Here is a 56,302-nt window from a genome sequence, read left to right as displayed (position 1 = left end):
CCACCGTCATGCCCAGCACTTCCGTGATGTTCTTGCCCTTGTATTGCACTTCCAGCGTTTCGCGGTTGTAGCGCTTGCCATGGCACACGTCGCACGGCACGTAGACGTCGGGCAGGAAGTGCATCTCGACCTTGATCACGCCATCGCCCTGGCACGCCTCGCAGCGTCCGCCCTTCACGTTGAACGAGAAGCGGCCCGCGCTGTAGCCCCGTTCCTTGGCCGTCGGCACGGTGGAGAACAAATCGCGGATCGGCGTAAACAAGCCGGTATATGTGGCGGGATTCGAGCGCGGCGTGCGGCCGATCGGCGCCTGGTCGACGGAAATGACCTTGTCGAAGTGCTCCAGGCCGCTGATCGACTCGTGCGGCGCCGGCTCCGTCTGCGAACCGTACAGATGGCGCGACAGGGCCGGATACAAGGTATCGTTGACCAGCGATGACTTGCCCGAGCCGGACACGCCCGTCACGCACGTCATCAGGCCCACCGGCAAGCTCAGCGAGACCTTTTTGAGGTTGTTGCCCGTCGCGCCAGTAATGACCAGCTGCTTTTCCGGATTGCTGGCGTGGCGCTTGGCCGGTACGGCGATCTTCAGCTTGCCGTTCAGGTACTGCGCCGTCAGCGACTTCTTGTTCTTGAGAATGTCGGACAAGGTACCTTCGGCGATGATCTCGCCGCCGTGCACGCCCGCGCCGATGCCCATGTCGACGATGTAGTCGGCCGTGCGTATCGCGTCTTCGTCATGCTCGACCACCAGCACGCTGTTGCCGATGTCGCGCAAGTGTTTCAAGGTTTCGATCAGGCGGTCATTATCGCGCTGGTGCAAGCCGATCGACGGCTCATCGAGCACATACATGACGCCCGTCAAACCGGAGCCGATCTGCGATGCCAAACGGATGCGCTGTGCTTCGCCGCCGGAGAGCGTGTCGGCGCTGCGGTCCAGCGACAGGTAATCGAGGCCCACATTATTGAGGAATTTCAGGCGCGAAATGATTTCCTTGACCACGCGGTCGGCGATCTCTTTCTTGGCACCCGTCAACTTCAGCTTTTCAAAGAATTCCAGCGTCTCGCGCAGCGGTTTGCCCGCCACTTCATAGATGGCGCGCTGCTGCTTGCCGGTGCCGACCTTGACGAAGCGCGCTTCCACGCGCAGGCGCGCACCATCGCATGAGGGACAGCATTTCTCATTGATGAACTTGGCCAGTTCTTCCTTGACGGCCATCGAATCCGTTTCGCGGTAGCGGCGCTGCAGATTGTTGACCACGCCTTCAAACGTGTGTTCCTTGATGACGGTGCGGCCCCGTTCGTTCACATAGCTGAACGGGATCACTTGCTTGCCGGAACCGTACAGCACGGCTTGCTGTGAATTCAGGTCCAGCTGCTCGAACGGCATGTCCAGGTCGAATTCGTAAAAGGCGGCCAGGTTCGACAGCATCTGGAAGTAAAACTGGTTGCGGCGGTCCCAGCCCTTGACGGCGCCCGACGCCAGCGACAGATTGGGGAACGCGACGATGCGTTTCGGGTCAAAGAATTCAATGTGTCCCAGGCCGTCGCATTCGGGGCAGGCGCCCATCGGGTTGTTGAACGAGAACAGACGCGGTTCCAGTTCCTGCAGGGAGTAGCCACACACATTGCAGGCGAACTTGTTCGAGTACACGTGTTCCTGGGCGGTATCCATTTCGTAGGCGATGGCGCGGCCGTCGGCCAGGCGCAGGGCCGTTTCGAAACTTTCCGCCAGGCGCTGCTTGATATCCTGGTTCACCTTGACGCGGTCGATGACGACGTCGATCGTGTGTTTTTCCGTTTTCTTTAGTTTCGGGAGGTCATCGACTTCATAGATCTTGGCCGCATGCGTGCCGCTCTGCACGCGGAAGCGCACGAAGCCCTGTGCCTGCATCTGCTCGAACAGATCCACGTGTTCGCCCTTGCGGTTGGCGACGACGGGCGCCAGTATCATCAGCTTGGTGTCTTCCGGCATGGCCAGCACGGCATCGACCATTTGCGATACGGATTGGGCGGCCAGCGCGTTTTCCGGGTGGTCGGGGCAGTAGGGCGTGCCGACGCGCGCATACAGCAGGCGCAGATAATCGTGGATTTCCGTCACGGTGCCCACGGTCGAGCGCGGGTTATGCGACGTTGCCTTCTGTTCGATGGAGATGGCGGGCGATAGGCCCTCGATCAGGTCGACGTCCGGTTTTTCCATCAATTGCAGGAACTGGCGCGCATAGGCCGACAGCGACTCGACGTAGCGGCGCTGGCCTTCCGCGTACAGGGTGTCGAAGGCCAGCGACGACTTGCCGGAGCCGGACAAGCCGGTAATCACGATCAGCTTATTGCGCGGCAAATCGAGATTGATATTCTTGAGGTTATGCGTGCGAGCGCCGCGAATGCGGATCTGTTCCATGTGATTGCCTTGCTTTCAGTGAGTGGTGCGGCCGGCGCATTGCGGGAACTGCCAGATGAGGCAGCCACAACGGGTCAACCTGTTACTATAGCCGGGTTTTGCTCTGCATGCCTGAGGCAGTCACGGGCGGATTGCGCCACCCCGAGAACGTGCCCCGGCAAAGTTTGATACAGATGCGTGCAGACGATTAAACACTGTATATAATACCAGTATTCAAGTTTCTTGTTTTCACCTGCCGTGAAAAAAACGTGTTGCCGTGCGGTAGCTGGCGTCCGTTAGAAAGCGGATGCTTTGCGCCGCGTGGTCGCTTATAATCGTCGTTTGGTAAAAAATCTCACGCGCGGGACTCCGGCTCCCGCTGCGGTTCATCAGGAGTTATTCATGGCATCAGTCAACAAAGTCATCATCGTCGGCAATCTGGGCCGTGACCCGGAAATCCGCTACATGCCTAGCGGCGACGCGATCGCCAACATCGCCGTGGCCACTTCGTACAAATCGAAGGACCGCAACACGGGCGAACAAAAAGAATTGACAGAGTGGCACCGTATCTCGTTCTTCGGCCGCCTGGCGGAAATCGTCGGCCAATACCTGAAAAAAGGTTCGTCCGTTTACGTCGAAGGCCGTCTGCAAACCCGTAAATACACGGACAAGGACGGCGTCGAGAAGTACGCAACCGACATCATTGCGGAACAGATGCAGATGCTGGGCGGCCGTTCCGGCATGGGCGGCGGCGATGCCGGCGGCGATGACAGCTACGGTGGTGGCGGCGGCTACGAAGCCCCGGCCCCGCGCCAGGCGCCAGCCCCGCGTCCGGCACCAGCCCCGGCACCACGCCCGGCACCGAAGCCGGCGCCGAACTTCTCGGACATGGATGACGATATTCCGTTCTAAGACGCACTACGGCTCATTGCTGCATAACGCCTCGCAAATCCTTGATTTGCGAGGCGTTTTTTATTTGTTGTTACGGGTGTCTTTTAGGTGCTACGGGCGTTCAGCTCAAGCAGATAACCGCTCTCTTCCTTGATCTATGTTGGTTAGCGCCATCATGACTCCCCCTATAATTTAATCACTGCCCTCAGCATCCCGTCCGCAATGCCACACCAGAACAGGGAGAAAATGGTGGCTATTTCGACCGAAGCGCCCCTGGTTGTCGATCTTGACGGCACGCTGACGCCAACCGATACCCTGGTTGAAGCCGTCATTAAGGTGGTGAAGCAATCCCCGCTCAATTTGCTCCGCTTGCCGTTCTGGCTCATGAGAGGGCGGGCAGGCTTCAAGGAAGCCATTTCGGCGCATGCCAGCATCTCGGGCGAACACCTTCCTTACCGTGCGTCCCTGCTGGATTACCTGCGCGAGGAAAAGCAGAAGGGCCGCATGATTGTCCTGGCGACGGCGGCCCACCATTCTATTGCCAGCGACGTGGCCAGGCATCTGGGTCTGTTTGACAAGGTGCTGGCGACGCAAGCCGGTCACAATCTCAAGGGCAGGGCCAAGCTGCAAGCCATCCAGGAGCAGGTAGGGCCATGCTTTGTCTATGCTGGCGACAGCAAGGCGGATGTCCCCATCTGGCAGGCCGCCAAGGCGGCGGTGCTGGTGGATGTTGCCTGGCGTACGGTCCAAACCGTCCGACGGCATGTACCGATCGAACGCGAGTTTCCGGGGGAGAGCTGCGGGCTAGGCGTGTGGATGAAAGCCCTGCGTGTCCACCAGTGGCTAAAGAATCTGTTGCTGTTCGTACCCCTGCTGACGGCATTCTCCTTCCTCGACCTGGGCAAGTTGATCACCATGGCCGTGGCCTTCCTGGCTTTCTCCTTGGCGGCCTCCGCCACCTACATGGTCAACGACCTGTGGGACCTGGAAAGCGACAGGGCACACCCCCGCAAGCGGCTTCGCCCTTTTGCCAGTGCCCGCCTGCCGATTCTGAAGGGCCTGGTCGTGGCAGCGGCGGCGTTGCTCCTGGCCCTCGTTCTGGCCTGGTTCGTGTCGAATGCCTTCCTTCTGATGCTCCTGCTTTACCTCGTGCTGACCAGCGCGTATAGCTGGGTGCTCAAGGAATACGTGCTGATTGACGTGCTCATGCTATCCCTGCTGTATACCTTGCGCATCCTGGCAGGTTCGGTTGCCATTGGTGCCGCCGCCAGTTCCTGGCTGTTGGCTTTCTCGGTCTTCATGTTCCTCAGCCTCGCCCTGGTGAAGCGCTGTGCGGAGCTGGTCACCCTGGAAGAGAATGGCAAGGCAGCCACGCGTGGACGGGATTACCGGGTGACCGACCTGGCGGTGTTGTGGCCCCTGGGGGGCGGGGCGGCCCTCTCTGCCGTGGTGGTGTTCGGGCTGTTCATCAGTGCGCCGGAAACGCAGCGGCGCTATGGCACCCCGCAGATGCTGTGGCTGGTTGCCCTGGGATTGATTTACTGGCTTGCGCGCCTGTGGGTGAAAACCTCCCGCGGTGAAATGCACGATGATCCGGTGATTTACGCCCTCAAGGACCACGGCAGCCGCATGACCGTATGCGCCATGGTGGCCATCATGCTTGGGGCGCATTTCCTCGTATTGGGTACCTACCCATGAAAACGCTCTGCATTGCCATCCTGAGCATCGCGCTATCCGTCATGGCGCAGTTCTCATTGAAGAGCGGCGTGTCCGGCGCTGGGGTGAAGGCGATGATGGCTGAGCCCAAGTCCTTCATGACCCTCATCAATATCCTCACGGACAAATATGTCCTGGGAGGCTTCCTCCTCTATGGCCTGGGAGCGCTGGCCTGGCTGGGCGTGCTGTCGCAATGGGAGGTGAGCAAGGCCTACCCTCTGGCAGGCCTGGGATTCGTGCTCACCCTGCCAATCGCTTACCTGCTCGGGGAGCAGATAAGCATGCCCCGTGTGATTGGCGTGGCGCTGATTTGTGCGGGGGTGTTTTTGGTGGGGAGGAGTTAATGAACGATAAACATGCTACCCAACAACAGCAAGATTGGCTGTGGCTGGCAATCATCGCAGGCATCGGCCTCGCCCTGAGGGCGGCGGTGATTGCGGGCTACCAGCATGTGCCGGAAGGCGATGAACTTGCCTACAGGAGCATGGCGCTCAACTTGCTTGGCGGGAATGGCATCGTCGACAGCATGGGCAACCATGCGATGTACAACGTGGGCTATCCCCTGTTGATACTCGCGCCTGTCTTTTTTCTTTTTGGCGACGACCTCCTGGCGGTTCGCGTGGTGAACATGTGCCTGGGAGGCGCGGCAATCGTGCTGTGCTATCTGGTGGCCAAGGAAGCCGGCGCAGGCAGGTTGGGGCGTCTCATCGCCGCACTCGCCTGGGCGCTATATCTTCCGAACGGCATCTATGGGATGTATCTGGCCAAGGAAAACCTGATGATTCCCCTGATGCTGGGGGTCATGTGGTGTGCCCTGAGACTGACACGTCAGCCCTCGAATACAGTGGCAATCGGCTGCGGGGCACTCTGTGCCCTGTTGGCGTTGACTGGCAATGCAGCCTTGTCACTGCTGGCGGTCCTTGCATGGGCATTGCTGCTGTCTCCCGCATCGATGGCTCAGCGGGCAAGCATGGCCATGCTCGCGCTGTCAGTTGCGTTGCTGATATCTGGCCCATGGCTGCTCAGGAACATGCAAGTGATAGGCGCCCCTGTCTTGAACACCAATGGCGGCTTCAATCTCTATTTGGGGAACAACCCGGCTGCGACAGGCATGTTTGTTTCCATCTCGGAGACACCACGTGGCCCTACCTGGGATGCCCTTCGGAAAACGGGGGAAGTGCAGGCCTCCGAGACCTTGAAACAGGAAGCTATTTCTTGGGTGAAGGCCCATCCGGCGGCGTTCCTGACGTTGGCAGTGAAGAAAGCGGCTTACTTCTGGACGCCCCCCTTCCATGAGGGCAAAGGAGATCAGTCGTCGGCGGAAAAGCTAGTTCGTCTCTTGTGGACGATACAGTTCTTGCTCCTGATTGCCGGTGCGATTGGAACGGTGCTGATTCCAAGGCCAAGAAATCGGCAGGTCGCCCTGCTCTGGCTGGCGCTTGCGTGCTACACCGGCGTTCACATGTTGTTCTACGTGATATTCCGATACCGTGAACCCATCATGCCGATCCTGGCAGTGATGGCGGGCTTGGTGCTTGAGTCACTTGTGGCCGCCCGCCAGCAGACAGCGAATCCGGCCAGATAAGATTGGGGCCGTGCTCTCGACTCTTTTGCGCCCCTTGCTGTCATGCTGCCGGAAACTCAATCGCGCAGCCGCATCTCCAGGCTGTAATTCGCCACCGCATTCCTGCGCGCCGCGTTGCGCATCAAATACACCTGCACCGTGTACTCGCCATCGGCCGGCAGTTTCGCCTGGTAACTGTTGCCGCTGGTCGAGCCGATGAACAGGGCTTCCTCCTGGCCGGCCTGGCGGATATTGAAGTAATTCGATGGCTGATTGGTTTTCAGCTTGACGCTGAGGGTCTGGCCGGCCTTGCCAGTGACCGTGTATTCGGCCGTGGCGTAGCCCTTGATCTTGCCTTTCACGCTGTGCGCGTTCTTGCCTGCCGCCAATTCGACGTTTTCCTTGTGGACAGGATCGGCGCTCCAGGCGGGCGTGGTAAAAACGAGGGCCGCCAGCAGCAGGCTGGCGCGGAGGGACAGTGGACGACGCGGCATATGGCATTTCCTTTCAAACTGGATGAAGAAGCAGGCGATGGTGATGCCGCCCATCTTACGCCAGCGCTTGCCAAGCGCCTGTACGGCAGCGCGAGCATGGCCAGTTCGCGGATGGTTTCCCCCCCCGCTTTCTTGACCTGGGTACTTTTTTTAGCTGCGCACGTTTCAAGATGCGGCCGACGGCATTACCGTCAACGCGTATTGCCCCGGCGTTGTCGGCACCGACATGTGGCTCGACATCGACAAGCGCATGGCCGAACTGACCGGCGCCGAGCTGGACGCAACGTACAAGCAATACGTGGACGGCATCGCGCTGGGACGTGCCGAGATGCCGGAAGACATGGCGGGGCTGGTCTCGTGTACCGTTAAAACACTGACGGCATAAAAAACAGGCCACGCTATCGGTGACAGCGCGGCCTGTTTGCGTTGCATCCAGGATTACTTGATGCTCACTTCCTTGCGGTTATCGCGCGGGACCCGGTCGATCATCTTGTTGTAGGGATCGACGCCCACTTCGAACGGCTTGTCCTTCACCGTGATGGTGAGCACAGGCTCGCTGCCCGACAGCATGCGCTTGGCGGTGTACAGGACTTGTTCATCCTTTTCCTTGGCGCCGGGGGCGCGCGCGAAGATGGCGATCTCCACCGGTTCGTCGTAGATGCGCGGGCTTTCCTTGCCCTTGCCGTCGGACTCGAGCTTGGCCAGGTGCAGCTGCAGGGTGACGTCCCACTGGCCGTCCTTGCGCTGCACGGCCGTCGCTTGCGTGACGCGGTTGTCGTAGAAGACGATTTTCTCGAACAGGTCCGTGATCAGCGCCTGCTTGTCCTGCGGCGCCTCGGCGCGGATGTACGCCAGCAGTTCGCGCGAGGTGGTGAACGGCGCCTGCTGGTAGCCCTTGTCCTGCAGATAGCGCTTCAGGGCACGGTTCAGGGCTTCTTCGCCAATCTCGTCGCGCAGGCGGTAGAACACGAGGCTGCCCTTGTTGTAGTGGATGTATTGCTGTCCCTCCACGCGTGCCAGCGGCAGCTCCTCGATGGCTTCGCCGCCGCGTCCGCTCAGGTAGCGGTCCAGTTCATAGCGCAGGAAGCGGCGCATCTTGTCGCGGCCGTATTCCTTTTCCATCACCATCAGGGCCGAATACTGCGCCAAGGACTCCATCAGCATGGTGGCGCCCTGCACGTTGGCGCCGATCACCTGGTGGCCCCACCACTGGTGCGCCATTTCATGCGCCGTGACGTAGAACACGTAGTCGATGTCATCCTGGTCGCGCAGGTCGGCGATGAATCCGATGCCTTCCGAATACGGAATCGTATTGGCAAACGACTGCGCGAAGCTCTGGTAGCCGGGAAATTCCAGGATGCGCACCTGCTTGTGCTGGTAGGGCGTGAACTGGGTGGTGTAATAGTCGAGCGACTTTTGTACGGAGGTCACCATGCGCTGCGTGTTGTAGCCATGCTTTTTATCGAAATATATTTCGATCGGCAAGCCGCGCCACGCGTCTTTCTTGACTTCCCAGCGCGCCGACAGGTAGGCGAAGAAGGGCAGCATCGGCTGGTCCATCTTGTAGCGGTAATAGCGGCGGCCATCCTTTTCCCAGCTGTCTTGCAGATAGCCGGGCGCCAGGGCGATCTGCTCGCCGCTGGTGGACACCGTCGTGTCGAAATGGACCCAGTCGGCATCGCCGCCCAGCACCGCATTGCCATACGCCGCAGTGTCTTCCAGCTTGGCCATGCGCTGCGGTTCGCCCAGGCCCCGCTTGCGGCGCTCATTGCGGTCCGTCAACTCCATTTCCTTGGCATAGCCGAAGTGGGGGAAGAAGGCCTGGTTGTTGAAGAAGCTGCCGTTCAGGTTGACCTGGTCCGGCGCGCCGCTGTTGGTAAAGCCCTCATGCGTGACGGCCACCGTGAAGTCCAGCGGCAGGGTGGCGCCCGGCGCCAGGGGCTGGGCCAGCTTGAGGATGCTGAAGCCGAGTTCCTTGTCATCGAGCACGATCTTGTGCGCCGGCAAGTTCAACCACCGTGTTTCCAGGTCCGGGTTCAGCTGGATGCGCAGGGTATCGAGCGGCTGCTGCGTCTTGTTTTGCAGCACGTAGTGGCCCTTGATCAAGACTTTACGTTGTTCAGGGTAGATATCCACGTCGGCCTGGATATCCGTGATCTTCAGCTGCGGCAAGTCCTTGTATTGCTTGTACAATTTCTCGTAGCGGGCCTGCTTGTCCATGCCGATGCTGGCTGTTTCATACTGGTTCAGCACATTCGTGTTGTAGAAGATCCAGCCGCCCGTGCCTGCCCAGCACAGCAGGACCACGGCCAGCGCAATACCTGCACCATCCTGCAGGCGCTGGCGGGCCAGGCGCAGGCGCGCGCGCCAGCCGGCTGCCAGGCCGCGCACCCAGAATGCCTGCGCCAGCATGACGAGGGCCACGGTAAACAGGCTCCAGTACAGCGCAAACCAGGCCCAGCCAGTCAGGAAGTGGCCATAGCCGTTCATGTCCGAATACTTGATGGCCGGCGTGCCGCCGAAGGCGTACAGATTGTGTTCGAAGTGCAGCATGCCCAGCACCATTTGCGCCACCATCAGCAGGATCACCAGCAGGTAGCCGATGAACTTGTTGTTGGACAACACTTGCAGGGTGAGGGCGCACAAGGCCATCAGCACGAAGAAGAGGGAACCGAGCAAGCTGCCTTTCAGGTACAAGCCCAGTTCCACGGGCGCGCCGCCCTTGTAGAGCTGAAAACCGATGGCCGCGATGACGCCCACCAGCAGGTAGCCGGCGATGACGCCGACCAGGGCCGTGCACTTGGCCAGCAGCGGTACCCAGCCGGGCACGGGCATGGCGTCGCTGACGTCGGCGATCCGCGCTTGCCGCTCCTTGAAGATCAGTTCACCTGCGTAAAAGGTGACGATGATGATCAGCATGAAGCTGAAGCTGTTGTTGATCTGCTGCAACAGCAAATGCGTCATCGGATACACGGCCGTGCCATACATGTTCTTGGCGACATTGGCGCCGGTGATCAGGTTGATCACGGCGAACAGCAGCATGACGAGGAAGGGCACGCTCTTGAACACGCCGACGGCGTCGAAGCGCAGGATTTGCCACCACTGGCGCCAGGCTGTCGCGGCCGTAAAGGTGGGGACGCTGCGCGGCAGGTGCAGCGGCGCCGCCACGGCCGGCCCTGCGGCCTCGGCCTTGTGCTTGCCGAACAGGCGCTTGCCCGTGCCCGTGCGCTGCGGCTTGAACAGGAGCACGGTGGCGGCGAACAGCACCACCGTGATACCCAGCCACAGCAGGCGGTTGGCGAGCAGGAAGCCGGAGAACGGCGGCAGGCCCGCGTTCGCTTCGGCGGACGTGAAGTAGCGCGTCATGCGGCCCAGGGCGCGCATGCCGAAGGGGTCGAGCAGGACGGCGATCCATTCGTTGTTGATGTCGCGCGTAAAGGCGCCGGCCATGCCCCACAGCACGAAAAAGCCCAGCACGCCCACGTAGACGAGCAGCATCGAGCGCGTGGTGGCCGCCAGCAGCATCAGCAGGGCGCCGATGAAGAGCAGGTTCGGGATCACCATCACGGCGAAGCTCCACGCATACGCATGCGGCGAGAACGCGCCCACGCGCTGCGGGTCGACCCAGGGCATGAGGGGGCCGAGCATGATGGCGACGGCAATGGCGGCAAAGATCACCAGGCAGGCGACGAAGCCGGCGGCGAAGCGGCCGAACAGGTAGTCCCATTTGCGCATGGGCGTGGCGAACAGCATGTCGGCCATGCCCACTTCGCTGTCGCGCAGCACGGCACCGGCGATAAAAATGGTGATGAGCAACATCGACAGCAGGCTGAACATCGTCAGCAGCTGCGCCACCACGGTGGGCGCATTGCGGTTGATGTTGCCGATGGCGCCGCCCACCTGGATCGAATCGCTGCTGCTGGCGCCAAAGGCCAGCAAGGCCAGGATGACGGTAAATATCCACAGCAGCGGCTGTTTCAGCTGGTAGCCGAGGTCAAACTTGAAAAATTCCTTCCACATGGCGGCCCCTTACGCGGCGGCGCCGCTGCGGGCGGCGTTGCGCACGTGCAGGAAGTACACGTCTTCCAGGTCCGCGGCGATCTGCGCGAAGCCGCTGTCGGGCTGGCTGTCGGCAAACACATTGATCTGCGGCTTGCCGCCCACCAGGCGCGTCGACAGTACATTGTGCGACTGCTGGTACTGCGCCAGCTCGTCCATGCTGACGCTGCGGCGCCAGACCTTGCCGTGCAGGGTGTCGATGGCCGCCTGCGGTTCCCCCTGCACCAGCACCTGGCCCTTGACGATCATCGCCATGCGCGGGCACAGGTCCGTCACGTCGTCGACGATGTGGGTCGACAGGATCACCACCACCTGCTCGCCGATCTTCGCCAGCAGGTTCAGGAAGCGGTTGCGCTCGTCCGGGTCCAGGCCGGCCGTCGGCTCGTCGACGATCACCAGGCGCGGCGCGCCCAGCAGCGCCTGGGCGATGCCGAAGCGCTGGCGCATGCCGCCCGAATACGTGCCCAGATTGCGTTTGCGCGCTTCCCAAAGATTGGTTTGCTGCAACAAGGCTTCCACGGCTTCCTTGCGCGGTCCCTTTTCCGTCAAGCCTTTGAGCACGGCAAAGTGGTTGAGCAGGGTTTCCGCGCTGACCTTCGGATACACGCCGAAATCCTGCGGCAAATAGCCGAGCTGGCGGCGCAAGCCGGCCTTGTCCTTGAGCACATCGGCGCCATCGAAGTGGATGCTGCCGCTATCGGGATCCTGCAAGGTGGCGATGGTGCGCATCAGCGAGGACTTGCCCGCGCCATTCGGTCCCAGCAAGCCGAACATCCCGTTGGGAATGTCCAGGCTGACATTGTTGATGGCCTTGACGCCATTGGCATACGTTTTGTTCAGCTGTTTGATCGATAGCATGTGCAGCACTCTCCAGAGCTTGGGTATGAAAGCCGGCAGATACATGTCTGCCGGTCTGTGGAAGGGGATCCCCCTTGTTTTTCAGCCGCGGTGGCGGATGTTACTCAAAAACAATAATATATAGCCAACTGGAAGAAAATTAATGTTTTTGCGACCAGGGGTGGAAATGCGGGGCTGGAATGCGGGAGAGAGGGATGAATGACGTGGTGGTACACTCGCCATTTTCAGCGACGCCGGGCGTCGGAAAGAGGGGACCATGCCAGTCGCACAGAACATGACATTGCGCGCCGTTGCGCCGGACGAAGTAGGGGCGCTGGCGCGGCTGTTCCAGCTGTACTGCTACGAGAATACCGCCTGGAGCGGCGAAGACGTGCTGGCCGACGGCCGCTACGATGTGTGCGATGCGGGGCTGGCCGAGTACGTGCATGCACCCGGACATACGGCCGTCTGGATCGAGGTCGATGGCGCGCTGGCGGGCTTCTTCGTCACGGAACCCGGCATGGCGGGCGCGCTGCCGGTGCGGGAGTTCAGCGACTTGTTCATCTTGCAGAAATACCGGCGCCGGGGGCTGGCGCTGGAAGTGGTGCGGCGCGTGCTGCTCGATGGCGAGCAGACGTGGCTGGTGGCGATGTTCCGCGCCGATGCGCATGCGAATGCGTTCTGGCGGCAGGCGTTTGCGCGCCTGCCGTTTGCCAGGGTCGAGGCGTACGACGATCCGGACTTGCCGCAGTTTCAGCTGACTTTGCTGAAACCGGCGGCGGTCACTTAAAAGCGCACTTTGACATATGCCGACGGTCCCGTCAGGCGGATGTTCAGGTCGGCATCGCGTTCGCTGTCGCGGTGCAGCTTGATTTTCGAGATGCCGTAATCGGCCACGAAACCGATATTCTTGAACGGAAACCATTCCACGCCGACATTGCCGCCGTAGATGTGGCCGTTGATGCGCCCGCCATTTTTCTTGATGCCCGACGCTTCCGCATACATGCGCAAGTCCGGCGTGAAGGCGTGGCGCCAGCCCACTTCCAGCAGCGGCGCAAACGCGTGCTCGCCGATGGAGTCGCGCGCCGTGGCCGTTTCGCCATTGACGACGCCGGTGGCCGTGCCGTTCAGGTTGGCGTGGTAGTAGGCGGCGCCCAGGCCGATGCCGAAGGTGTCGTTGCCGCTGCCCAGCCACCATTTATAGGCCAGCTTGGCCAGGTCCAGCTTTAAATCGGCATTCGCCGTCGCCGTGCCCGTGACGGGCTGGCCATTGATGATGGTTTCGCCCGTCAAGCTTGGCGTGTAGGATTTGTCGTAGCGGTAGTAGTCGAATGCCAGGCCGTGGCGGTCGCCGATCAGCAAGTCCGCCTTGATGCGCGGGATGGTGGTGTGGCTTTGCTTCGACTCGGGGGCGTCGATGCGGCCAAACTGGGTGTCGGCGCCGATATTGATGCGCGGATCGGCGGAAAATGCCCCCACCGAAATGCTGACACGGTCCAGGGCGGGCGACGGCTCGGCCCGCGCCGTGGCGGCCGCCGTGGCCATGCCCAGCACGCCCAGCATCATGGTCCCGCGCAAGGCGAGATGCTGGAAACGGAGTGGGGACAGGCGGGCGGGGACGGACGTAACAACCATGGGACAACTCCTCAAGATAAAGTGAAAACTGGCGCGATGTGTTGGGCAACAGTGCAATGAGGAAATGGTAGCAATTGTTACTTTTGGATTACGTAGCCGCACGGCGCAAATTGCCGTCGGATTTGTCCTACCGTATGTAAATCCTGGTTAGAGGAGAAGAAAACGATGCAAGCAATCATCGAACTGGCGACACCGCGTCTGCTGCTGCGCCAATGGCGCGACAGCGACTTGCCGCCGTTCGCGGCCCTGAATGCCGATCCCCGCGTGATGGCATTTTTCCCATCCACCCTGTCGCGCGAAGCCAGCGACGCCATGGCGCGGCGCTGCAGCGGACTGATCGCCGGGCGGGGCTGGGGTTTGTGGGCGGTAACCTTGCGTGAAAACAATGCCTTCATCGGCATGACGGGGCTGCATAGTCCCGACGCGCAATTGCCGTGTTCGCCATGCGTGGAAATCGGCTGGCGCCTGGCGTTCGATTACTGGGGACAAGGTTACGCGCAGGAAGCGGCGCACGCCGTCCTGCAGGCCGGTTTCGGGCGTTTGCAACTGCCGGAGATCGTCTCGTTCACGGCCTTGCCCAACGTGCGCTCGAGCGCCCTGATGGCGCGCCTGGGCATGCGCCGCGATGCTGCCACCTTCGAGCATCCGGCCCTGCCGCCAGGACACGCATTACGTACACATTGCCTGTATCGTCTGACGCGCGCAGAATGGTGCGCACAGGAGGGAACATGAGAATCGCCGCCATTTCCGATATCCACGGCAACCTCGATGCGCTGGAGGCCGTGCTGGCCGACATCGCCCGGCGTGACGTGGACGTGACCGTCAATCTGGGCGATATCGTCTCGGGCCATCTGCAGCCGCGCGCCACGGCGGCGCGCCTGATGGGCCTCGGCTTGCCCACCATCCGCGGCAACCACGAGCGTCAATTGTTCGGCGATCCGGCGCGCATGGGCGTGTCCGACGCTTTTGCGCGCGCGCAACTGTTACCCGAGCAACTGGACTGGATCGCGGCGCTGCCCGCTACTTTGCGCTTGCGCAAGGACGTGCTGCTCGTGCATGGCACACCGGCAAGCGACCTCGTGTATTTTCTCGACAGCGTCACGCCGCAAGGCAGCCGCGCCGCCACGCCGCAGGAGGTGGCCGAACGCGCCGGTGAGGCCGACGCGGCCCTGATCCTGTGCGGCCACACGCACATGCCGCGCCAGATGCGCCTGGCCGATGGGCGGCTGATCGTCAATCCGGGCAGCGTGGGCTTGCAAGCCTACGACGACGACCACGGCTATCCGCACCTGATGGAAAACGGCACGCCGCACGCGCGCTATGCCATCGCCGAACAGGGCGCGGACGGCGCCTGGACGGCGCAGTTGCACGCCGTGGAATATGACTGGGACAAGGCGGCCCGGCTGGCGCTGGCCAACGGCCGGCCCGACTGGGTCACGCCCTTGCGCACGGGCTACGTCGGCGCCGCCTGAGGTGTATCAGCAGCTCGGCGCGCGGGTGACGGGCACGGGCACCAGTGCCGTCTTGCCTTCCCTGGCGATCACCTGGTTGATGCTGATGCTGCAGCGCTTGCCTTCCCACGAGAAAGCCGCTTCATAATCCTCGCCGGCGCGCGGCGTGAAGGTGATGTCGCCATGGCAGCTGGGCGACACGCTGTCAAAACGCACGCCGTTGGCCACGTAGAACGGCGAGACATCCTGGAAGCCCAGGCGCAGGCTGCTGGGCTTGCCCGCAGGAATCTCATATTCGCGGAAATAGGCCTTCGAGAAAAAACCGTCCTTGCGCGCCAGGTTTTGCGACGTTTCCGTTTCCGGAATGCCCAGGCTGGTATTGCTGACCGTGCCGATCAGGGAGCCGAAGGCGGAGCTCATGCCGCCGCTGGCCTTTTCCACGCCATCGCTGAACATGCCGCGGATGCAGCTGCTGTCGCGGTACAGGAAGGCGGTGGCGCCATTCTGGCCGAACAGGCGCAGACGGCTGACGGTGGATGTTGCCGGCGCCGCCGGCGCGCTGGCCGCCTCGGCGGCGGCAGCGGGTACTTCGGTGGTGGCGATATCCTGGGCAAAGCTGGTGGCGCTGAGCAAGAGGGAAAAGAGGAAAGCAGGTTTTTTCATTGGCTTAAAAAATTATCAAAAAGAAACAACATATACCATAAGGCAAGACATTACTGCTCTTTTTGACAAGCCTGTCGCCGTGCCGTTCCCTAGCGGAACTCTTCCGCCACCAGGTTGTACTTCTGCATCTTGTGATACAGGGTCTGTTTCGGTAGGCCCAGCACGGCGCTTACCTCGCTGACGTTGCCCGAATATGCGCGCAGTTCCTGCTCGATCAGAGCGCGTTCGAAGCCGTTCACTTGCTCCGCCAGCGACAGCGGGCTGGCCTGGCCGCTCGCCAGCAGGCTCGAGGCGCCGCCGGCGATACCGAGCACGAAGCGGTCGGCGATATTGCGCAGCTCGCGTACGTTGCCGGGCCAGGAATGGGCCATCAGGTTGCGCATCTGTGCGCTGGAGACCACGGGCGCGGCGCGGTTGTAGCGGGCGGCGGCGGCCAGCACGAAGTGTTCGAACAGGATGGGAATGTCTTCGCGCCGTTCGCGCAGCGGCGGCAGATGCAGCACGATCAAATTCAAACGGTAGTACAGGTCGCTGCGGAATTTCTGTTGCTGCGACAAGTCTTCCAGGTCCAGCTTGGCCGCCGCGATGACGCGCACGTCGACGGGCGTGGGCACGTTCGATCCCAGGCGCTCGATATAGCGTTCCTGCAGCACGCGCAGCAATTTCACTTGCAGGGACAGGGGCAGGCTTTCGATTTCGTCGAGGAAGAACGTGCCCTGGTCCGCATGCTCGATCTTGCCGACTTGCCGCTTGGCCGCACCCGTGAACGCGCCCGGTTCGTGGCCGAAGACTTCGCTTTCGAAGATGCTCTCGGGAATCGCGCCACAGTTGACGGCGACAAAGTTGTGCTTGCGGCGGTGGCTGAAGTCATGCAGGCAGCGGGCCACCATTTCCTTGCCCGTGCCCGTGTCTCCATAGATCAGCACGTCTGCCGGTTCGTTGGCAACGTCGAGGATCAAGCGCCGTATGTCGCGCATCGCCACGGAATTGCCCAATAGACGCGCTTCGATGCCGCCGCCGTCCTCGAGCTGGCGGCGCAGGCTGTGCACTTCCAGGGTCAGGCGCCGGGTTTCCAGCGCGCGCAGGATGACGTCAACCAGCTGGTCGGACGAATACGGTTTTTCGATGAAATCGTAGGCGCCCGTGCGCATGGCGTGCACGGCCATGGTGATGTCGCCGTGGCCCGTGACGAGGATCACGGGCAGGTTGGCGTCGAGCGTCTTGACCGCTTGCAGCAATTCCAGGCCGCTCATGCCGGGCAGGCGCACGTCGCTCACGACGATGCCGGGGAAATCCGGCGTCAGCAGTTTATAGGCCAGTTCGGCCGAGTGGAAGGCCAGCACGTCCAGGCCGGCCAGCTGCAATGCCTGCTCGCTGCCTTCGCGTACGGTGGGGTCGTCCTCGACCAGCAAGACCTTCAAGCCGTCAAACATGTTTTTCCTCCTGCGTTGCAATCTGTAGTTCGATGGTGAAGATGGCGCCGCCGCCGGGGGCGTTCTCGGCGCGCAGCACGCCGCCGAACTGGCGCGTGATCTGTTCGGAAATGGCCAGGCCCAGGCCCAGGCCCAGGCCTTGGGGTTTGGTGGTGAAGAACGGTTCGAACAGGTGTTCATACACTTCCGTCGACAGGCCCGGCCCCGTGTCGGCCACGTGGATCAGCACGTGCTCCGGCGTGCATTCGACGGCCACGCGCAGGCTGCGCACCTCGCTGCCGTTCATGGCGTCGAGCGCATTCGCGTACAGGTTGACCAGCACCTGCTCCAGGCGGTTGCTTTCGCACATGGCGAAGATGTCGTCGGGCGGCAGTTGCAAAGTAAAACGCACATTTTCCACCTGCAGCCGGCGTTCGACCAGGAACAGGGCGTTGCTGATCGCCGTGGGTATCGAGACGGAGGTCAGGCTGGTCGTCGACTTGCGCGCAAAAATCTTCAATTGCCCCGTAATGGTCCCCATCCTGGCCGCAATTTGCGAGATCTTCGCCAGGTTGCGCCGCGCATCGTCGAGCCGGCCCCGTTCGAGCAGGATGACGGCATTGTCGGACATGGTGCGCAGCGCCGTCAGCGGCTGGTTGAGTTCATGCGTGATGCTGGCCGACATCTGCCCCAGCACGGCCATCTTGCCTGCCTGAAACAGTTCATTCTGCGTGATGTGCAGCTTTTGCTCGGCCTTGCTGCGCACCTCGATTTCCTGGCTTAGGCTTTGCGTCATGGCATTGAGTTCCGAGGTGCGTTCCTCGACCATGGCTTCCAGGTTGTCGTAGGCATGCTGCAGGTCTTCGCGGGCGCGCAGTTTTTGCGCCACGGCCGCGCGGCGCTGGCGCAGGTAAAAGAACAGCAGCATGAAAAAGCCCAGCAGCACGCAAGAAAAGGCGGCCGCCGCGCGGGCGCTGGCCTTGGCCTGCGCCAGGTCGGACAGGTAGATGAAGGTCCAGCCTTGCGGCGACTTGAGCTTGATCTGCGTCATGACGCTCGAGCTGGTCTTCGGCTGCGTGTCGGCGTGTTCCTGCTCGCGCACGCTGATCACGCGCGCGCCATTGCCCAGTTGGCGGTCGGAAACGAAGGGAATGGCTTCCAGCTGCTTCGAGTAATACTGGCGCGTGCGGTTGAGTTCTTCGACGATGGCGGGCGACAGGGGCGCCAGGGTCTTGTATTTCCAGTCCGCCATGGAACTGAGGAAGATCACGCCGTGCTCGTCGGCCAGCATGACCTTGTCGGCGCCCTGCACCCAGCGTTTTTCCAGGTTTTCCAGGTTCACCTTCACCGTTGCCAGTCCCAGCATGTGGCCATTCTGGTAGATGCCGTGGGCAAAGAAGTAACCGGGCTCCAGCCGCGTCGTGCCCACGCCGTAGAAGCGGCCCGGCGTGCCGCGCAGCGCATCCTGGGCGTAGGGGCGGAAGGAGATATTGTCGCCAATAAAGCTGTCGGGCTGCTGCCAGTTGCTGGCTGCCCGCGTGTTGCCGTCGAGGTTGCTGATGAAAATGGTCGACGATTTCGCCTGGGCATTCATCTGCTCGAGGTAATGGTTGACCGTGTCGACCAGCACCGGGTCCTCCGGGTGCTGCAGCAGGCGGATGACGTCGCGGTTCAGCTCCAGGGTCTTGGGCAGGAAGTCGTATTTCTCCAGTGCATTTTCCAGGCTGCTCACATACACCTCGAGGCGCTGCGCGCCGCTCGCCTGCAGCTTGCCGATGGCGATGCGTTCGGTCCAGAAATACACGAGCCAGACGGTGGCCAGGCAGGCGGCCAGCACCACGCCCCAGGCCAGCGTTTCGCGGCCCGACCGTTGCGACAGGCGCTGGCGCCAGGAAAGGGAGGATTTGGTAGTACTGCTATTCATAAAATCAGCTGCCAACTTGCAAGAACCCACAGTATCGCATTTAAGTAATCGCGGAAATAAAAAAGCCGCCGGATGTGCATCCGGCGGCCTGCGCTAGCGTGAGCCGCGATTAGAACGTGTGACGCATACCGAGGTTGAAACCGCTGTTGCCGGTGCCATTGTCGGTGGCGTTGCCGACGACGAAGGTGGCGCCGTTCTTGTTGCTGATGTGGCCATAGCCGGTGTACAGGTCGCTGCGCTTGGACAGGGCGTAGAACGCGCCGATGGCCCATTGCTGGGCGTCACGGTTCAGGTTGCTCTTGTCGTTGTGGCGGATGTACGAAGCGACCAGCTTGGTGGCGCCGAACGGGGCGCTGAAGCCGACGAGGATGTCGTTGCTCTTGCTGTTGTCGAGGGCGCGGTTGTCGGCGTAGCCGAAGTTGCCTTGCACGACGCCAAAGTCATAGCGCGTGGCCAGCAGCGTGTTGCGCGTTTGCTGGGTCGCCAGCGCATTTTCCTTGCGGTGGTGCGTCAGGGTCACGTTCAGCGGGCCATCGATGTAGTGCACGGCGCCGCCCATGCTGCGGTTTTTCGCATTGTCGCCGGCCACTTCGCCGAAGCCGTACGCCAGGTCGGCCGACAGCTTGCTCCAGGTCGGCGTGCTGTATTGCACCATGTTGTCGACGCGGATATTCGTCACCATCAGGTTCGATGCCGTGCCGGCCAGACCGATGACGAACGGATCGGCCACGTCGCGCAGGGCCAGGTAGTACGGCGAATATTGGCGGCCCAGGGTGACGGCGCCGGCGCTGCCGGTCAGGCCGACATACGCCTGGCGGCCGAACAGCAAGCCGCCCTGACCCGAGGTGCCGGTATCGATATTGAAACCGCTTTCCAGCACGAAGGTGGCGGCCAGGCCGCCGCCCAGGTCTTCCTTGCCTTTGAAGCCGATGCGCGAGCCCGAGGCGACGCCGGAAGCGACGCGGTTCAGGCGGTCTCCGGCCGCATCCTTGTCGAACACCAGGCCGGCGTCAGCCACGCCGTAGACGGTCACGCTCGATTGGGCCATGGCGCCGGTGGAGGCTGCGCCGAGGGTCAGCAGGGTAAACAGGACTTTTTTCATGAAAATCTCTCTAATAGGTTGGAATGACTACTGATCGCACTACCTGACTGCTTGTTACTCAACATGGACAACAAATAAATGGCCCGCTTGTGGCGGGCCATGGCGCTATCAGGCTTTGCTAGCGTGATCCGCTTCGCCCCAATGGCTTTCCGTGTTCTGGTTGGCCGCGTTGGCCGCGGCTGCTTCTTCCTCGGTGGCCAGGCCGCCTTCCCACTTGGCGACGACGGCCGTGGCGACGGCATTGCCGACCGCGTTGGTGGCCGAACGGCCCATGTCGAGGAATTGGTCGACGCCCATCAGCAGCAGCAGGCCCGCTTCCGGAATATTGAACTGGTTCAGGGTCGCGGCAATCACCACCAGCGAGGCGCGCGGCACGCCGGCCATGCCTTTCGAGGTCAGCATCAGCAGCAGCAGCATGGTGATCTGCGTGCCGATCGACAGGTCGATACCGTAGGCTTGCGCGATGAACAGCACGGCGAAGGTGCAGTACATCATCGAGCCGTCCAGATTGAACGAGTAGCCCATCGGCAACACGAAGCTGGAAATCTTGCGGTCCACGCCGAACTGGTCGAGCGCCGTCAGCAGTTTCGGATACGCCGCTTCCGAGCTGGCCGTCGAGAATGCCAGCAGGAATGGTTCGCGGATCAGGCCGACCAGTTTGAAGACGCGCGGGCCGATGACGACGAAGCCGGCGCCGATCAGCAGTGCCCACAGACACATCAGGCCCAGGTAGAAGCCGCCCATGAACTTGGCAAACGTGACCAGCACGCCCAGGCCATGCGTGGTGATGACGGAAGCCATTGCAGCGAACACGGCCAGCGGGGCCAGATTCATGATGGTGCCGGTGATGCGCAGCATGACTTGTGCCAGCTGGTCGACGACGGCCGTCAGGGTCTTGCCCGATTCGCCCAGGCCGGCCAGTGCGCCGCCGAAGAAGATCGAGAACACCAGCACTTGCAGGATTTCATTGTTGGCCATGGCCTCGATCGGCGACTTCGGCACCAGGTGCGTGAAGAAATCTTTCAAGGTGAAGGCGGCCGTTTTCAGATTCGTTGAAGCGTGTACGTCCGGCAATGGCAAGCCCAGGTTGGTTCCCAGCTGCATCAGGTTCGACAGCACCATGCCCAGCGCCAGCGAGACCAGCGAGGCGACGACGAACCAGCACATGGCTTTCAGGCCGATGCGGCCCGCCGTCTTGCCGTCGCCCATGTGGGCGATGCCGACCGTCAGGGTGGAAAACACCAGCAGCGCAATGATCATCTTGATCAGGCGCAGGAAGACGTCGGTGACGATGGAAATATTGCCAGCGATTTGAGCGCTGAGCTTGGCATCAGGGAAGGCGGTGTTGCATCCATAACCGACGGCAATGCCGAGGATCATGGCAATCAGGATGTACAGGGTTAATGGCCGTTTCTTTTTCATTTTGACTCCTCCGGTGAAACGCCGCTATGAGCGGATTATTGATAGCGAGCAACTCAAGCTTGGAGTCAGTATTTCTCAAAAACAAGCCCTTGCGTGCCAGCGATTATTTGCAGCAAAACCTGTACATAGCAAAGGATATGCCTGAAATGGAAATTTGGGACCTAACTTCTTAAGTTGTTGATTTGAGGCGGCTTTTTTGTTGCTTAGATGTTGCAACTTTGCACGCTTGCGCGAAATATTGGACGCGGCAGGCCATCGCTGTATGACTTTTCATACGCTAGTTACGGCAGGGGGCGCTGCGACAAAAAGATAAGATTGTCAGGACAATAAAAAAGCCCCTCCGAAGAGGGGCTTGATGTGGCGCAATGTGTGTTCTCTTGACGTTAGAACTTGATATTCGCCGTCAGGCTGAACGAACGGGGCTGGCCTGGCGTGTAGCGGAAGCCGGACTTGTTGATGGCTGCCACATAGGTCTTGTCGGCCAGGTTGTAGGCGTTCAGCTGCAAGTCGAGGTTCTTGTTGACGGTATACGTTGCCATGGCGTCGAAGACCCAGTAGGCATCCACGCGGGCCGGCGTGCCGACGGCGCCATCGGTGCCGCGCAGCATTTCACCCACGTAACGCGCGCCGCCGCCGATCTTCAGGCCGAACGGCAGGGTGTAGGAAGTCCAGCTGGTGAACGCCTGTTTTGGCGTGTAGGTGAGGCTCTTCTCGCCGCTGGCCGTGAAGACCTTGTTCGACTCGACCTTGGTATTCATGCGCGTATAGCCGGCGCTGACCAGCCAGTTCGGCATGATCTCGCCCACCACGCCCAGTTCCAGGCCTTGCACGCGCTTCTTGCCGGTCTGGTAATAAATGGTCGAGATGACAGGATCTTGCTCCACTTCATTCTTGACGGTGGTCTGGTAGACGGCGGCCGACAGCGACAGTTTTTGCTTCAGGAAATCCCACTTGGTGCCGATTTCCTTGGTGATGGTTTCCTGTGGGTCATAGTTCGGGTTTTGCGCGCTGTTGGCGGCGGTGCTCAGGCCGAAGTTGACGCCAGGCGGCGCTTTCGACGTGGCCAGCAAGGCGTACACGCTGCTGTCCGGTGTCGGCTTGTACATGGCCGAGATCTTGCCGTTGGCCAGGGTGTCGCTCAGGGTCAGATGGGTCGGAATCGGCGTGCCCACTGGCAATGGCTGTACCGCGGGCGCAGTGACGGCCCCTTGCAGGGTGACGGCGTCATACGTGGTGTTGAAGTGGTCGAAGCGCACGCCGCCGTTGAAGATCCACTTGTCGCCGAACTTGACGGTGTCGAACACATACAGGCTTTGCGTGTTGACTTCGCCTTCCGTGAAGGCGCCGCTGCGCACGGGATTGTGGCCGGTGACGGTGTCGCGCGGATTCGGGTGGTACAGGTTCGCTGCCGGCAAGGTGCCCAGGCTGGCGGGCACATAGCTGTAGTTGGTCTGTTTTTCGCTGGTGAACTCGGCGCCGGCAACCACGGAGTGCTTCAGCACGCCCGTGTCGAACTGTGCGCTGACGACGGTCTGGTTGGTCAGGATCGTGTTTTCCTGGTCCTTGACGGTGCGCAGCGAGCGCGCCAGGGTCCAGGTCGACGGATCGGCGGCGACCGGCGTCTTCAGGTTGGCCATGCTGCCCATGAAGGCCGTCAGCAGGTAATCCTGCTTGGTCTTGCCATAGCGCGTGGTGTTCTGGATCTGCACGTTGGGCGAGAAATCATGGTCGATGCGCAAGGTGCCCATGTCCGCCTTGACCTTGTCGTAGTCCGAGGTGGAGCCGTAGAAATTCTTCGGATCGACCCTGGCGGCGCCGTTCAGGAAGGTACGGATGACCGGTTGCTCCTTCGTGGCGACGTCCGGCGTCGAGTAGCCAGGCAAGCCGATGGTCGGCACGCCGCCGTCGGGCACGTTGTCCTGGTCCACGTGCAGGTAGCTGGCCGTGATGCGCGTCGGTTTGCCGATGCCGAAGGTGACGGTGGGCGCGAAGGCCCAGCGCTTGTTCTTGACTTCGTCGCGCGCCGGATTGCCGCTGTCCTGCGTCATCAGGTTCAGGCGCATTGCCGTGCCGGTATCGCTGTCGAGGATGCGGTTCCAGTCGGCCGTGGCGCGCTTCTGCTTGCCGCTGCCGGCCGTCAGCAGCGAGTTGAACTTGTTTTCCATGCTGGCCGTCTTGCTGACCAGGTTGATCGAGCCGGTGGGCGAACCGCGGCCGCTGTCCGTGCCCGCCGGGCCCTTCAATACGTCGATCTGTTCGATGTTGAAGACGTCGCGCGCGATGGAACCCACGTCGCGCACGCCGTCGACATAGATGCTGCCGGACGAATCGAAACCGCGCATGTAGACGGCGTCGCCCGTGTTCGTGTTGCCGTTTTCGCCGAGGAAGAAGGTACCGACGCCCGGCGTGTTGCGCAGCGCGTCCGTCAGGGTCAGCGCGCCTTGCTGTTCGATCAATTCCTTCTTGATCACGACGATGGTTTGCGGCGTATTGACCAGCTCTTCCGTGTATTTCGGCGACGAGGCTTTTTCGGCCTTGAAATCATTTTCCTTGGAACCAATGACCTTGACTTCGTTCAGGGTTTGCTGCGATGCCGGGGCGCTTTGGCCGGCCGGGTCGGCCGCCTGGGCGGCGACGGGCAGCAGCATCACGGCCAGGGCGGCGCCGATGTGCTGGTTGAAACGGGTTGGGGCGTGTTTGCGGCTCTTGATTGCCATCTTGCTCTCTCGATAAGGTCAGGGTAGTGGTTCCTGGCTGGCTCTGCGCCGCAGTGCTTGGGCACGCGGGCAAGTGGCTGGCGATGGAGACGGAATAGGCCGTATTGTAATAACTGGGCGCTATTTCGTAAATGAGAATCGTTATCAGTATCATTTGCGCAACGGATTGGGTGTGCCACAAAAAAAACACTGTAATGCCGCATACCTGCTTGCTTTGCGGCCGAGCTGCTGCTACGCGCGCAGGCGTCCGGCAGCGGGAGTATGATGAGCAACCTTTACAAATTTCTTCCCAGCATGTTGCACACTCCCGTTGCCTTCGTTCCCCTGATCGACGCGCCCGAACCGGCCCCGGCCGCCGCCGAGACGCTCACATTCGTCTTTCACCGCGGGCGCCTGCTGTTGCGTACGCCCGGCCTGACCCTGCCCACTGCCGCCGAGGCGGCCGCGCTCGATATCGACCTGAGCCGCGCCCAGCCCGTAGGCTGGTGGCAGGGCCGCTATTGCCAGACGGTCTGGACGGATTCCGAGCTGTTGCCCGCCGATAGCCCCCTGGCGTATCACGGCATGCGCTCGCTGTTCAACGCCGTCGACGATGGCTTCCTGGGCCTGGCCAGCCGCGCCGTGCAGCTGGCCGAATGGGCGCGCACGCACCGCCATTGCGGCGTGTGCGCCACGCCCATGCAGCGCACGCGCGGCGAACGCTGTTTTACGTGCGCCGCCTGCGGCATGCTCGCGTATCCGCGCATTTCGCCCGCCATGATGGTGCTCATCCGCAAGGGCGAGCAGGTGCTGCTGGCCATGCACAAGCATTCGCCATCACAGCGCTTCAGTCCGCTGGCCGGTTTCCTCGAAGCGGGCGAATCGATCGAGGAAGCCGTGCACCGCGAAGTGATGGAAGAGGTGGGCTTGCGCGTGCACAACTTGCAGTACTTCATGAGCCAGTCCTGGCCGTTTCCCCATTCGCTGATGATCGCGTTTACGGCCGACTACCTGGATGGCGAGATTCGCCTGGACGAGAACGAGATTGCCGAGGCGCGCTGGTTCGGCCCCGGCGATGCGTGGCCGGAAGCGAGTTCGAGCGTGTCGATCTCCGCGCTGCTGGTGGGCGCGCACCGGCCGCCGGCGCAGTCGTAAAGCAGGGGCTGCTCAGGCAGCCTGCCGCATTTTCTATATACTGGCGGCAATTGCAAATTTTAGGGTGGTTTAGCATGTCTCAAGAAGAATTCTCCGAAAACGACTGGCGCCGGCTGATCAGCAGCCTTGGCGAAGATCCGCAGCGTCCTGGCTTGCTGGAAACGCCGGCGCGCGTGGCCAAGGCGTGGAAGCACTGGACGTCCGGCTATGGTCAGGACCCGGTGGACTTGCTGAAAGCCTTTGAAGATGGCGCGGAACAGTACAACGAGCTGATCGTCGTGCGCGGCATCCCCGTCTACAGCCATTGCGAACACCACCTGGCGCCGTTCTTCGGCAAGGCCACCATCGGTTACGTGCCCAACGGCAAGATCGTCGGCCTGTCGAAACTGACGCGCCTCGTCGATTGCTTCTCCAAGCGCCTGCAAGTGCAGGAACGCATGACGATGCAGATCGCCAACGCCTTGATGGAAGTGCTGGAACCGAAATCGGTGGGCGTGGTCGTGCGCTGCCGCCACCTGTGCATGGAAAGCCGCGGCATCCGCACGCCGGGCGAAGAAACCATCACCTCGGCCATGCTGGGCGAGATGCAGCCGAACCTGGCGCTGCGCACGGAATTTCTGGCCCTGGCGCGCGAAGTCTGATTTTTGGGCGATGATGCGTGACGAAGGCGGCATATGCCGCCTTTTTTCATGCGCGTCCGGATTCCCGTTCCGTCAGGTAGCGCGCCGGCGGCTTGCCCACCGCCTTGCGGAACATGGTGACAAAACCGCTGGTGTTTTCATAACCGAGTTCCAGCGCCACCGCTTTCACGCTGTGTCCTTGCGCCAGCCGCTGCAAGGCCAGGATAACGTGCAATTGCCGGCGCCAGCGGCCCACGCTCATGCCCATTTCCTCCAGTGATAGCCGGGTCATGCTGCGCTCGCTCATGCCGATGCGGCTGGCCCAGTCGGCCAGGGTGCTTTTATCGGCGGGCCGCGCCAGCAGCAGGGCGGCCAGGCGGCGCAGACGCGCATCGCGCGGCATCGGCAGATGCCAGTCTTCCACGGGCGCGACCGCCAATTCATCGAGCAGGGTGGCTACCAGGCGTTCCTGCGCGCCCTGCAGCGCGATCAGGGTGGGAAAACCGGCCGCCTTGGTGATGAGTTCGCGCAGCAGGGGCGAGACGGCCACGGTGCAGCAGACGGCCGGCAAGGCCGGCGCCATGGCCGGCTCGACAAACAGGCAATAGCACTCGGCCTCGCCCGCGCCCTGCGCCGAATGCATCAGGCCGCCCGGTATCCACACGGCGCACTGGGGCGGCACGATCCACACCCCACTTTCTACTTCGCAATGGATCACGCCCCGCGTGGCGTACAGCAGCTGCCCCTTGCGGTGCTGGTGCGGCGCCTGTTCCGCATCCTCGGGCACGCTGGCCAGGCCCACGGCCAGCAAGGGACGCAGCACGCCGTCGACGTCGAAATCGAGGATGGAGGCATCGTCGTCTAGACCCAGGCGGGCCGTCAGCATGCTGGGCAAGAGGGGATGGGGCATGGGACGACTTTGGCTGGATTGAATAATATTGTGGCTATTGTATGCAATGACGTCGGGTGCCGTCATCGGTATCGTATGGATATCCGCAGCCCCGCTTCAACGGCAACCGCCGCCGCCAGAGTTCTGATGAAGGCCAGGAGGAACGGCAACCCCCTTGAAGGAGTCTCCCATGCAACTCGATATCACCGATTTCCCCCTCGTCTGGATGCGCCGCGACAACGCCGCCAGCGGCCCCGACGATGCCCTGTTCAGCCAGTTCGAGGACTTGCTGGCGCGCCAGCAGGCGTTTGTCATTCTCAGCGAAGAAGGCCTGGACGAAGATGGGCATGACCATCCGCAGGAAGCGCGCAAGCGCGCCGTGCTGTGGATGAAGCGGCACAAGGCTGCCCTGCGCGCGTACATCCAGGGCATGGTACTGGTCGAACCGAGCGCCGCCAAGCGCCTGGCCGGCAAGGCCTTCGCCGTCATGTTCGGCCAGTTCTGGGGCTATCCCCTGCATTTCGGCACCAGCCGCGACGACGCGCTCGACATCGCCCAGCATTTGCTCAAGGCCTGGCTGCCGCCAAGGGAAAACTAACAACGCCAAGAGCACCTGACAAAACCGTAGCGAGCGGCAGTGATTTGTGGCCAAGAAGCGCAACCGTACTTCTAGTACGGTGAGCATCGCAGGCCGCAAAGCGCGCCGCGCAGTAGGTTTGGTCAGGTGTTTTAGTAGCGGTAGTCGTTGACGAAGTGTTTTGTGAAGTTGTACTTGCTGCCGCCGTCGAGCAAGTCGACCAGGCGTTTCGGCGCCGAGGCCGACATGAAGGCGTCGGCCGCGCCGCCCGTGCTGCGGAACTTCATGCCCGGACTGAGGATCTGGTTGGCGCCGATTTTCAGGTGCTGGAAGCTTTTCGTTTTTTCATTGTTGAGGATGAAGTGCAATTCCTGCTTGAACGTCAGGAAGGGGATCTTCAGCCACCAGCCTTCGTCCGTGCCATAGCTGGCGACGCTGGCAAAATGCGTGTTCTTGTCCGTCAGGGTGGGTTTGCCCAGGCGGTCGTTGATGCGTTTCATGGCTTCATTCTTGGTCATGCTGTGCTTTCGTGATTCAATCGATCTGGCGTGCATTTTGACACACGCCCGCCACCTCCGCCTGCCTTGACGCTGCCTATCTGCATCCTTTTTTACTGCAATGCAACATCGCAATGCAACATCAATTCTCATCAATTGTCGCAACGCATTAACAACACCGGGCAAAATTCATTGCTTACCGGCATTGTAAATATCGGTCGTTCGAGCGTATGCTGGAGCAGTCTGAACGTTGCCGCCAGAGCACCGTCGCCGCCGCATTCCCGGCTTGCCGAGCCGGAAGCGGACCACGCCCCATCGCCGCACAATAGAGAGTTGGAGACACAGCATGAAGAAATTGACGTTCCAGCAGAAGTTATGGATTCCCCTGATTTGCAGCCTGTTGTGCATCACCGTTATTTTTGTCTATAACGCCCTGGAAATCCGCAAGATCCGCATCGAAGAGCGCAGCGCCGATCTGAGCAATGCCGCCGACCTGGGCCTGGGCGCCGTCAAGATGTTCGGCGATCTGGCCGCCAGCGGCGCCTTGACGAAGGAAGAAGCGCAAAAGCAGGCCACGGCCGTCATCAAGAGCATGCGTTTCGGCGAGACCGGTTATTTGTCCATTATCAACCTTGACGCCGTCGTCGTGATGAATCCCGCCGCGCCGCAAACCGATGGCAAGAACATGTCGGATTTTAAGGATGCCAACGGCACCTATCTGTACCGCGACATCGTTGCCGTCGGCAAGACCGATGCGGGCAAGGGCTTCGTCCATTATTACTTTCCCCGTCCCGGCCAGAAGACGCCCGAACCGAAGATGAGCCGCGTGGTGGCCTACAAGCCATGGAGCTGGACCATCGTGACGGGCGTGTACATGGATGATATCGATGCGGCCTTCCGCCAGTCGCTGCTGACCTCGCTGGGCGTACTGGTGCTGGTGTGCGCGCTGCTGGCCGCCGTCGTCGTCGTGATCAACCGCAGCCTGCGCCATGCGCTGGGCGGCGACCCCGAATATGCGGCCGACGTGGCCGAAAAGATCGCGAATAACGACTTGAGCGGCATCGTGCGCACGCATGCCAGCGACCGCCACAGCGTGCTGTACGCGATGAAAACCATGCAAACCAATCTGGTCGACGCGATCAGCGAAATCCGCCACAGCGCCGAGACGATCGCCACGGCATCGAGCGAGATTGCCAGCGGCAATATGGACTTGTCGGCGCGCACGGAAATGCAAGCCAGTTCGCTGGAGGAAACGGCGGCATCGATGGAGGAACTGACCTCGACCGTGACGCAAAACGCGGGCAATGCCGTGCAGGCGAATGAACTGGCGCAGTCCGCTTCCGCCGTGGCGCGCCAGGGCGGCGCCGTGGTGGCGCAAGTGATCGGCACCATGGACACGATCAACGCCTCGTCGCGCAAGATCGTCGACATCATCGGCGTCATCGACGGCATCGCCTTCCAGACGAATATCCTGGCCTTGAACGCGGCCGTGGAAGCGGCGCGCGCGGGCGAGCAGGGCCGCGGCTTTGCCGTCGTGGCGTCGGAAGTGCGCAACCTGGCGCAACGATCCGCGGGCGCGGCGAAGGAAATCAAGGAACTGATCGGCGCCTCCGTCGACAGCATCGCGGCCGGCAGCACCCTCGTCGCACAGGCGGGCACGACAATGGATCAGGTGGTCGCTTCCGTCTCGCGCGTGACCGACATCATGGCCGACATCACGGCCGCCTCGCACGAGCAAAGCACGGGCATCGGCCACGTCAACCAGGCGATCACGGAAATGGATAGCGTGACGCAGCAAAATGCGGCACTGGTGGAAGAGGCGGCGGCAGCGGCGTCGAGCATGCAGGATCAGGCGGCCGTGTTGGCGCAACTGGTGGCGCGCTTCAAACTGTCGGCGCAGGAGCCGGGAACGGCGCCGCGCCTGGCGGCAAGCTCGGCTGGCGCGCCACGCGCCGTGGCGAAAAAACCGCTGCGCAGCCTGGCGGCGCGCTAAGTTCCTATTGGGCCGGTGCCGCCGCTGGCGGCGCCGGTTCGAATTCCAGCTTGTCATCGACGACCACGAATTGCCCGACCGGCTGGCCCAGGTCGGCTTTCGGGTCGTTTTCCATTTCCGTCAGCGCATTGCAGGTATTCGTTTCCGCCTGCCACAACTGCTTGCCCATGCGGATATTCCACACGCCATCGCCGGCCGCGAACAGCTCGACGGTGATGTCGGCCGGCGCATCCGTCGACAGGGTATGCAGGCGCTGGCATTGCGGCAGATTGGTCGCCATCAGCTGCACTTCCACGGTATCTTGCCAAAAATAACGCTGCTGGCGGCGCACGGTCAGGGAATGGTCTTGTCCATCGAACATGTAGATGGCGAAGTCCTGGACACAGCCTGACAGCAGGACGGACAGCGTGACGATCAGGAGTTTGCGCATGGTCGGCTTTCTTTGTTTGTGCTCTGGAATGTCGGAATGCCTGCGTGACGGCGCTGGTGAATGCTTGCGCTGCTGGGGCGCCGTCTTGTTTTCCGCTTACGTGGCATTATATCCATGCATATCAGTTGCGGCGCGACAATAGTTCTGCCAAGTGCGCCTGCCCCTACTCATCTACCTGGAAAGACCACGATGATCGACCTGTATTACTGGACCACGCCCAACGGGCACAAGGTGACGATGTTCCTGGAAGAAGCGGGCATCCCCTACAACATCATTCCCGTACATATCGGCAAGGGCGAGCAGTTCAAGCCCGAGTTTCTCGCCATCGCACCGAACAACCGCATCCCCGCCATCGTCGACCAGGCGCCGGCAGATGGCGGCGCGCCCCTGTCCCTGTTCGAATCGGGAGCGATTCTGCAATACCTGGCCGAGAAAAGCGGGCAATTCCTGCCGGCCGACGTGCGCGGACGCGCCGAAGTCATGCAGTGGCTGTTCTGGCAAATGGGCGGCCTTGGCCCCATGGCCGGGCAAAACCATCATTTCGTGCAATACGCGCCCGAACCCATCGATTACGCCATCACGCGCTACGTCAACGAAACGAACCGGCTATATGGCGTGCTGAACAAGCGCCTGGCGGACCGCGCATTCGTGGCCGGCGACACGTATTCCATCGCCGACATGGCGATCTACCCGTGGATCGTGCCGCACGCACGCCAGCGCCAGAAGCTGGAAGATTTCCCGCACCTGGCGCGCTGGTTCGCGGCCATCGCCGCCCGTCCCGCCACCGTGCGCGCGTATGCGCGCGCGGCCGAGATCAACGTGCAGCCCACCGTCAGCGGCGACGCGAAAAGCGTGCTGTTCGGACAGACGGCGAAGACGCTCGGCTAAGCTTCAGTTGCCGCGGTAGGTGGAAAAGCCGAAAGGGCTGAGCAGCAAGGGAATGTGATAGTGCTGCTCGGTCTTTTCCACGTGGAATTGCACGGGGATTTCCGGGAAGAATGTTTCCTGTTTCAGCCGCGCATAGTGTTCGCCAGTTTTAAACACGATGCGGTAGTCGCCCGCCTGCATGGGCGTATCGGCTGGATACATGGCCGCGATGCGCCCCTGCGCATTCGTCACGGCGCTGCCCAGCTGTTGCCAAGCATCCCCTTTTTTCTGTTCCAGCGTGACCGTCACGCCGGCCGTCGGCTGGCCGCTTTGCAAGTCGAGGATGTGCACGCTCAAGGGATTGGCGGCCAGGGCCGTGCTGGACAGGCTGGCGAAGGCCAGGGCGGCAGCGGTTTTTTTCAGATAGGTCATCGTTGTTGCTTTCATAAGGTGGGGGAATCGAGTTCAGGGACGGCGGCCAGGGCGGCCTGGGCGCAGGACCGGTCTGGTAGGGCGCCACCGCCACCGGCCACGCCGATGGCGCCGACGACTTCGCCCTTGGCGCGCAAGGGCAGGCCGCCGCCCAGCAGCAACAGTTCCGGCAGGGTCGTCAAATTGGCCATGTCGGGATTGCCGCGCGCGGCCACCGCCAGCGCCTGGGTATCGTTTTTCGTCGACAGGGCCGTGTAGGCCTTGCGCCGGCTGGCGTCCGTGTTGTGCGGCCCGACGCCATCGGCGCGCTGCACGGTCACGAGATTACCGCCACGGTCCAGCACGCTGACGACGATATGCCGGCCTTGCGCCTGGCACGCGGCGATGGCCGCATTCGCCAGCTTGTTGGCCGCCGCCAGCGACAGCTCATCGACCTTGCGCAGCTGGGCGTGGGCGGGGCTGGCCAGCAGGCACAGCAGGGTACTGCCGAAAAGTAGGGTTTTCATCTGGCATCCATGTAAAAGAATGGCGCCAGTATGGCCAGGCGTGCCCTACGAGAAGATGATCGCCGCATGACATTTTTATCATCCGCGGCGCCCGGCGCGCGGCGTAGAATGGTTTTATATTCTCCTTAGAAAGCTGCCATGCGTATCCTGGTCATCGAAGACGAACCGAAGACGGGCGACTATCTGCTGCGCGGCCTTGCCGAGTCCGGCTTCACGGTGAGCCTGGCGCGCAATGGCCGCGACGGCTTGCACATGGCAAGTACGGAGTCACCCGATCTCATCGTGCTCGACGTCATGCTGCCCATCATGGACGGCTGGCAAGTCTTGCGTGCGCTGCGCCTGCAGGAAGGCGGCGCGGACGTGCCCGTGATTTTCCTCACGGCGCGCGACGAAGTGCAGGACCGGGTCAAGGGGCTGGAACTGGGCGCCGACGATTACCTGGTGAAACCGTTCGCGTTTGCCGAACTGGTGGCGCGCATCCGCACCCTGCTGCGGCGCGGGCCGCCCCGTGAAGACGACGTCATCCGCATCGGCGACATGGAAATCGACGTGATGAAACGCAAGGTCAGCCGGCAAGGCCAGCGCATCACCCTGACGGCCAAGGAATTCGGTTTGCTGCATTTATTGGCGCGGCGCCAGGGCGAGGTGCTGTCGCGCTCCATCATCGCTTCGCAAGTGTGGGACATCAATTTCGAGAGCGATACCAACGTCATCGACGCGGCCATCCGTCGCCTGCGCAGCAAGCTCGACGACCCGTTCGAACCCAAGCTGATCCACACCTTGCGGGGCATGGGCTATGTCTGCGAATTGCGCGCGCCCAGCGCTCCCGACAGCGGCGTGGCCGCATGAAGCTGGCAGAACTGCGGCGCTCGCTGACCCTGCGCGTCACGCTCGTGTTCGTGCTGATCGTGGCCCTCGTGTCGGCCGGACTGGGCATGCATCTGTACCGTTCATTTGTGGCGGAAATCGAGCGCCGCGACGATATTTTATTGCTGGGAAAACTGCGGCAGATTCAGCAATTACTCGGCAATGCGGGCACCCTGGACATCATCCGCGAGCGGCCCCAGTATTTTCGCGACACCATGAGCGGGCAAGAGAATTCCCTGGTGCGCATCGTGCGCGCCGATGGCACGCGGTTGATCGATGTCAATCCGAACGGCGAGACGGTGGCGCATGCTGTTCCCGTGGCCGTCGATGCGCCCGTGACGGCCAGCGACATCGTCAGCTGGACCAGCCGCGATGGCTATCCGGCCCGGGTCGTGGCGGCCAGCGCGCGCATCGGCGAGCCGGCGCAGATGGCCGACATTGCCGTTGCCCGGGTCTATGGCGACCGCACGGCCATGTTTGCCGCCTACCGCTGGCAGATCGTTGTCTCCGTCGCCATCAGCGCGCTGGTGGCGGCGATTCTGGCCAGCGTGATGCTGCTGCGGGGCTTGCGGCCGCTGCGCAATATCGCCGCCCATGCGGCCCTCGTGCGGCCGGGCAAGCTCGGTCAGCAGCTGGAGGCGCGCGGGGCGCCGACGGAATTGCTGCCCCTGATCCAGGCCTTGAACGCCATGCTGGCGCGCCTGCAGGAAGGGTACGCGCGGCTGTCGCAGTTTTCCGCCGACCTCGCGCATGAATTCCGTACGCCCGTCACCAATCTGCTGGGGCAAAGCCAGGTCATGCTGGCCCGCCCCCGCAGCGCGCACGAGTATGAACAGCTGGTGTCGTCGAACGTGGAAGAGCTGGAACGGCTGTCGCGCATGATCGACAGCATGCTGTTTCTGGCGCGGGCGCAGCAGGACGAGATGATCCTGATCAAGCAAGCATTGCCCGTGCAGGACGAGTTCTTGCGCCTGGCCGATTTCTTTGAAGGCCTGGCCGAAGAACGCGAGCTGGCGCTGGCTTGCCACGGCAGCGGCACGGTGACGGCCGAGCCGCAACTGCTGCGCCGCGCGCTGGGCAACCTGCTGTCGAACGCCATCCGCCACGCGGCGCCGGGCAGCACGATTCTGTTGCGTTCGCACGCGACCAACGAGGGCGTGGAACTGAGCGTAAGCAACCTTGGCCCCGCCATCCCCGCGCGTCACTTGCCCCACCTGTTCGAGCGTTTCTACCGCGCCGACCCCGCCCGCAGCGACTCGGCCGCCTCCACGGGATTAGGGCTGGCCATCGTCACGGCCATCATGCAATTACATGGCGGCAACGCGAGCGTGGCCTCGGATGCAGCCGCCACGACGTTTACCTTGGTTTTCCCGGCGCAGCAACGTAGGTCGGATTAGCGGGGCGTAGCCACGCTAATCCGACAATATTGTTGGCGCTGCGATGATGTCGGATTACGCGCTCAAGCGCTAATCCGACCTACGCGACCTACACAAATGGCATTATGCAGAGCCACGACGTTTCCCCTCACCTTCCCGCTCCAGCAGCGTAGGTCGGATTAGGCCAGGGGCCGTAATCCGACGTAGTGTTGGCGGCAGCGCAGATGTCGGATTACGCGCGGCGTTGCCGCGCTAATCCGACCTACGCCTGCCAATCAGCCCATCTCCACCAAAAACTCATGCATGCCCGTATGCGGCAATTGCGCGCACGCCGCCGCAAAGTGCGGCAACTGGCCCCACAGCAGCGGGTTGCCGACGAGGTACACATAATGTTGCGCACGCGTCAGGGCCACGTTGAGCAGATTCGGCGTGGCCGCCGCCCATTGCGCGGCGCCGGCCGTGCTGTCGTCGGCGCCGAGCACCAGCATCACCACGCTTTGTTCCTTGCCCTGGAAGGTGTGCACGGTGCCCACCATCTGGCTGCTCCACTGGCGCAGTTCGCGCGCCGTGGGCGCCTTGCCGTAGCCGAGGCGGCGGTCCCAGTCCATGTCGACGATGCGCGAGCGCAATTCGTTGCGCACGGCCTTGAACGGCGTGATCACATACATGTCCGGCAGCTTGCCGTCGCGGCGGTATAGTTTTAATAGCACTTCCAGCACGAAATCGAGCTGCACGGGCACCACCTGCTTGTAGCTGACGGCGCCGACGGTATCGATCCAGCGGCTCGGTCCCCGCGTCAGGCCGCGCGCGCCGGCCGGCGGCGTGCGTTCAGCTAGCCCATAGACCATCTTGTCTTCGTAGGCGATGCTGTTGGCCAGCGAAAACATTGGCTCCACGCAGCGGCGGTGCACGCGCAGGGGGCTGCCGATCCACAGGGGCTGGGCGCTGCCGGCGCCGACCGTCGCGCCATAGCGGTTGGCCTTGTCGGCCAGCGTCTGCACGGACACGCTGGTCGGCGCGTAGCTGCCATCCTGCGTATGCGGCGACAGGGCGGACAGGGTTTGCACCAGGCGGCCCGGCACCGTGAACACGGGTTCGATCTGCAGCGGGTCGCCCACGACGACGGCCCGTTTGGCGCGCCACAGGCTGCCCAGCGCCGCTTGCGGCACGGCCTGGCCCGCTTCATCGATGAACAGCCAGCCCAGCGATTCGGGGCCCATGCCCTGGAACTGGCGCGCGAACGAGGCGAACGTGGTCGACACGACGGGCACCACCATGAACAGGCTGTGCCAGACCATGGCGACGTGCGACTGGTCGTAGGCGCGCTTGTTTTTCAGCAATTTCGACACGGCCAGCAAGTTGCCGCCAAAACCGGGGCCGCCCTTTTTCGCCACTTCGGCCAGCCACGCTTCATGTAGGGCCAGGGCCTTGGCGAACAGGCGCGAGCGCAGGCGCGCCAGGGCCGGTTCATGCCACAGGCCGCCAATTTGCAGCGCGTCGCCGTCCAGCTCGTCCAGGGCGGCCGGCGCGATGATGGTGGGAAAGCGCAGGCGCGCGCGGCGCAGCAGCTCCGTGCTGTCATCCCATTCGCGCTGGCGCGATTGCGCCGTGCGCAGGGCGATGTGCAGGCCATGGCGTGCCCGTTCGCAGCGCGGCTCCAGTTCGCCCTTCAAGAGCAGCTTGATGGCGGAGACGTCGCGCGCGGCCTGGCGCTGCGCCTCGGCATTGGCCACGACGGCATCCTTGTAGGCGCGCGCCGGTGCCGTGCGGAATAGCCGGGCAAAGAAACCGGGCTGCGTCAGCGCCACCAGGCGCTCTTCTTCCAGTAATTCCTTCTTGCTGGCGAGCAAGGTGTCCTGCTGCGCCAGCGCGCCGGACAGGGCGGCATTCGCCGCATCCATCTCTTGCTCGGCTGCAATCAACGCTTGCTGGCTGGCCTGGATAAAATCGGCTTCCGTGCACGTGCCCACGGCTTGCCACAGGGCAGCATACTGGGCGTGCTCGGCCAGGGCCTTTTCCACCACGTGTTCCGTCTCGCGGAACTCGCGCGCCGCCTGGGCGAAGCTGACGCCCTGGTAGCTGGCCAGCCACTGGCGGATATTCTGCGCGTTCGGCGTCTTGCGCGCCGTGGTTTTATCCCAGTCGTCGTCATAAAAATTGCTGACGAAGCGGCGGCGGTTGGCGCTATTGCCCAGCGCGCAGGACATCAAGCCCCATGGCGCTTCCGTGTCGCCCAAGGCACGGTTGGCGCCATTGCCATCGGCCACCACGCGGCGCGCCACGCTTTCAAAGTAACGCGTGCGCGCCCATTCCTTGCCCAGCTGTTTCGGTTTTGGGAGGTCGCCGGAAATGTTTTCCACTGCCGCATTGTTCGACGAGGCGACGACCATTTCAAAGCCCGTCAGTTCCGGGCGCAAGCGGGCGATGGTGATCGGGTCGCGCACGCCTTCGAAGGCCACGGCCACCTTGCCGATGAAGGCGTCGCCGGCGCGGTCCAGGCAGGACAGCACGCTGGCGCGGCGCACGATGTTGTCGGCGAACAATTCGCGCAGCAAGGTCGTCTTGCCCGTGCCGGGCGGACCGTTGACGGAAAAGATGCCGCGCTCATGCAAACTGGTGCGTGCGCCGTGGATGGCGAACTGCTGCATCAGGCTCATGGCGTAGCTGGCGTCCTCCAGCCAGTGGCCCCGGTTCATATTGGCCGGATTGAGCATGGCGGCCAGCGCCTGGCGTCCGGCCGGGCTGTACAGGTCGATGCGCTCGTCCTGCGCCAGCGGCGTCAGATAGGCGGCGACCGTCGCGGGCAACTTGCCTCCACGCAAGGCGCGGATGATCTGCTCCAGGTCATCGAGGTAAAAGCTGTTGAGGATATCGATGCTGGGTTCCACCGTGTCACCGAAGTCCAGGCTGCGGTTCTGGCTGGCCTCAGCCAGGTCGTTTTCCGCCACGGCCGCGCGTTTCTTGCGCGTGCGCAATTCCAGCACGGCCAGCGGCTGGCCGGCGGACGGGTGGAAACCGGCCCAGTCGCGCAGCAGGTCGGCCAGGGCCGCGATTTCCACGCCGGACAGGGGCGACGAGACATTGCCTGCCTCGTCCGCTACTTGCTGCGATACGCGGCTTGCCGCGAAATTGCGCAAGCTGTCCTGCAGCGCCAGCTGGCTGTCGCTGAAGGCATCCAGGCTCAGGCCGGACCAGTCCGGCGTGCGGGCGCGGCCCAGGGCCCACGGCAAGGTCGACACGGAGACAGGGTCGAACTGCGGCTCGCCCAGCGCATTGAGGTTCAGGCGGGCAAAGCACGAGCGTCCCAGCAGCTCTGTTTTTTCTGTTTCGGCAATGTTTTCCGGGCCGTTGGCCGGCGGGCAAGCCTTGTTGATTTCGGCCTTGTCGAACACGCCGAGGAAGAGCGAAAAGCCGTCGATCTCGCGGTCGGAAGGCACTGGCCATTGCGTGGCGAACTGCGGCGGCAATTGCGCCAGCTGTTCGCGGTGGAGGAGACGCACGGTGGACTGGTCTTCAACGTCCGTGATTTGATTCAGGTCAAACGGGATAAAGAATTCGATCTTGTGCCAATACTCCAGGATAGCCAGGAGGCGCTGCTGTTCTGCCTGATTCATGATGACCAATATTTTGTAAAGCGAGCGAGGATTGTAAAGCGTATGCACGCTGCACGTTTTGCACTTTTGCCTATTGCGCGGGCTTTGCCGCAAAAAAAGTGGTATTGGAGGACGAAAAAAAGCCAGGCAGCAACTTCCTGCCTGGCTTTCCCGTGGGGAGGATGTTGCTATTGGTTAAAACTCTTCCCATTCGCTCTCGGCACCGGCATTGCTGCGGCGTGCCGGCGCGGCCGCGACGGCCTTGCGCACGGGTACGGGCTTGGCCGCGGGGCGCGCGATGGCTGGCGCTGCCGGTGCTGCGCGCACAGGCGTCAGTTTGGGCGCGCTGGCGGCATGGTTGCCGGTTTTAAAGAAACCCACCACATGCGCCAGTTCGCCCGCCTGCTCCTGCATGCTTTGCGAAGCGGCCGCCGCTTCTTCCACCAGGGCCGCGTTTTGCTGCGTCACTTCATCCATCTGGGCGATGGCCATGTTGATCTGCTCGATGCCGATGGTCTGCTCGTGCGTGGCGGAGGTGATTTCGCCCATGATGTCGGTCACGCGCACGATGCTGTCGACGATGTCGCCCATGGTCTGGCCCGCTTCATTGACCAGGCGCGACCCCGTGTCCACATTGGCGACGGAGGCGGCGATCAATTCCTTGATTTCTTTCGCTGCGCCAGCTGATCGTTGGGCAAGATTGCGCACTTCCGTCGCCACGACGGCGAAGCCACGGCCCTGTTCGCCCGCGCGCGCCGCTTCCACGGCCGCGTTCAAGGCCAGGATGTTGGTCTGGAAGGCGATGCCGTCGATGACGCCGATGATGTCGACGATCTTCTTCGACGAGTCATTGATGGTGCCCATGGTGTCGACCACTTGCGAGACGATGCTGCCGCCGCGCACGGCCACCTCGGACGCGCTTTTCGCCAGCTGGTTGGCCTGGCGCGCATTGTCCGCGTTCTGCTTCACGGTCGAGGTCAGTTCTTCCATCGACGAGGCCGTTTCTTCCAGCGAACTGGCTTGCTCTTCCGTGCGGGAAGACAGGTCGAGGTTGCCGGCGGCAATTTCGCTCGATGCCGTGGCGATGGCATCCGTGCCATGGCGCACTTGCGCCACCACGCCCAATAAACTGTCGTTCATGGCCTTCAGGGCGCCCAGCAGGCGGCCCGTTTCATCGCTGGAATTGACGACGATGTGCGACGACAAGTCGCCCGAGGCCACGGTTTCCGCCACGGCCACGGCTGCATTGATGGGGCGGGTGATCGAGCGCGTGATGATCCAGGCCACGAAGGCGCCCAGCAGCACTGCCACGCTGCCGAGGATGATCATGAAGGCGCGCGCGCTGGCGCTCAGCGTTTCGGCGTCCGTCGCCGCCTGCGCCGCCTGCTCGGCTTCATACGCGACCAGGCTGTCGAGCGCGCCCAGCACGATCTTCAGGCTCGGCGCCGCCTGCTGGGTCAAAAAGGCGATCGCCTCTTCCGTCTGGCCCGCGTTGCGCAGCTCGATGACCTTGTTGTTCAGCGGCGCGCCCGATTTCAGGGCCGCGTCCAGCTCGGCCATCAGCGCCGTTTCCTTGTCCGTCGAGATTTTCTTTTGCAAGGTTTCCTTGGCGGCGCCGTACTTCTTGCGCGCTTCGCCGATCTTTGCCAGTTCCGCCTGCACCAGCGCTTCCGTCGGCGCCACCACCACGCTGGTGATCGCCAGGGTAATGTTGCGCACGTTGTCGCTCATGGTATTGGCCGCCGCCATCTTGACGTTCTTGTCGGCCACGATATCGTGGGTGCGGGCGCTCAGTTGCCCCATCGAGTACAGGCCGACGAGCAAGACGGCCACCAGCAGGCCGAGGACGACAGCAAACCCGATCCCGAGCCGGGTGCCGATTTTGAATTGTGTGAGTGACATGATTGCTTTCGTGTTGCGGTATGGTGAGGAAACGTCGGACGGACCGGGGCTACGGGTTTGTACGTATGGGCGGCCAGCCTGTAATTGTTCCTCAAAATTCCGCACTGCAATACAAATAATTGTATCAAGTCCGTGAAAAGTTCAAGAACTGGCGGCAAATGAAATAAGTTGTCGCATGGAAACAACGAGCGCTACCGCAGGAAACATCAGCGCTGGGGAAACACGTGGGCAGTGAGGAAGTCGATGAAGGCGCGCAGTTTCGGCGTCAGGTGGCGGCTGCTGGGCCACAGGATGCGAAAGGCGCCGTCGTGCCGGCGGTGCGCGTCCAGCACCGGCCGCAGGCGGTCCGCCGCCAGTGCCGCCCGCACGGCGAAGTCGGGCAGGGCGGCGATGCCCAGGCCGCTTTCGGCAAAGTGCAGCAGGGTGTCGACGTTGTTACAGTTGAGCACAGTCGGCAAGCCGGCCGCGTGCAGGGCATTCCACTCGGGCAAGGGCCACGCCTCGACCTTACCGCTGCTGGGAAATTTGTACAGCAGACAGGTGTGCTGGACCAGCTCGGCTGGCAGCAGCGGCGTGCCATGCTGTGCCAGGTAGGCGGGCGCGGCCACCAGTTGCAGCTGGAACTGCCCCAGTTGGCGGCTCATCAAACGGCTGTCGGCGCTTTCGCCCGCGCGCACGACGGCGTCATATCCCTCCTCGATGACGTCGACCCGGCGGTCGCTGAAATCGAGGTCGAGTTCCACCTGCGGATAGGCACGCGCGAACGCGGCCAGCACGGGATTGAGCAGGCTGCCCACCAGCGGCAGGCTGACGCGCAGGCGGCCTTGCGGCGCGCTCTTGCTGTTGGATAATTCCTGCTCGGCCGCTTCGATCTCGCCCAGGATGCGCCGGCAGCGTTCGAGAAACACGGTGCCTTCGCTGGTGAGCGCGATGCTGCGCGTGCTGCGGTGAAACAGACGCACACCGAGCCGCTCTTCCAGCCGCGCGATGCTCTTGCCCACGGCCGAGGCGGAAATCCCCAGCACCCGGCCCGCCGCCACGAAACTGCGCATTTCCGCCGCCTGTACGAAGGCCGTGAATCCCGCCAGATTATCCATGGTTTCCCTTTTTGATTGCGGATGTCAACGTCCGCACAGACTGAAACTATAGCCTGTTTTTCTTTGATCGCGCCTGGCTTACCTTGGCAGCCTGATCATTTGAAAGGCTGAGCCATGATGTACAACTTCTCTCCCGCGGCCTTGTCCGCCCGCATCGATCCCTTGCTCGATGCCGTGCTGCGGCAGCAGCGCCTGGTGGGCGCCGTGGTGCTGGTGCGCCAGCGCGGCCAGGACGTGTACCGCCGCGCGGCCGGCCACCTGGACCGCGAGGCGGGCACGCCCATGGTGGAAGACGCCGTCTTCCGCCTGGCGTCCGTCAGCAAACCCATCGTCTCGACGGCCGCGCTGGCGCTGGTGGGACAGGACCGTCTGGGGCTGGACGACCCGGTGGCGCGCTGGCTGCCGTATTTCGCGCCGCGCCAGCCGGACGGTACGGTGGCGGCGATGACCGTGCGCCACCTGCTTACGCATACGGCTGGCCTTGACTACGGCTTTTTCCAGCCGCGGCGCGGCGCGTATGCACGGGCTGGCGTGTCCGACGGCATGGATGCGTCCCGCATTACCCTGGCAGACAATCTGCGCCGCCTGGCCACCGTGCCGCTCGCGTTTGCACCGGGTGAGCGCTGGGCGTATTCGATCGCCACCGACGTGCTGGGCGCCGTGATCGAAGCGGTGACTGCTTTGCCGCTGGCGCAGGCCGTGGCACAGCTGGTGACAGGCCCGCTGGCCATGCGCGACACGGGCTTTATCAGCACCGACGCGGCGCGCCTGGCCGTCGCGTATGCGGATCCGGACCGCGCGGCAGGCGAGGCCCGGCCGCGCCGTTTGCGCGATGCGGGGGAAGACCATCTGCCGTTTCTCGTCGGCATGGCCGGCTTTACCTTGTCGCCGGCAAGGGCGCTCGACGCGCACGCGTATCCGTCCGGCGGCGCCGGCATGGTGGGTTCCGCCCCCGACTTCATGCGCCTGCTGGAAACCTTGCGCCAGGGCGGCGCGCCGCTGCTGCCGCCGGCGCTGGCGCGGCAGATGGGAGCAAACCAGACGGGCGGTTTTGATTTGCCGTTCTGGCCGGGACGGGGCTTCGGCCTGGGGGTCACGGTATTGACGGACCCGCTTGCTGCCGCCACACCGGAATCCGTGGGCAGCTGGCGCATGGGCGGCACGTATGGCCACTCGTGGTTTGTCGACCCGGCGCAGGAATTGTCCGTGGTGGCGTTCACGAATACGGCGCTGGAGGGCATGGCGGGACCCTTCGTGACGCAACTGTGCCAGGCGATTTATGGCAACAAGGAAGCTGGCGCCAAGGACATGTCATGACGCGCCCGCACCCCATCGTCTTCCTCGCGCTGGGCCTGTTCGGCGTGTATTGCATCGAGTTTGGCGTGGTGGGCATCTTGCCGATGATCATGCAGCGTTACGGCGTGACGGCCGCGCACGCCGGTTCGCTGGTGAGCCTGTTCGCGCTGGTGATCGCCGTGGGCGGCCCCTTCCTCGTGCTGCTGGCCACGCGCTGGCGCCGCAAGCCCGTGCTGATCGTCTCGCTTCTCGTGTTTGCCCTGGCCAGCGTGGTGTCTGCGTATGCGCCGCGCTTCGGGCTGCTGCTGGCGCTGCGCGTGGTGCCGGCCCTGTTCCACCCCGTGTATTTCTCGCTGGCCATGGTGGCGGCCGCCGCCCTGTATCCACCGCAGCAGGCGGCGCGGGCCGGCGCGCATGCGTTTACGGGCACCAGCATGGGCATGGTGCTGGGCATTCCGCTGACCACGTGGATCGCCGCGCAAGTTGGCTATGAGGCGTCGTTTCTCGCCTGCGCCCTCGTGAATGCCCTGGCGGCGCTGGGGCTGTATCTGTTTCTGCCCGACACGCCGCGCGAGGCGCCGCTGACGTATGGCCGCCAGCTGGCCGTGCTGCGCAAACCTGCCCTGTGGTTCACCATTGCCGCCGCCGTGCTGGTGTTTGCCGCCATGTTTGCCGTGTATGCGTATGCGGCCGCGTATCTGCAGCAGGTGGCGGGCTTGTCGGCGCGCCAGACGGGGCTGGCGCTGGTGATGTTTGGCGTGGGCGGCGTGGCGGGCAATCTGTACGCCGGGCGCCAGCTGGGCACGCACGTGCTGCGCACGGTCTTGCTGCAGCCCGTGCTGCTGGGGCTGGCGTACTGGCTGCTGTACCGGCATGCGGGCAGCGATATCGGCTGGGCGGCGCTGACCGTGTTGCTGCTGTTCTGGGGCGCGGCGCATACGAGCGGGCTGATCGTCACGCAAGTGTGGCTCAGCAGCGAAGCGCGCGAGGCGCCCGCGTTCGCCATCGGCGTGTATATCGCCGCCATCAACCTGGGCGTGACGCTGGGCGCGCTGGCCGGCGGCATGGCCATCGAGTCCTATGGCATGCGGGGTGCGCTGGCTTGCGGCGCGCTGCTGGGGGCGCTGGCGCTGGCCTTGATCGGGATCAAGGCGTGGCGCTATCGCCTGCCCTCAGTCCTCGATATGGTTGGGGATGCGAAACAGTAAATCCGTATCGCCGATGTCCACGCCCGCTTGCGACAGCAAGGTGCTGGCCTGGCCACGGTGATGCGTCTGGTGGTTGAAGAAATGCATGAGCAGGCTGAAAAACTCGCGCCGGTTCGGCCCCTTGCTGTTGCGGTAATCGAGCAAATGGTCGAGGTCTTCTTCGCGGATGGAAGCGGCCCAGTCGATGATGACCTGGTCCAGCCACAGCCGGTGCGCATGCATGGCGGCAAAATCCTCGGCCGCGAACAGCGGTTGCGTCAGCGAGGTGGGCGGCGTGATGGCGCGGATGGGATCGAGCAGGGGGAAACCGGCCGGATGTTTCGCGTAGCGCTGCATCCACAAGGTGTCGCCCACCATCACGTGGTTCAGGGTGGCCAGCAGGGAGCCGAAGAAGGCGCCCCGCTCACGCTCCAGCTCGCCGGGCGGCAGGCTGGCCGCCGCCGCGTAGACCTTGGCATTCATCCACTGGTTGTAATCGGCCATCAGGCGAATGTGGGCGCAACGACTCATGATGATTCCTCCAGTGGATGAATGACAATATTAAACGGACTTCAAAAACGCGCGTATGCCGGCCAGCAGCATTTCAATGGCCATCGCCGTCAGGATCAAGCCCATCAGGCGCTCGAACGCCGTCATGACCCTTGGACCGAGCGCCCGCTGCAAGCGTTCGGCGCACAGGAAGACGGCCAGCCAGACGGCGGCCACGGCCGTCAGCCCCGCCACGTGGGCGATCACGTCGTTCATTTCATGCGAGGAAAACAGCAGCACGGTGGCCAGGGCCGACGGGCCGGCCAGCGCGGGGATGGCCAGCGGCACGATGAACGGCTCGCCGCCCATTTCGTGGTCGCTATTGCCCGCGTTTGGCTGTGGAAACACCATGCGCATGGCGATCAGGAACAGGATCACGCCGCCGCCGATGCGCAGCGCCACTTCCGACAATTGCAAGGCGTTCAGGAAATGGCGGCCGAAGAACATGAACAGCAGCAAAATGCCGAAGGCGATCAGGCATTCGCGCACCACGACTTTCCAGCGCCGCTCGATGGGTACCCGTTTCAGGGCATTGACGAACAGGGAAACGTTGCCGAACGGGTCGGTGACGAGCAAGAGCAGGATAAATGTCTGGAAGAAATTCTGTGTCATGGCGGTGAGAGATAAGGTCAACACCGCTGCCAGGATGGGCGCGGTGCGATAAGGCTTGCGATGATAACAAGCCCGGCGGCGATCGCCCATAATTATTGATGCATAGCAGCATTTTTTTTATGCCGCGATGACTTTTGCCTGGTAAAACGCCGTCGGCGTGGTGCCGAAATGCTTTTTGAACATGGCCGTAAACGCGCTTTGGCTCGTGTAGCCATTGTCCATCGCCACATCGATGACCTTGCCGCCGCGCGCCAATTGCTCCAGCGCCCGCAGCAGCCGCGCCTGCTGGCGCCACTGGCCGAAGCGCATGCCCGTCTGCTTCTGGAACAAGCGGTGCAGGCTGCGCTCGGTGATCGCCAGTTCCTGCGCCCAGTGCGCCACCGTCACTTGCTCGCCCGGTTGCTCCATCAGCCGCGCGCAAATGCCGCGCAGACGCACGTCCGCAGGCAAGGGCAGGTACAGGGGCAGCACGGGCAGGCTGCCCAGTTCGTGCAACAGCAATTGCAGCAGATGCCAGTCGCGGCTGCCTTCCGCGAAGTCGGGCGCAATGTCGACGGCCGCCACGATCAGTTGCCGCAGCAGGGGGCTGATGTCGAGCACGCAGCTGTGGCCAGGCAGCAATGGAGAATTGGCGCAGTTGACGAACAGCGTGCGCATTTTCACGGCGCCGCTCATGCGCACCTGGTGCGCGATGCCGGGCTGCAACCACACGCCGCGCGTGGGCGGCACCACCCAGCGCCCGCCCTGCGCCTCGATGGTCATCACGCCTTCGATGGCATACAGCAATTGCGCATGCGTGTGGCGGTGTACGGAAATCACGTGGCCATGCGCATAGTCGACGGCCAGCGCCATGGCGCGCGCCGTGACGGGCAGCAATTCCTGAAAGGCGGGGGAAGTGCAATCCATAAAAAGAGCGTCAGTTTTGCGATAGGTATGGACATCTTAGCGCGAGAAGGCGCGGTGCGCCTGCGGCATGATGGTTCCCCGCAACTATTCCTGGAGCTATACATGCCTGTGCGCGCCTATCTGTATCCGTTTCTCGCCATGCTGCTGTGGGCCGGCAACGTCGTCGTCTCGAAGCTGGCCGCGTCCAGCATCGCCCCCACGGCCATCACGGTTTACCGCCTGGTGCTGGTCTTGCTGGTGATGACGCCGTTTATCGCCCGCCCCCTGTGGCGCAACCGTCATGCGCTGCGGCGCCAGTGGTGGCAGCTGGCCTTGTGCGGCCTGATGTCGATGGCGCTGTTCCAGAGCCTGTCCTACCGCGCCGCCGAATCGACGACGGCGACGAACATGGCCATCGTCACGGCGCTGGCGCCGCTGATGACGGCCCTGCTCAGCGTGCTGCTGCTGGGCGAGCGATTGACTGTCGGCATGGCGGCCGGCGGCGTGCTGTCGTTCGGCGGCTTGCTGTACCTGGTGGGACGCGGCGACGTGCTGGCCTTGCTGCAGCAGGGCGTGCATGCGGGCGATGCGCTGATGCTGCTGGCCTGCCTGATCTTTGCCCTGTACGGCGTGCTGCTGCGTCGCTGGCGTCTGTCCATTCCCGCCTGGCAAGCCATCTATTGCCAGGCGCTGGCGGCCCTGGCCTGCATGCTGCCCCTGTTCCTGCTGTTGCCGCCCGGCAGCGCCAGGCTGGACGCCACCACCTTGCCCCTGATCGGCTATGCGGGCATCGGCTCGTCCATCGTGCTGTCCTATTTGTGGATCGAGGGCGTCAAACTGCTGGGGCCGAACCGCTGCAGCATCTACGTCAACCTGCTGCCCTTGCTGACGGCCTTGCTGGCCATCGTCTGGCTGCATGAAAGCATGCATGTGTATCACCTGGTCGGCGGCGGCATCTCGCTGCTGGGCGTGCTGCTGGCGCAGACGGTGCAGCGCCCCCTGTGGCGCCGGCGTCCTCGCGTGTCCGGTCTTGCCTGAGCGGCCATGCATAATGGCGGTTTTTCGGCAGTGGAGTTGACATGCGGCAAACATCTTGGATGCGCACGATGGCCATGGCGCTGGCCTTGGGCGCCCTGGCGCCGGCCCAGGCCGCGCCGCGTTTCTATGAAGGCCAGTCCATGGCCTACGCCAGCGCCGTCGAGCGCCGCGACGGCGGCGTGGTGCTGGCTTTCCTGCGGGAAAATGGCGAGGTCAACGGCTACTATTGCCAGTGCAAGGGCATCAGTGAAAAACGCATGAATCTGGACAAGTACGGCCAGGCCAGCATCGAGGCCGTGTTCCAGCTGGATCTCGACAGCGAAGGCGAAACCACGTTCGTGCTCAGCCGCAGTGACAACCGCTTTGGCTTGCATGCCTACCGCTACGAGCGCAGCGGCGGCAAGATGTTCAAGGTGGCCACCTTGCAGCCCGCGCTGGATGCCATCGTGCGCGGTGCCAAAACCATGGACGAGGCGCGGGTGCGCGCCGCGCTGGCGTCCCTGCAACTGATCGATTACAGCATCGCCTACGCGCCCACGGGCGTGGCCGGGTTCGACGCCATCGAGCATGCGCACGGCACCCTGGTCGGCTATTTCAATATCGACGGCGAGTTACTGCCGGGCAAACCGGCCGACGCCCCCGCGTTTGCCTATAAAAAGACGTATCAGGAAAAGGATGGCCATTTCCTCACAGTCACGTATCTGCTGGGCAAGGGCTGGGAAGGGGGCTTCGCGCCCAGCTACCACGTCAAGTGGATCACCTGGGAAACGCAGCCGCAGCGCTTTGCCGCCAGCCAGGACGGGCTATTCATCGAGTATGACGTCAATTGCTGCATGGGCAGCGTGTTTGCCCGCGGCCTGTATGCGCAGGGCAAGCGTACCGGCGTATGGCATTACGAAGAGCCGAACACCATCCGCTCGTCTGGCGCCTTTGTCGACGACAAGGCGGAGGGACCATGGACGTATGAAAGCGGTGACGAAACGACGACGGGCCAGATGCGGCGTGGGCAGCGCACGGGGCGCTGGGAAGTGAGTCCGGGCGTGGCCGAATGGCGCGCAGCGGACATGCACAGTTTCACCGGTTACGACCATTTCGTGAAAGACCGCCTGGAGGGGCCCAGCGAGCGCCGCGTCGGTGGCGTGGTGCAATGGCAGGGTACTTATGTGAGCGGCAAAAAGCAGGGCCAGTGGGTGGAGCCCGGTGGTGGCGGCAACTATGTCGATGATGTGAAACAGGGGCTGTGGAAGAAGGCGACGCCGGACGGCGGCTGGCAAGTGTTGACCATGCTCGATGGTAAACCCGATGGCAAGCTGGAGCAGTATGCGGCCGGCGGCCAGCTGGAACTGGTCGAGCATTACCGCTTCGGTGTGCTCCATGGCACGATGGAAAGTTTTTATCCGGACGGCAAGCGGCGTTACCAGGGCAGCTTTGCCGACGGCAAGCGCGATGGCGCGGAAACCCTGTTGTTTCCCGATGGCGAACTGCCGCAATTCCATCGCAACTGGCACCAGGGCGTGCTGCATGGCGTCAACATCGAACATTTCCAGAACGGAAAACCGAAGCAGATAGGCGCCTACAACATGGGCAGGAAAACGGGCCGGTTTCAGTATTTCCGCGACGATGGACAGCTCATCGAAGAAACCATGTATTAACTAGTTGGCTAAGTAATCCTCGGGAAATTAGTGTGAATTTATGACGAACAGAACCGGATGCTATGCAAGGCGCTCGCTGCGACGCAGTGCGGGCACTGCTAGCAGTGAGCAACGCCGCAGAGCGCCGGTTACGGCAGTCAGAAATCACAATAATTTATTGGGGGTTACTTAGCATAAATGGCATTCCCGCGCGACCGCGCACGGCAGCGGAATGCCAGTTCTGCGCAAAAAACATCATCCGCTTGTTACAAATCGTGAAAATCCATACTGGATGTTGCTACTAGTAATCTTTCCCTGTATCTTGCAGTCAGGAAATTAAAAGTACAGGAAACCTCGACCTCGTTGCCCTGTCTTGCACTCCTGACGATATGCGCGGGCCGCCTTTCCCCCTGCCGCCGCACAAGCCGTATCGACCTGTCCTGAACAATTCACGTGATCCGCCCATCTGGCGTTTGCCGCTACCCCACCCGGCAGGCGGTGGCACGGTCGCGCCCTTACCAAGGAAATTGCATGCTGTCGAATATAACAATAAAAATGCGTCTGATCGCTACCATGAGCGTGCTGGGCGTGCTGATCGCCTTGCTGGGCGTGATGAGCATTATCAGCCTGAAATCGGCCAACAACAGTCTCAACGAGGTCTACAGCAATCAGCTGGCCTCGACGCAAGCGATCGGTGAATCGCAAATTGCCCTGGGCCGCGCCCGCTTCACGATGGACCGCGTGATGGTGCACCCCGAAGCGGCCGATGCCAAGGATACCCTGGCCCGCGCGGAACAATTCATGGAAGCGTCCAGCAAGTCCTGGAAGGTGTACCTGGCCTTGCCGCAAAGCACGGACGAAAAGCGCCTGTCCGACGACATGGACAAGAAGCGCAGCGACTACATGAACAACGGCTTGCTCGTCATGAGCAAGGCTTTGCGCGAAAACAATATCGAACAGGCGGACAAGCTGATGATGGCGGGGCTGACGCCGCTGTACCGCACCCTGGACCAGGCCGCCGAAACCTTGACGCAATACCAGGCCACCTCGGCCGCCAGGATGTATGCGGATAGCCAGTCCAGTTACCATACTCAGGTAACCATGGCCATCGCCGGCATGATAGTGGGCGCCTTGCTGACGATTATTTCCAGCTTCTTGCTGCTGCGCGCCATCTTCGGCCCGCTGGACCAGGCCCTGCGCCATTTCGGCGCCATTTCCGACGGCAACCTGGCCAACGACATCGTCATCACGCGCCACGACGAGATGGGCGCCCTGCTGGGCGGCCTGAAACAGATGCAGGAGCGTCTGTCGACCACCGTGCGCGGCGTGCGCGACGGCAGCGGCGCCATCGCCACGGCCAGCAATGAAATCGCCTCGGGCAACCTGGATCTGTCGAGCCGCACGGAGCAGCAAGCGTCGAGCCTGGAAGAAACGGCCTCGTCGCTGGAAGAGCTGACCTCGACCGTCAAGCAGAACTCGGACAATGCGCGCCAGGCGAACCAACTGGCCGTCTCCGCCTCGGACGTGGCGGTGAAAGGCGGCGCGCTGGTGGCGCAAGTGGTCGATACCATGGGCACCATCAGCGAATCGTCGAAAAAGATCGCCGACATCATCGGCGTGATCGACGGCATCGCCTTCCAGACCAACATCCTGGCCCTGAACGCGGCCGTGGAAGCGGCCCGCGCGGGCGAGCAGGGTCGTGGTTTTGCCGTCGTCGCCACGGAAGTGCGCAACCTGGCGCACCGCTCGGCTTCCGCCGCCAAGGACATCAAAATGCTGATCGAAGCGTCGGTGCAGAACGTGGGCGCCGGCAGCGCGCTGGTCAGTCAGACGGGCACGACGATGGACGAGATCGTCTCCAGCATCCGCCGCGTGACGGACATCATGGGCGAAATCAGCGCCGCCGGCCACGAGCAGGAACTGGGCATCGGCCAGATCAACCAGGCCGTGGCGGAAATGGATACCGTGACGCAACAGAATGCGGCGCTGGTGGAAGAAGCGGCGGCCGCCTCGGAAGCGATGCAGGAACAGGCGGCGGCGCTGGCCGAGATGGTCAGCATCTTCAAGCTCGACGCCGCCCACAGCGGCCCGGCAGCGGCCAAGCTCGCCTTGCGCAAGCCTGTCGTGGCCGCCGCAGGCGCGGCCTTGAAACGCCCGGCGCTGCGCCTGGCGCCAAGCCGCATCGCCTCGGCAGCCGCTCCGGCCCAGTCACGTGCTGCCAAGCCGGCCGCCGACAACAGCGGCGAATGGGAAGAGTTCTAAGCTAGCGAGGTTCCAGGGCCGCCTTGCTGCCCTGTTCCTGCAGCAGCGCCGCCTCGGCCAGGGCCTGGGCGCGCGCTTCTTCCGCCGCCTGTTCCGCTTTCTCCAGTGCATCGTGGCGCGCCTGCAAGGCCGCCCGCGCGCGCACGAAGACGATCTTGATGGCCGCCATCACGGGCACGGACAGGAAGATGCCGACCACGCCGCCCAGCTGGTCGCCGGCCAGCAAGCCGACGATCACCATCAGCGGGCTCACTTCCACGCCTTCGCTCATCAAATATGGGTTGACCACGTAATCCTGGAACAAACGGTAGGCGGCGATAAAGCCGATCAGCCAGAACACGTGCTCGAAACCGCTGAAACCGGCCACGACCACGGCGATGACGGCCGCCGCCAGCGGGCCGGCAAACGGGATGAATTCCAGCAGGGCGGCGGCACCTGCCAACAGCAGGCTGTACGGCACGCCCATCAGGGAAAAGGCGATGCTGTAGGACACAAACGTGGCGATCGACAACAGCAGCAGGGCGCGCACATAGCGCGACAGCAAGATGTCGAGGTCATCGATGATGGCGCCCCAGAGCTTCTTGTTCGGGCGGTTCAGCAGGGACAGCAAGCCGTCGCGCATGTCCGGGCCTTCCTTGATCAGCAAAAAGCTCAGCACGGGCACCAGCACCAGATAGATCAGGTTGCTGGCCGCATGCATGACGGTCAAGCCCAGTTCCTTCGCCAGCGGCATGGCTTGGCCCGTACCGCTGCTCAGCTGCGTCTGCATGAAGGACAGCAGGCGCGCGCGCAACGGCTCCATGAATTCCGGCAACGGGATGCGCTCGGCAAAGTTGTTGCCCCTGAGTAGGGTCGGCAACTGATCGCTGAGCTTGATCGCCTCTTCCTCGATGCGCGCCCCGAAGATCGACCCCAGCACCGCCACCAGCAAGATCACCACCAGGAAGACGATGCCGATACTGGCCGTGCGCGGCAGGCGCTTCGGCCCGTACCGTTCCAGCAGCCCGATCAGCGGATACACGAGGTAGCTGAAGAACACCGCAAACACCACCACGATCAGGGTCGACGATACCTTGTACGTGAGGAATAACAAAAAAGCGACGAGAAAAGCCGTCCACACCATCTTGGCGACGCGCAAGTTAAAACCGAACATATGACTCCTTAGGGCAGGATGCTACGCAAGCGTGGCTGGCTTGAAGGGCTGGGTGGGCAAGGCAGGGATCGGGCCGCGCCGCACGGCCGGAAATCATACCGCAAAATGCCAAAATGCCATGCTCTTGTGCGTAATGGCAATGCTTTCCCTGTTCCCTCCTTATTTTGTCCGCCAGCTGGCCACGGTGATGAGCACGCTGTCTTTCTTGCCCGGTTCGCGCAGGGTGACTGTGTAGCGGCCGCTCGTGTCGCTGCCCGTGAACACGACCTTGTCGTCATGCCCCTGCACTTGCGCGCCCTTGGCCAGCTTGGCATAGGTGTTGAGCACCCAGTGGAAATCGGCATAGCTGCGCAGGGTGATGCTGGCATCGGGCAGGGGCTCGTCGCCGGCCTCGGCCGCTTCCGTAGGCGTGCGCATGGGCAAACCGGCCAGGCCCGCCGGTGTAATGAGCTTGCCGCCGCTGGCGCTGCTGTTCAGTTCCGCGCTCGGCAGCAACAGGTGCAGCAAGCGGGGAGGAAAGCCGGGCGGCAGGTCGCGCGGCTCCCAGCCGGGCTGGCCGGGACGCGTGGTGATGTATTCCACCGCAGCAATGCTTTGCCGCTGTTCCGGCGCAGCCTGCGCCAGCATGGGCGGCAGTTGCCGCGCCCACACGAGCAGCGGCGCGGCCATCTCGTCCTGCGCGCCCGGCGGTACAAACACCGTCAGCACGGTATGGGTGGACGGCAGGCAGGCGGGCACGGCATCGCCGATGGCGGCCTGGCAATGACCGTTGACGAGGCCCAGGGCCAACAGCTTGCGTTGCGGGTCGAACAGCATGGCGGCGCGCTGCGCGCCGTGTGCGTCGGGGTTGATGGACGCCAGCACGGAACGCCCGTCGGGCAGCATGGTGCGCTGGATGTGTTCCAGTGAGCGCATGCTGTCGAGCGCCTGAAGCGCGATCAGGCTATCGCCCTGCGTGTAGTTGCCGCGCGCATAGCCGAGCAGCTTGAAGACGTCGGCGCGGATTTGCGGATGCTCGTTCAGGCTGAGCGGCGGCGACGGCACGGAGACGGGCACGGTGGCGGCCACGAAGGCGGCGTCTTCGGTCGCTTGCGTTTGCGCCAGCGCAAACGGTGACGTGCCCAGAGCCGCGCACAGCGACAGCAGGGGATAAATGAGGCGTATGTTCAATGGCAATCCTGGTCGAGAGGCCATGCCGGTCCGGGCGCCGGCATGCGCGCGCCGCGATCTTAGCATTTCAGGAATGAAACGCTTTCTGCTAAGCTAGTCTATTGAATCACTGCCCCCTTGCCATGGCCAAGATCACCATTTCCTGCAGTATTCCCGTTGACGATGAGGTCGTGACCGAGTTCCTGCACAAGTATGTGCTCCAATCGCGTGTCGGCGCGGCCAGGAAATTGCGCATGGGAGAGAAGGGCTGCTTTTATGCCTGTTCTTTGTACCAGGAAGACCATGCCAAGGTGAGCCGTTTGATCCGCCGCATGCTGGCCTTCTTCGAGGGCAAGGATATCCCCTTGACCATCCTCAAGATCGGCGCGCAGGACAGCTGGTACGGGGTGGACCCCGACCAGCGCGACCCGTGGAAGATTGCGCCGCAAGCCTTGCTGGCGCTGCTCGATGCGGGGCCGTACGATGGCGTTCAGGCGGCGTTGAGCACGTAGCGGTTCTTGCCGTTCTTCTTGGCCAGGTACAAGGATTCGTCGGCGCGCCGGTAGCTGTGCGACAAGTCGACTTCCTTGAGCAATTCCGCGACGCCGATGCTGACGGACACCTTGCGTTCCGGTACGAAAGCCGCCTCGACGGCATCGACCAGCTGCGCGGCAAAGGCGCAGGCCGCGTTCTTTTCGCCCAGGTAAATGACGGCGAACTCTTCGCCGCCCAGGCGGCCGCACAGGTGCTCGCCTGACAGCCCCGCGATCACCTCGGCGATCCTTTTCAGCACTTCGTCGCCCACGTCATGGCCATGCACGTCGTTGATCTGCTTGAAGTCGTCGATGTCGATCATCAGGAAATACGCGGGCGTGCGCGCCGTGCGCTGCAAGGCGCGCGCGCTTTGCGTGAACATGCGGCGGTTGTTGAGCCCGGTCAAGCCATCCTTGTAGGCCATCGTCGCCAGTTCGCGCTGGGCGCGGTAGTTGTGGATGCGCAAGACGAGAAAATAGATGTTCAGCGCCAGGCCGATGATCACGCTGATGGTGACGGCCAGCACGGGCCAATGCTGGTCGGCCTGGCCCGCATGCACGGGGAACTGTCCCAGCCCCAGCATGGCCCACACGCACAGCGATACGCCCAGGTAATACGCGATGCCGCTGAAGATGGGTGCCGTTGTCAGGGTGATCATCACCCCCAGCGGCAACACCCAAAAAGCGGGGTCTTCCGTGCCCAGCATCAGCACGCGAAAGCCGAAAGCGATGAACAGCACGCTGATGGTACCGCTGGCGATAATCGCCTGCAAGGACTTCGCATACACGGTCAGCAGCAGCCCGGCCAGCATGCCCGTCACCCCCAGCGCCGCCTGCGCATGATCGAGCGAAGCGCGCGGCAGGGTCAGGCTGAACGTGACCAGCCAGCAAGCCAGGCCAAACGTCAGGATGGCTATCGAAATGAAATGCAGTTCCTTGAAAAAGCGCTGCTGCTGCTCCCGTTCTCCTGAAAAGAACAGGTAATAGAAGGCAGGCGACAGGCTGCGCGAAGTGAACATTGCATTTGTCCAGAGACAACACGCCTTGCGGCAGGGGCGCCTCCCGGCAACGGCAGGCGGCATGGCGCGCGTACAAAATTAGTTGCGCTCAGGAACTAGTGTACTGGTTTCTTGGAGGCAGTGGGGAGATGGGCCTGGAAATCGGCGGCCAGTGTCCTCGTGCCGCCACAGTATGAAGGAAGTGCGCTTATTGCTCGATCAACATAGCTATACCGAGGCCATGCGGCAAACCGCCTGGTGCAGCAAGACCAATCAGGATATCGCCGCCAGTATCGTCTGCGTCCTAACGCGAGGTTGGACGGCAAGTTGGAACAAGTGTTGCAAACCTTTTGGGAAGTGCTGTTGCCGAAGGCGGCTTGATAGCGTCAACATAAAATAAGGATTTCATTATTTCATTTTTCTCCGTAAGTTAAAATAAAACCTCCATTCATTTTAACTTCAGCGAATCTATGCAACGTGGACTCACAGGGACTTACACATCGACCATTGCCGGCGGTGTCGCGTGCCAGGCCTTTGTGCCCTTGCCACTGCCACCAGTGCCGGCGCTGGACTTGAACGGCAAGCTGCAAAGCCGCCTGGACGAAGCCTTGATCGCGCTGGGGCGACTCGATGCCATCAGCACGCTCTTGCCTGATGCACGGCTGTTCCTGTACAGCTATGTGCGCAAGGAAGCCGTCATGTCTTCCCAAATTGAGGGCACGCAATCGTCGCTCAGCGACCTGATGCTGTATGAGATAGACGGGCAGCCTGGCGTGCCGCTCGATGATGTGCAAGAGGTCTCGTGCTACGTCAAGGCGATGTCGCTGGGTGTGGAACGGATACGGCAAGGGCAGCCCATCAGTTTTCGATTACTGACGGAAATGCATCAAGTGCTGATGACGTCGGGCAGGGGCGTGCAGCGCAGCCCTGGCGAATTTCGTCGCAATCAGGTGTGGATAGGCGGACATCGCGCCGATGAGGCAACGTTTGTGCCGCCGCCCGCCAACCAGCTCGCTGACTGCTGGGCTGCACTGGAAAACTTCATCAATGACGTGCCGCAGCCGACTGCCGCCCTTATCAAAGCGGCATTGTCGCATGTGCAATTTGAAACCATTCATCCGTTTCTGGATGGCAATGGCCGCCTCGGTCGCATGCTGATACCGCTGATACTGGTTGACGCCCGTATTTTGCAGGAGCCGCTGCTGTATCTTTCCGTGTTTTTCAAACAACATCGTGAAACCTACTACAGCTTGCTGCAACAAGTACGCATCAGCGGCAACTGGGAAGCATGGCTGCTGTTCTTTGCCGATGCCATCGCCGCCACCGCCAATCAGGCCGTCAGCACGGCCCAGGCGCTGACGCAGTTGCTGGCGCAAGACAAGGCACGGTTGGCGGAACTGGGTCGCCTGGCGGGGTCGGCCAGGCAAATCCTCGATGCGCTGTTTGCGCACCCCATCTTGAATATTGCCGCCCTGAGCAAGACCACCGGCTTGACCGCCGCGACAGTGGGCAAGGCACTCGATGCCATGGCAGGTACGCTGGGCATGGTGCAGGAAGTGACCGGCCAAAAACGTAACCGCGTGTATGCCTACGGTGCTTACATCAACATTTTGAATCAGGAAACAAGCTAACGATATTGTCCAGAAACTCTGGAATCCCAGCGGCGTGCTGCGCGTTGATGCATTGGCGCTGAGATTGCGTAGAGGTTTGGATATCGGCATGGCTGAGATCGTGTCGTAATGGCGGACCTGACCCCGTCTCGTATCTGTTGCGTCGTCGATGTATTTTGGGACAAGCCAACGTACTGTCGGGCATCATGGCTGGAGCGCGTTGTCCCACAGCTTGATGGAAGCCTTTTCTATAAGTACCTTTTTATCAATAGGCCCTTGCTTGTTATACAGTATGAAAGCACTGGTTCCCTGTAAAAACCATTTTTTCATGATTTTTATCAAATAATTTAAT

47 protein-coding genes (1 of these 47 cut by a window edge) are annotated in these 56,302 nt (G+C 62.5%); 22 read left to right on the top strand and 25 right to left on the bottom strand.

Going from position 1 to position 56,302, the window contains the following annotated elements; all coding sequences use genetic code 11:
- Positions 1–2,401, bottom strand: partial view of an excinuclease ABC subunit UvrA gene (gene uvrA / locus AC0V2Y_RS23670; RefSeq protein WP_475417708.1) — the 5' portion only. The gene continues 449 nt to the left of window position 1, outside the view; 2,401 of the gene's 2,850 nt are visible here — the first part of the coding sequence; it begins with the start codon at positions 2,399–2,401; the stop codon falls past the left edge of the window.
- A 381-nt stretch (positions 2,402–2,782) separates the two neighbouring features.
- Here uvrA and ssb point away from each other — a divergent pair, with 381 nt between their 5' ends.
- From ssb to AC0V2Y_RS23650, 4 genes are all read left to right on the top strand, one after another.
- Positions 2,783–3,292: a single-stranded DNA-binding protein gene (ssb, locus tag AC0V2Y_RS23665; RefSeq protein WP_076569341.1), complete on the top strand. Its 510-nt coding sequence runs from the start codon at positions 2,783–2,785 to the stop codon at positions 3,290–3,292.
- 225 nt (positions 3,293–3,517) lie between these two features.
- Positions 3,518–4,969: a UbiA family prenyltransferase gene (locus AC0V2Y_RS23660; protein ID WP_475417707.1), complete on the top strand. Its 1,452-nt coding sequence runs from the start codon at positions 3,518–3,520 to the stop codon at positions 4,967–4,969.
- Complete coding sequence (locus AC0V2Y_RS23655; protein WP_475417706.1) at positions 4,966–5,331, top strand: DMT family transporter; 366 nt, start codon at positions 4,966–4,968, stop codon at positions 5,329–5,331. Before AC0V2Y_RS23660 ends, AC0V2Y_RS23655 begins: the two co-directional genes overlap by 4 nt.
- On the top strand, positions 5,331–6,572 hold the full coding sequence (locus AC0V2Y_RS23650; RefSeq protein WP_475417705.1) for an ArnT family glycosyltransferase: 1,242 nt from the start codon (positions 5,331–5,333) through the stop codon (positions 6,570–6,572). The genes AC0V2Y_RS23655 and AC0V2Y_RS23650 overlap by 1 nt, the downstream gene beginning before the upstream one ends.
- A gap of 56 nt (positions 6,573–6,628) precedes the next feature.
- Here AC0V2Y_RS23650 and AC0V2Y_RS23645 read toward each other — a convergent pair whose 3' ends face one another.
- Positions 6,629–7,045: a hypothetical protein gene (locus AC0V2Y_RS23645; RefSeq protein ID WP_475417704.1), complete on the bottom strand. Its 417-nt coding sequence runs from the start codon at positions 7,043–7,045 to the stop codon at positions 6,629–6,631.
- Positions 7,046–7,271: 226 nt separating this feature from the next.
- Between AC0V2Y_RS23645 and AC0V2Y_RS23640 the strand changes: the two genes are divergently transcribed.
- Positions 7,272–7,430, top strand: coding sequence for a hypothetical protein (locus AC0V2Y_RS23640; protein ID WP_475417703.1), 159 nt, complete (start codon positions 7,272–7,274; stop codon positions 7,428–7,430).
- Positions 7,431–7,483: 53 nt separating this feature from the next.
- Here AC0V2Y_RS23640 and AC0V2Y_RS23635 read toward each other — a convergent pair whose 3' ends face one another.
- Positions 7,484–11,065 carry an ABC transporter permease/M1 family aminopeptidase gene (locus tag AC0V2Y_RS23635; RefSeq protein ID WP_475417702.1) on the bottom strand — a complete coding sequence of 1,194 codons (3,582 nt, stop codon included), beginning with the start codon at positions 11,063–11,065 and terminating at the stop codon, positions 7,484–7,486.
- Positions 11,066–11,074: 9 nt separating this feature from the next.
- A complete protein-coding gene (locus AC0V2Y_RS23630) occupies positions 11,075–11,962 on the bottom strand; it encodes an ABC transporter ATP-binding protein (protein WP_475417701.1) in 888 nt (295 codons plus the stop codon).
- Between the two features lie 256 nt (positions 11,963–12,218).
- Here AC0V2Y_RS23630 and AC0V2Y_RS23625 point away from each other — a divergent pair, with 256 nt between their 5' ends.
- A complete protein-coding gene (locus tag AC0V2Y_RS23625) occupies positions 12,219–12,731 on the top strand; it encodes a GNAT family N-acetyltransferase (protein ID WP_475417700.1) in 513 nt (170 codons plus the stop codon).
- Here the strand turns inward: AC0V2Y_RS23625 and AC0V2Y_RS23620 are convergent.
- On the bottom strand, positions 12,728–13,576 hold the full coding sequence (locus tag AC0V2Y_RS23620) for a porin family protein (protein ID WP_475417699.1): 849 nt from the start codon (positions 13,574–13,576) through the stop codon (positions 12,728–12,730). The two genes, AC0V2Y_RS23625 and AC0V2Y_RS23620, sit on opposite strands and share 4 nt — an antisense overlap.
- A 165-nt stretch (positions 13,577–13,741) precedes the next feature.
- On the opposite strand from AC0V2Y_RS23620, the gene AC0V2Y_RS23615 reads away from it, so the two are divergent.
- Together AC0V2Y_RS23615 and AC0V2Y_RS23610 are read left to right on the top strand one after the other, a co-directional pair.
- Positions 13,742–14,308, top strand: a complete 567-nt coding sequence (locus AC0V2Y_RS23615; protein WP_475417698.1) for a GNAT family N-acetyltransferase — start codon at positions 13,742–13,744, stop codon at positions 14,306–14,308.
- On the top strand, positions 14,305–15,048 hold the full coding sequence (locus tag AC0V2Y_RS23610; RefSeq protein WP_475417697.1) for a metallophosphoesterase family protein: 744 nt from the start codon (positions 14,305–14,307) through the stop codon (positions 15,046–15,048). Before AC0V2Y_RS23615 ends, AC0V2Y_RS23610 begins: the two co-directional genes overlap by 4 nt.
- A gap of 6 nt (positions 15,049–15,054) precedes the next feature.
- Here the strand turns inward: AC0V2Y_RS23610 and AC0V2Y_RS23605 are convergent, their stop codons facing one another.
- From AC0V2Y_RS23605 to AC0V2Y_RS23580, 6 genes are all read right to left on the bottom strand, one after another.
- Positions 15,055–15,690, bottom strand: a complete 636-nt coding sequence (locus AC0V2Y_RS23605) for a hypothetical protein (protein ID WP_475417696.1) — start codon at positions 15,688–15,690, stop codon at positions 15,055–15,057.
- Between the two features lie 89 nt (positions 15,691–15,779).
- Positions 15,780–17,123, bottom strand: a complete 1,344-nt coding sequence (locus tag AC0V2Y_RS23600) for a sigma-54-dependent transcriptional regulator (RefSeq protein WP_475417695.1) — start codon at positions 17,121–17,123, stop codon at positions 15,780–15,782.
- Positions 17,116–19,026, bottom strand: coding sequence for a sensor histidine kinase (locus AC0V2Y_RS23595; protein ID WP_475417694.1), 1,911 nt, complete (start codon positions 19,024–19,026; stop codon positions 17,116–17,118). The genes AC0V2Y_RS23600 and AC0V2Y_RS23595 overlap by 8 nt, the downstream gene beginning before the upstream one ends.
- A gap of 109 nt (positions 19,027–19,135) precedes the next feature.
- The gene (locus AC0V2Y_RS23590) at positions 19,136–20,128 is read right to left on the bottom strand and encodes a porin (RefSeq protein WP_475417693.1); all 993 of its coding nucleotides are present in this window, start codon (positions 20,126–20,128) and stop codon (positions 19,136–19,138) included.
- Positions 20,129–20,236: 108 nt separating this feature from the next.
- The gene (locus AC0V2Y_RS23585; protein WP_099375495.1) at positions 20,237–21,550 is read right to left on the bottom strand and encodes a dicarboxylate/amino acid:cation symporter; all 1,314 of its coding nucleotides are present in this window, start codon (positions 21,548–21,550) and stop codon (positions 20,237–20,239) included.
- 383 nt (positions 21,551–21,933) lie between these two features.
- Positions 21,934–24,267, bottom strand: coding sequence for a catecholate siderophore receptor Fiu (locus AC0V2Y_RS23580; protein ID WP_475417692.1), 2,334 nt, complete (start codon positions 24,265–24,267; stop codon positions 21,934–21,936).
- A gap of 294 nt (positions 24,268–24,561) precedes the next feature.
- Between AC0V2Y_RS23580 and nudC the strand changes: the two genes are divergently transcribed.
- Together nudC and folE are read left to right on the top strand one after the other, a co-directional pair.
- Positions 24,562–25,401, top strand: a complete 840-nt coding sequence (nudC, locus tag AC0V2Y_RS23575; protein WP_475417711.1) for an NAD(+) diphosphatase — start codon at positions 24,562–24,564, stop codon at positions 25,399–25,401.
- A 74-nt stretch (positions 25,402–25,475) separates the two neighbouring features.
- Positions 25,476–26,042: a GTP cyclohydrolase I FolE gene (gene folE, locus AC0V2Y_RS23570; RefSeq protein ID WP_034781250.1), complete on the top strand. Its 567-nt coding sequence runs from the start codon at positions 25,476–25,478 to the stop codon at positions 26,040–26,042.
- Between the two features lie 46 nt (positions 26,043–26,088).
- Here folE and AC0V2Y_RS23565 read toward each other — a convergent pair whose 3' ends face one another.
- A complete protein-coding gene (locus AC0V2Y_RS23565; protein ID WP_475417710.1) occupies positions 26,089–26,907 on the bottom strand; it encodes an AraC family transcriptional regulator in 819 nt (272 codons plus the stop codon).
- Positions 26,908–27,100: 193 nt separating this feature from the next.
- On the opposite strand from AC0V2Y_RS23565, the gene AC0V2Y_RS23560 reads away from it, so the two are divergent.
- On the top strand, positions 27,101–27,508 hold the full coding sequence (locus AC0V2Y_RS23560; RefSeq protein ID WP_475417691.1) for a hypothetical protein: 408 nt from the start codon (positions 27,101–27,103) through the stop codon (positions 27,506–27,508).
- Positions 27,509–27,639: 131 nt separating this feature from the next.
- Here the strand turns inward: AC0V2Y_RS23560 and AC0V2Y_RS23555 are convergent, their stop codons facing one another.
- Entirely contained in the window at positions 27,640–28,005 is a 366-nt protein-coding gene (locus AC0V2Y_RS23555) for a hypothetical protein (RefSeq protein ID WP_034781254.1), read from the bottom strand.
- A gap of 325 nt (positions 28,006–28,330) precedes the next feature.
- On the opposite strand from AC0V2Y_RS23555, the gene AC0V2Y_RS23550 reads away from it, so the two are divergent.
- Positions 28,331–29,977, top strand: a complete 1,647-nt coding sequence (locus AC0V2Y_RS23550; protein ID WP_475417690.1) for a methyl-accepting chemotaxis protein — start codon at positions 28,331–28,333, stop codon at positions 29,975–29,977.
- 4 nt (positions 29,978–29,981) lie between these two features.
- On the opposite strand, the gene AC0V2Y_RS23545 is transcribed toward AC0V2Y_RS23550, so the two are convergent.
- Entirely contained in the window at positions 29,982–30,407 is a 426-nt protein-coding gene (locus AC0V2Y_RS23545) for a hypothetical protein (RefSeq protein ID WP_475417689.1), read from the bottom strand.
- A 189-nt stretch (positions 30,408–30,596) separates the two neighbouring features.
- Between AC0V2Y_RS23545 and AC0V2Y_RS23540 the strand changes: the two genes are divergently transcribed.
- Positions 30,597–31,295 (top strand): glutathione binding-like protein, encoded by a 699-nt coding sequence (locus AC0V2Y_RS23540; protein ID WP_121670676.1) that lies wholly within the window; start codon positions 30,597–30,599, stop codon positions 31,293–31,295.
- Positions 31,296–31,298: 3 nt separating this feature from the next.
- Here the strand turns inward: AC0V2Y_RS23540 and uraH are convergent, their stop codons facing one another.
- Positions 31,299–31,706 carry a hydroxyisourate hydrolase gene (gene uraH / locus AC0V2Y_RS23535; RefSeq protein ID WP_475417688.1) on the bottom strand — a complete coding sequence of 136 codons (408 nt, stop codon included), beginning with the start codon at positions 31,704–31,706 and terminating at the stop codon, positions 31,299–31,301.
- Positions 31,707–31,717: 11 nt separating this feature from the next.
- Complete coding sequence (locus tag AC0V2Y_RS23530; RefSeq protein WP_475417687.1) at positions 31,718–32,212, bottom strand: GlcG/HbpS family heme-binding protein; 495 nt, start codon at positions 32,210–32,212, stop codon at positions 31,718–31,720.
- 138 nt (positions 32,213–32,350) lie between these two features.
- On the opposite strand from AC0V2Y_RS23530, the gene AC0V2Y_RS23525 reads away from it, so the two are divergent.
- Both AC0V2Y_RS23525 and AC0V2Y_RS23520 read left to right on the top strand, forming a co-directional pair.
- Positions 32,351–33,061, top strand: coding sequence for a heavy metal response regulator transcription factor (locus AC0V2Y_RS23525; protein WP_475417686.1), 711 nt, complete (start codon positions 32,351–32,353; stop codon positions 33,059–33,061).
- Positions 33,058–34,476 (top strand): heavy metal sensor histidine kinase, encoded by a 1,419-nt coding sequence (locus AC0V2Y_RS23520; RefSeq protein ID WP_475417685.1) that lies wholly within the window; start codon positions 33,058–33,060, stop codon positions 34,474–34,476. Before AC0V2Y_RS23525 ends, AC0V2Y_RS23520 begins: the two co-directional genes overlap by 4 nt.
- Before the next feature lie 254 nt (positions 34,477–34,730).
- Here AC0V2Y_RS23520 and AC0V2Y_RS23515 read toward each other — a convergent pair whose 3' ends face one another.
- The 3 genes from AC0V2Y_RS23515 to AC0V2Y_RS23505 all read right to left on the bottom strand — a co-directional run bounded on the left by AC0V2Y_RS23515 (position 34,731) and on the right by AC0V2Y_RS23505 (position 41,047).
- Positions 34,731–38,069: a DEAD/DEAH box helicase gene (locus AC0V2Y_RS23515; RefSeq protein WP_475417684.1), complete on the bottom strand. Its 3,339-nt coding sequence runs from the start codon at positions 38,067–38,069 to the stop codon at positions 34,731–34,733.
- A 174-nt stretch (positions 38,070–38,243) separates the two neighbouring features.
- Positions 38,244–39,950, bottom strand: coding sequence for a methyl-accepting chemotaxis protein (locus AC0V2Y_RS23510; protein ID WP_475417683.1), 1,707 nt, complete (start codon positions 39,948–39,950; stop codon positions 38,244–38,246).
- Between the two features lie 206 nt (positions 39,951–40,156).
- Positions 40,157–41,047 (bottom strand): LysR family transcriptional regulator, encoded by an 891-nt coding sequence (locus AC0V2Y_RS23505; RefSeq protein WP_475417682.1) that lies wholly within the window; start codon positions 41,045–41,047, stop codon positions 40,157–40,159.
- Positions 41,048–41,161: 114 nt separating this feature from the next.
- Between AC0V2Y_RS23505 and AC0V2Y_RS23500 the strand changes: the two genes are divergently transcribed.
- A complete protein-coding gene (locus AC0V2Y_RS23500; protein ID WP_475417681.1) occupies positions 41,162–42,364 on the top strand; it encodes a serine hydrolase domain-containing protein in 1,203 nt (400 codons plus the stop codon).
- Positions 42,361–43,551 (top strand): MFS transporter, encoded by a 1,191-nt coding sequence (locus AC0V2Y_RS23495; RefSeq protein WP_475417680.1) that lies wholly within the window; start codon positions 42,361–42,363, stop codon positions 43,549–43,551. Before AC0V2Y_RS23500 ends, AC0V2Y_RS23495 begins: the two co-directional genes overlap by 4 nt.
- Here AC0V2Y_RS23495 and AC0V2Y_RS23490 read toward each other — a convergent pair.
- From AC0V2Y_RS23490 to AC0V2Y_RS23480, 3 genes are all read right to left on the bottom strand, one after another.
- Positions 43,516–44,061 carry a DinB family protein gene (locus AC0V2Y_RS23490; protein ID WP_475417679.1) on the bottom strand — a complete coding sequence of 182 codons (546 nt, stop codon included), beginning with the start codon at positions 44,059–44,061 and terminating at the stop codon, positions 43,516–43,518. The genes AC0V2Y_RS23495 and AC0V2Y_RS23490 overlap by 36 nt on opposite strands.
- 30 nt (positions 44,062–44,091) lie before the next feature.
- The gene (locus tag AC0V2Y_RS23485) at positions 44,092–44,691 is read right to left on the bottom strand and encodes a MarC family protein (RefSeq protein WP_475417678.1); all 600 of its coding nucleotides are present in this window, start codon (positions 44,689–44,691) and stop codon (positions 44,092–44,094) included.
- A 117-nt stretch (positions 44,692–44,808) separates the two neighbouring features.
- Entirely contained in the window at positions 44,809–45,597 is a 789-nt protein-coding gene (locus tag AC0V2Y_RS23480) for an AraC family transcriptional regulator (RefSeq protein WP_475417677.1), read from the bottom strand.
- Positions 45,598–45,699: 102 nt separating this feature from the next.
- On the opposite strand from AC0V2Y_RS23480, the gene AC0V2Y_RS23475 reads away from it, so the two are divergent.
- The 3 genes from AC0V2Y_RS23475 to AC0V2Y_RS23465 all read left to right on the top strand — a co-directional run bounded on the left by AC0V2Y_RS23475 (position 45,700) and on the right by AC0V2Y_RS23465 (position 50,507).
- Positions 45,700–46,614, top strand: a complete 915-nt coding sequence (locus tag AC0V2Y_RS23475; RefSeq protein WP_475417676.1) for a DMT family transporter — start codon at positions 45,700–45,702, stop codon at positions 46,612–46,614.
- 41 nt (positions 46,615–46,655) lie between these two features.
- Positions 46,656–48,266, top strand: coding sequence for a toxin-antitoxin system YwqK family antitoxin (locus AC0V2Y_RS23470; protein ID WP_475417675.1), 1,611 nt, complete (start codon positions 46,656–46,658; stop codon positions 48,264–48,266).
- A 510-nt stretch (positions 48,267–48,776) separates the two neighbouring features.
- Positions 48,777–50,507 carry a methyl-accepting chemotaxis protein gene (locus tag AC0V2Y_RS23465; protein WP_475417674.1) on the top strand — a complete coding sequence of 577 codons (1,731 nt, stop codon included), beginning with the start codon at positions 48,777–48,779 and terminating at the stop codon, positions 50,505–50,507.
- 1 nt (position 50,508) lies between these two features.
- On the opposite strand, the gene AC0V2Y_RS23460 is transcribed toward AC0V2Y_RS23465, so the two are convergent.
- Together AC0V2Y_RS23460 and AC0V2Y_RS23455 are read right to left on the bottom strand one after the other, a co-directional pair.
- Positions 50,509–51,660: an AI-2E family transporter gene (locus AC0V2Y_RS23460; RefSeq protein WP_475417673.1), complete on the bottom strand. Its 1,152-nt coding sequence runs from the start codon at positions 51,658–51,660 to the stop codon at positions 50,509–50,511.
- A 159-nt stretch (positions 51,661–51,819) separates the two neighbouring features.
- Complete coding sequence (locus AC0V2Y_RS23455; RefSeq protein WP_475417672.1) at positions 51,820–52,830, bottom strand: hypothetical protein; 1,011 nt, start codon at positions 52,828–52,830, stop codon at positions 51,820–51,822.
- Positions 52,831–52,952: 122 nt separating this feature from the next.
- Here AC0V2Y_RS23455 and AC0V2Y_RS23450 point away from each other — a divergent pair, with 122 nt between their 5' ends.
- A complete protein-coding gene (locus AC0V2Y_RS23450) occupies positions 52,953–53,321 on the top strand; it encodes a hypothetical protein (protein WP_475417671.1) in 369 nt (122 codons plus the stop codon).
- Here AC0V2Y_RS23450 and AC0V2Y_RS23445 read toward each other — a convergent pair.
- Complete coding sequence (locus AC0V2Y_RS23445; protein ID WP_475417670.1) at positions 53,300–54,361, bottom strand: GGDEF domain-containing protein; 1,062 nt, start codon at positions 54,359–54,361, stop codon at positions 53,300–53,302. The genes AC0V2Y_RS23450 and AC0V2Y_RS23445 overlap by 22 nt on opposite strands.
- A 449-nt stretch (positions 54,362–54,810) precedes the next feature.
- Between AC0V2Y_RS23445 and AC0V2Y_RS23440 the strand changes: the two genes are divergently transcribed.
- Positions 54,811–55,971 carry a Fic family protein gene (locus AC0V2Y_RS23440; RefSeq protein WP_475417669.1) on the top strand — a complete coding sequence of 387 codons (1,161 nt, stop codon included), beginning with the start codon at positions 54,811–54,813 and terminating at the stop codon, positions 55,969–55,971.
- Positions 55,972–56,302: the final 331 nt, after the last annotated feature.

The organism is Janthinobacterium sp. BHSEK (assembly GCF_056174685.1).
The sequence above is the reverse complement of the archived record's forward strand: the minus strand, read 5'-3'. Positions and strand labels throughout refer to the sequence as shown.

What these genes read in the sequence shown, in the direction of transcription:
- ssb (WP_076569341.1), top strand. Translation starts at nt 2,783, where the DNA reads ATGGCATCAGTCAACAAAGTCATCATCGTCGGCAATCTGGGCCGTGAC.
- AC0V2Y_RS23660 (WP_475417707.1), top strand. Translation starts at nt 3,518, where the DNA reads ATGGTGGCTATTTCGACCGAAGCGCCCCTGGTTGTCGATCTTGACGGC.
- AC0V2Y_RS23655 (WP_475417706.1), top strand. Translation starts at nt 4,966, where the DNA reads ATGAAAACGCTCTGCATTGCCATCCTGAGCATCGCGCTATCCGTCATG.
- AC0V2Y_RS23650 (WP_475417705.1), top strand. Translation starts at nt 5,331, where the DNA reads ATGAACGATAAACATGCTACCCAACAACAGCAAGATTGGCTGTGGCTG.
- AC0V2Y_RS23645 (WP_475417704.1), bottom strand. Translation starts at nt 7,045, where the DNA reads ATGCCGCGTCGTCCACTGTCCCTCCGCGCCAGCCTGCTGCTGGCGGCC.
- AC0V2Y_RS23640 (WP_475417703.1), top strand. Translation starts at nt 7,272, where the DNA reads ATGTGGCTCGACATCGACAAGCGCATGGCCGAACTGACCGGCGCCGAG.
- AC0V2Y_RS23635 (WP_475417702.1), bottom strand. Translation starts at nt 11,065, where the DNA reads ATGTGGAAGGAATTTTTCAAGTTTGACCTCGGCTACCAGCTGAAACAG.
- AC0V2Y_RS23630 (WP_475417701.1), bottom strand. Translation starts at nt 11,962, where the DNA reads ATGCTATCGATCAAACAGCTGAACAAAACGTATGCCAATGGCGTCAAG.
- AC0V2Y_RS23625 (WP_475417700.1), top strand. Translation starts at nt 12,219, where the DNA reads ATGCCAGTCGCACAGAACATGACATTGCGCGCCGTTGCGCCGGACGAA.
- AC0V2Y_RS23620 (WP_475417699.1), bottom strand. Translation starts at nt 13,576, where the DNA reads ATGGTTGTTACGTCCGTCCCCGCCCGCCTGTCCCCACTCCGTTTCCAG.
- AC0V2Y_RS23615 (WP_475417698.1), top strand. Translation starts at nt 13,742, where the DNA reads ATGCAAGCAATCATCGAACTGGCGACACCGCGTCTGCTGCTGCGCCAA.
- AC0V2Y_RS23610 (WP_475417697.1), top strand. Translation starts at nt 14,305, where the DNA reads ATGAGAATCGCCGCCATTTCCGATATCCACGGCAACCTCGATGCGCTG.
- AC0V2Y_RS23605 (WP_475417696.1), bottom strand. Translation starts at nt 15,690, where the DNA reads ATGAAAAAACCTGCTTTCCTCTTTTCCCTCTTGCTCAGCGCCACCAGC.
- AC0V2Y_RS23600 (WP_475417695.1), bottom strand. Translation starts at nt 17,123, where the DNA reads ATGTTTGACGGCTTGAAGGTCTTGCTGGTCGAGGACGACCCCACCGTA.
- AC0V2Y_RS23595 (WP_475417694.1), bottom strand. Translation starts at nt 19,026, where the DNA reads ATGAATAGCAGTACTACCAAATCCTCCCTTTCCTGGCGCCAGCGCCTG.
- AC0V2Y_RS23590 (WP_475417693.1), bottom strand. Translation starts at nt 20,128, where the DNA reads ATGAAAAAAGTCCTGTTTACCCTGCTGACCCTCGGCGCAGCCTCCACC.
- AC0V2Y_RS23585 (WP_099375495.1), bottom strand. Translation starts at nt 21,550, where the DNA reads ATGAAAAAGAAACGGCCATTAACCCTGTACATCCTGATTGCCATGATC.
- AC0V2Y_RS23580 (WP_475417692.1), bottom strand. Translation starts at nt 24,267, where the DNA reads ATGGCAATCAAGAGCCGCAAACACGCCCCAACCCGTTTCAACCAGCAC.
- nudC (WP_475417711.1), top strand. Translation starts at nt 24,562, where the DNA reads ATGTTGCACACTCCCGTTGCCTTCGTTCCCCTGATCGACGCGCCCGAA.
- folE (WP_034781250.1), top strand. Translation starts at nt 25,476, where the DNA reads ATGTCTCAAGAAGAATTCTCCGAAAACGACTGGCGCCGGCTGATCAGC.
- AC0V2Y_RS23565 (WP_475417710.1), bottom strand. Translation starts at nt 26,907, where the DNA reads ATGCTGACGGCCCGCCTGGGTCTAGACGACGATGCCTCCATCCTCGAT.
- AC0V2Y_RS23560 (WP_475417691.1), top strand. Translation starts at nt 27,101, where the DNA reads ATGCAACTCGATATCACCGATTTCCCCCTCGTCTGGATGCGCCGCGAC.
- AC0V2Y_RS23555 (WP_034781254.1), bottom strand. Translation starts at nt 28,005, where the DNA reads ATGACCAAGAATGAAGCCATGAAACGCATCAACGACCGCCTGGGCAAA.
- AC0V2Y_RS23550 (WP_475417690.1), top strand. Translation starts at nt 28,331, where the DNA reads ATGAAGAAATTGACGTTCCAGCAGAAGTTATGGATTCCCCTGATTTGC.
- AC0V2Y_RS23545 (WP_475417689.1), bottom strand. Translation starts at nt 30,407, where the DNA reads ATGCGCAAACTCCTGATCGTCACGCTGTCCGTCCTGCTGTCAGGCTGT.
- AC0V2Y_RS23540 (WP_121670676.1), top strand. Translation starts at nt 30,597, where the DNA reads ATGATCGACCTGTATTACTGGACCACGCCCAACGGGCACAAGGTGACG.
- uraH (WP_475417688.1), bottom strand. Translation starts at nt 31,706, where the DNA reads ATGACCTATCTGAAAAAAACCGCTGCCGCCCTGGCCTTCGCCAGCCTG.
- AC0V2Y_RS23530 (WP_475417687.1), bottom strand. Translation starts at nt 32,212, where the DNA reads ATGAAAACCCTACTTTTCGGCAGTACCCTGCTGTGCCTGCTGGCCAGC.
- AC0V2Y_RS23525 (WP_475417686.1), top strand. Translation starts at nt 32,351, where the DNA reads ATGCGTATCCTGGTCATCGAAGACGAACCGAAGACGGGCGACTATCTG.
- AC0V2Y_RS23520 (WP_475417685.1), top strand. Translation starts at nt 33,058, where the DNA reads ATGAAGCTGGCAGAACTGCGGCGCTCGCTGACCCTGCGCGTCACGCTC.
- AC0V2Y_RS23515 (WP_475417684.1), bottom strand. Translation starts at nt 38,069, where the DNA reads ATGAATCAGGCAGAACAGCAGCGCCTCCTGGCTATCCTGGAGTATTGG.
- AC0V2Y_RS23510 (WP_475417683.1), bottom strand. Translation starts at nt 39,950, where the DNA reads ATGTCACTCACACAATTCAAAATCGGCACCCGGCTCGGGATCGGGTTT.
- AC0V2Y_RS23505 (WP_475417682.1), bottom strand. Translation starts at nt 41,047, where the DNA reads ATGGATAATCTGGCGGGATTCACGGCCTTCGTACAGGCGGCGGAAATG.
- AC0V2Y_RS23500 (WP_475417681.1), top strand. Translation starts at nt 41,162, where the DNA reads ATGATGTACAACTTCTCTCCCGCGGCCTTGTCCGCCCGCATCGATCCC.
- AC0V2Y_RS23495 (WP_475417680.1), top strand. Translation starts at nt 42,361, where the DNA reads ATGACGCGCCCGCACCCCATCGTCTTCCTCGCGCTGGGCCTGTTCGGC.
- AC0V2Y_RS23490 (WP_475417679.1), bottom strand. Translation starts at nt 44,061, where the DNA reads ATGAGTCGTTGCGCCCACATTCGCCTGATGGCCGATTACAACCAGTGG.
- AC0V2Y_RS23485 (WP_475417678.1), bottom strand. Translation starts at nt 44,691, where the DNA reads ATGACACAGAATTTCTTCCAGACATTTATCCTGCTCTTGCTCGTCACC.
- AC0V2Y_RS23480 (WP_475417677.1), bottom strand. Translation starts at nt 45,597, where the DNA reads ATGGATTGCACTTCCCCCGCCTTTCAGGAATTGCTGCCCGTCACGGCG.
- AC0V2Y_RS23475 (WP_475417676.1), top strand. Translation starts at nt 45,700, where the DNA reads ATGCCTGTGCGCGCCTATCTGTATCCGTTTCTCGCCATGCTGCTGTGG.
- AC0V2Y_RS23470 (WP_475417675.1), top strand. Translation starts at nt 46,656, where the DNA reads ATGCGGCAAACATCTTGGATGCGCACGATGGCCATGGCGCTGGCCTTG.
- AC0V2Y_RS23465 (WP_475417674.1), top strand. Translation starts at nt 48,777, where the DNA reads ATGCTGTCGAATATAACAATAAAAATGCGTCTGATCGCTACCATGAGC.
- AC0V2Y_RS23460 (WP_475417673.1), bottom strand. Translation starts at nt 51,660, where the DNA reads ATGTTCGGTTTTAACTTGCGCGTCGCCAAGATGGTGTGGACGGCTTTT.
- AC0V2Y_RS23450 (WP_475417671.1), top strand. Translation starts at nt 52,953, where the DNA reads ATGGCCAAGATCACCATTTCCTGCAGTATTCCCGTTGACGATGAGGTC.
- AC0V2Y_RS23445 (WP_475417670.1), bottom strand. Translation starts at nt 54,361, where the DNA reads ATGTTCACTTCGCGCAGCCTGTCGCCTGCCTTCTATTACCTGTTCTTT.
- AC0V2Y_RS23440 (WP_475417669.1), top strand. Translation starts at nt 54,811, where the DNA reads ATGCAACGTGGACTCACAGGGACTTACACATCGACCATTGCCGGCGGT.